This is a genomic window from Brevibacillus sp. FIR094, assembly GCF_050477165.1.
Lineage (GTDB): Bacteria > Bacillota > Bacilli > Brevibacillales > Brevibacillaceae > Brevibacillus.
Window position 1 is genome coordinate 1 of sequence record NZ_JBEAES010000032.1, and the last position, 55,186, is coordinate 55,186.

At 47.7% G+C, this 55,186-nt stretch carries 68 protein-coding genes, 1 rRNA gene, 1 pseudogene and 2 other annotated features (1 of these 72 cut by a window edge); of the genes and pseudogenes, 68 read left to right on the plus strand and 2 right to left on the minus strand.

The features are described from left to right. The 10 genes from ACQ5DJ_RS23080 to pssA all read left to right on the plus strand — a co-directional run. Window positions 1–156: ribosomal RNA gene (locus ACQ5DJ_RS23080) — 23S ribosomal RNA — on the plus strand; the annotation flags it as partial. Window positions 157–394: 238 nt separating this feature from the next. Further along, entirely contained in the window at window positions 395–1,516 is a 1,122-nt protein-coding gene (locus ACQ5DJ_RS23085; RefSeq protein ID WP_144618235.1) for an MGDG synthase family glycosyltransferase, read from the plus strand. A 29-nt stretch (window positions 1,517–1,545) separates the two neighbouring features. Further along, window positions 1,546–2,232 (plus strand): HAD hydrolase-like protein, encoded by a 687-nt coding sequence (locus ACQ5DJ_RS23090; protein WP_429844504.1) that lies wholly within the window; start codon window positions 1,546–1,548, stop codon window positions 2,230–2,232. A gap of 188 nt (window positions 2,233–2,420) precedes the next feature. Beyond that, window positions 2,421–2,885, plus strand: a complete 465-nt coding sequence (locus ACQ5DJ_RS23095) for a CtsR family transcriptional regulator (protein ID WP_144618231.1) — start codon at window positions 2,421–2,423, stop codon at window positions 2,883–2,885. A 16-nt stretch (window positions 2,886–2,901) separates the two neighbouring features. Continuing rightward, on the plus strand, window positions 2,902–3,420 hold the full coding sequence (locus ACQ5DJ_RS23100; protein WP_007716182.1) for a UvrB/UvrC motif-containing protein: 519 nt from the start codon (window positions 2,902–2,904) through the stop codon (window positions 3,418–3,420). Window positions 3,421–3,439: 19 nt separating this feature from the next. Further along, window positions 3,440–4,513, plus strand: a complete 1,074-nt coding sequence (locus ACQ5DJ_RS23105; protein WP_429844505.1) for a protein arginine kinase — start codon at window positions 3,440–3,442, stop codon at window positions 4,511–4,513. Window positions 4,514–4,577: 64 nt separating this feature from the next. After that, window positions 4,578–7,028, plus strand: coding sequence for an ATP-dependent Clp protease ATP-binding subunit (locus ACQ5DJ_RS23110; RefSeq protein WP_106841303.1), 2,451 nt, complete (start codon window positions 4,578–4,580; stop codon window positions 7,026–7,028). Between the two features lie 106 nt (window positions 7,029–7,134). Next, entirely contained in the window at window positions 7,135–8,502 is a 1,368-nt protein-coding gene (gene radA / locus ACQ5DJ_RS23115) for a DNA repair protein RadA (RefSeq protein ID WP_429844506.1), read from the plus strand. Between the two features lie 8 nt (window positions 8,503–8,510). Further along, complete coding sequence (gene disA, locus ACQ5DJ_RS23120; RefSeq protein WP_144618225.1) at window positions 8,511–9,587, plus strand: DNA integrity scanning diadenylate cyclase DisA; 1,077 nt, start codon at window positions 8,511–8,513, stop codon at window positions 9,585–9,587. A 114-nt stretch (window positions 9,588–9,701) separates the two neighbouring features. Then, window positions 9,702–10,430 (plus strand): CDP-diacylglycerol--serine O-phosphatidyltransferase, encoded by a 729-nt coding sequence (pssA, locus tag ACQ5DJ_RS23125; protein WP_017247027.1) that lies wholly within the window; start codon window positions 9,702–9,704, stop codon window positions 10,428–10,430. A 95-nt stretch (window positions 10,431–10,525) separates the two neighbouring features. On the opposite strand, the gene ACQ5DJ_RS23130 is transcribed toward pssA, so the two are convergent. Further along, complete coding sequence (locus ACQ5DJ_RS23130; RefSeq protein ID WP_007716195.1) at window positions 10,526–10,921, minus strand: hypothetical protein; 396 nt, start codon at window positions 10,919–10,921, stop codon at window positions 10,526–10,528. 286 nt (window positions 10,922–11,207) lie between these two features. Between ACQ5DJ_RS23130 and ACQ5DJ_RS23135 the strand changes: the two genes are divergently transcribed. The 26 genes and pseudogenes from ACQ5DJ_RS23135 (at window position 11,208) to ACQ5DJ_RS23260 (ending at window position 37,989) form a co-directional block, all read left to right on the plus strand. Further along, window positions 11,208–12,296: a PIN/TRAM domain-containing protein gene (locus ACQ5DJ_RS23135; protein WP_327949153.1), complete on the plus strand. Its 1,089-nt coding sequence runs from the start codon at window positions 11,208–11,210 to the stop codon at window positions 12,294–12,296. A 27-nt stretch (window positions 12,297–12,323) separates the two neighbouring features. Further along, window positions 12,324–13,010, plus strand: a complete 687-nt coding sequence (gene ispD / locus ACQ5DJ_RS23140; RefSeq protein WP_429844507.1) for a 2-C-methyl-D-erythritol 4-phosphate cytidylyltransferase — start codon at window positions 12,324–12,326, stop codon at window positions 13,008–13,010. Between the two features lie 3 nt (window positions 13,011–13,013). After that, on the plus strand, window positions 13,014–13,487 hold the full coding sequence (gene ispF, locus ACQ5DJ_RS23145; protein ID WP_017247030.1) for a 2-C-methyl-D-erythritol 2,4-cyclodiphosphate synthase: 474 nt from the start codon (window positions 13,014–13,016) through the stop codon (window positions 13,485–13,487). A gap of 87 nt (window positions 13,488–13,574) precedes the next feature. Beyond that, complete coding sequence (gene gltX, locus ACQ5DJ_RS23150) at window positions 13,575–15,041, plus strand: glutamate--tRNA ligase (RefSeq protein ID WP_429844508.1); 1,467 nt, start codon at window positions 13,575–13,577, stop codon at window positions 15,039–15,041. Between the two features lie 27 nt (window positions 15,042–15,068). After that, window positions 15,069–15,331 (plus strand) — a binding site (T-box leader). A 170-nt stretch (window positions 15,332–15,501) separates the two neighbouring features. Then, complete coding sequence (gene cysE, locus ACQ5DJ_RS23155; RefSeq protein ID WP_429844509.1) at window positions 15,502–16,167, plus strand: serine O-acetyltransferase; 666 nt, start codon at window positions 15,502–15,504, stop codon at window positions 16,165–16,167. Beyond that, window positions 16,148–17,554, plus strand: coding sequence for a cysteine--tRNA ligase (gene cysS / locus ACQ5DJ_RS23160; protein WP_429844510.1), 1,407 nt, complete (start codon window positions 16,148–16,150; stop codon window positions 17,552–17,554). Before cysE ends, cysS begins: the two co-directional genes overlap by 20 nt. Before the next feature lie 17 nt (window positions 17,555–17,571). Continuing rightward, entirely contained in the window at window positions 17,572–17,976 is a 405-nt protein-coding gene (locus ACQ5DJ_RS23165) for a Mini-ribonuclease 3 (protein ID WP_429844511.1), read from the plus strand. 1 nt (window position 17,977) lies between these two features. Beyond that, window positions 17,978–18,733, plus strand: a complete 756-nt coding sequence (rlmB, locus tag ACQ5DJ_RS23170; RefSeq protein ID WP_012683967.1) for a 23S rRNA (guanosine(2251)-2'-O)-methyltransferase RlmB — start codon at window positions 17,978–17,980, stop codon at window positions 18,731–18,733. 1 nt (window position 18,734) lies between these two features. Beyond that, complete coding sequence (locus ACQ5DJ_RS23175) at window positions 18,735–19,259, plus strand: NYN domain-containing protein (protein WP_429844512.1); 525 nt, start codon at window positions 18,735–18,737, stop codon at window positions 19,257–19,259. An 83-nt stretch (window positions 19,260–19,342) separates the two neighbouring features. After that, window positions 19,343–19,993: an RNA polymerase sporulation sigma factor SigH gene (gene sigH, locus ACQ5DJ_RS23180; RefSeq protein WP_005828894.1), complete on the plus strand. Its 651-nt coding sequence runs from the start codon at window positions 19,343–19,345 to the stop codon at window positions 19,991–19,993. 237 nt (window positions 19,994–20,230) lie between these two features. After that, window positions 20,231–20,380, plus strand: coding sequence for a 50S ribosomal protein L33 (gene rpmG / locus ACQ5DJ_RS23185; protein ID WP_003392018.1), 150 nt, complete (start codon window positions 20,231–20,233; stop codon window positions 20,378–20,380). Continuing rightward, window positions 20,380–20,628, plus strand: coding sequence for a preprotein translocase subunit SecE (gene secE, locus ACQ5DJ_RS23190; RefSeq protein ID WP_144618211.1), 249 nt, complete (start codon window positions 20,380–20,382; stop codon window positions 20,626–20,628). The genes rpmG and secE overlap by 1 nt, the downstream gene beginning before the upstream one ends. Before the next feature lie 45 nt (window positions 20,629–20,673). Continuing rightward, a complete protein-coding gene (gene nusG / locus ACQ5DJ_RS23195) occupies window positions 20,674–21,210 on the plus strand; it encodes a transcription termination/antitermination protein NusG (RefSeq protein WP_137031406.1) in 537 nt (178 codons plus the stop codon). Window positions 21,211–21,396: 186 nt separating this feature from the next. After that, on the plus strand, window positions 21,397–21,822 hold the full coding sequence (gene rplK, locus ACQ5DJ_RS23200) for a 50S ribosomal protein L11 (protein WP_007716214.1): 426 nt from the start codon (window positions 21,397–21,399) through the stop codon (window positions 21,820–21,822). A gap of 89 nt (window positions 21,823–21,911) precedes the next feature. Beyond that, window positions 21,912–22,595: a 50S ribosomal protein L1 gene (rplA, locus tag ACQ5DJ_RS23205; protein WP_429844513.1), complete on the plus strand. Its 684-nt coding sequence runs from the start codon at window positions 21,912–21,914 to the stop codon at window positions 22,593–22,595. Between the two features lie 42 nt (window positions 22,596–22,637). Beyond that, window positions 22,638–22,801, plus strand: a sequence feature (ribosomal protein L10 leader region). 24 nt (window positions 22,802–22,825) lie between these two features. Next, window positions 22,826–23,341 (plus strand): 50S ribosomal protein L10, encoded by a 516-nt coding sequence (rplJ, locus tag ACQ5DJ_RS23210; protein WP_144618209.1) that lies wholly within the window; start codon window positions 22,826–22,828, stop codon window positions 23,339–23,341. Window positions 23,342–23,396: 55 nt separating this feature from the next. After that, window positions 23,397–23,759: a 50S ribosomal protein L7/L12 gene (rplL, locus tag ACQ5DJ_RS23215; protein WP_007716218.1), complete on the plus strand. Its 363-nt coding sequence runs from the start codon at window positions 23,397–23,399 to the stop codon at window positions 23,757–23,759. Between the two features lie 99 nt (window positions 23,760–23,858). Beyond that, window positions 23,859–24,455, plus strand: a complete 597-nt coding sequence (locus ACQ5DJ_RS23220; protein ID WP_429844514.1) for a class I SAM-dependent methyltransferase — start codon at window positions 23,859–23,861, stop codon at window positions 24,453–24,455. Between the two features lie 309 nt (window positions 24,456–24,764). Further along, complete coding sequence (rpoB, locus tag ACQ5DJ_RS23225) at window positions 24,765–28,304, plus strand: DNA-directed RNA polymerase subunit beta (RefSeq protein ID WP_429844515.1); 3,540 nt, start codon at window positions 24,765–24,767, stop codon at window positions 28,302–28,304. A 29-nt stretch (window positions 28,305–28,333) separates the two neighbouring features. Further along, window positions 28,334–31,960, plus strand: a complete 3,627-nt coding sequence (rpoC, locus tag ACQ5DJ_RS23230) for a DNA-directed RNA polymerase subunit beta' (RefSeq protein ID WP_429844516.1) — start codon at window positions 28,334–28,336, stop codon at window positions 31,958–31,960. Window positions 31,961–32,097: 137 nt separating this feature from the next. Beyond that, a complete protein-coding gene (locus ACQ5DJ_RS23235) occupies window positions 32,098–32,352 on the plus strand; it encodes a 50S ribosomal protein L7ae-like protein (protein WP_007716222.1) in 255 nt (84 codons plus the stop codon). Window positions 32,353–32,475: 123 nt separating this feature from the next. Next, window positions 32,476–32,919, plus strand: a complete 444-nt coding sequence (rpsL, locus tag ACQ5DJ_RS23240; RefSeq protein ID WP_005828873.1) for a 30S ribosomal protein S12 — start codon at window positions 32,476–32,478, stop codon at window positions 32,917–32,919. A 53-nt stretch (window positions 32,920–32,972) separates the two neighbouring features. Then, window positions 32,973–33,443: a 30S ribosomal protein S7 gene (rpsG, locus tag ACQ5DJ_RS23245; protein WP_007716226.1), complete on the plus strand. Its 471-nt coding sequence runs from the start codon at window positions 32,973–32,975 to the stop codon at window positions 33,441–33,443. 69 nt (window positions 33,444–33,512) lie between these two features. Continuing rightward, entirely contained in the window at window positions 33,513–35,591 is a 2,079-nt protein-coding gene (gene fusA, locus ACQ5DJ_RS23250; RefSeq protein ID WP_012683979.1) for an elongation factor G, read from the plus strand. 119 nt (window positions 35,592–35,710) lie between these two features. Further along, window positions 35,711–36,900: pseudogene (gene tuf / locus ACQ5DJ_RS23255) on the plus strand (elongation factor Tu). A 153-nt stretch (window positions 36,901–37,053) separates the two neighbouring features. Next, the gene (locus ACQ5DJ_RS23260) at window positions 37,054–37,989 is read left to right on the plus strand and encodes a DMT family transporter (RefSeq protein WP_429844517.1); all 936 of its coding nucleotides are present in this window, start codon (window positions 37,054–37,056) and stop codon (window positions 37,987–37,989) included. 25 nt (window positions 37,990–38,014) lie between these two features. Here the strand turns inward: ACQ5DJ_RS23260 and ACQ5DJ_RS23265 are convergent, their stop codons facing one another. Then, the gene (locus ACQ5DJ_RS23265; RefSeq protein ID WP_429844518.1) at window positions 38,015–38,401 is read right to left on the minus strand and encodes a globin; all 387 of its coding nucleotides are present in this window, start codon (window positions 38,399–38,401) and stop codon (window positions 38,015–38,017) included. A 356-nt stretch (window positions 38,402–38,757) separates the two neighbouring features. Here ACQ5DJ_RS23265 and rpsJ point away from each other — a divergent pair, with 356 nt between their 5' ends. The 32 genes from rpsJ to ACQ5DJ_RS23425 all read left to right on the plus strand — a co-directional run. Continuing rightward, window positions 38,758–39,066 (plus strand): 30S ribosomal protein S10, encoded by a 309-nt coding sequence (gene rpsJ, locus ACQ5DJ_RS23270; protein WP_007716236.1) that lies wholly within the window; start codon window positions 38,758–38,760, stop codon window positions 39,064–39,066. A gap of 147 nt (window positions 39,067–39,213) precedes the next feature. Beyond that, on the plus strand, window positions 39,214–39,843 hold the full coding sequence (gene rplC, locus ACQ5DJ_RS23275; protein WP_429844519.1) for a 50S ribosomal protein L3: 630 nt from the start codon (window positions 39,214–39,216) through the stop codon (window positions 39,841–39,843). 15 nt (window positions 39,844–39,858) lie between these two features. Continuing rightward, window positions 39,859–40,482, plus strand: coding sequence for a 50S ribosomal protein L4 (rplD, locus tag ACQ5DJ_RS23280; protein ID WP_173621072.1), 624 nt, complete (start codon window positions 39,859–39,861; stop codon window positions 40,480–40,482). Continuing rightward, window positions 40,482–40,772 carry a 50S ribosomal protein L23 gene (gene rplW / locus ACQ5DJ_RS23285; protein ID WP_007716243.1) on the plus strand — a complete coding sequence of 97 codons (291 nt, stop codon included), beginning with the start codon at window positions 40,482–40,484 and terminating at the stop codon, window positions 40,770–40,772. Before rplD ends, rplW begins: the two co-directional genes overlap by 1 nt. Before the next feature lie 32 nt (window positions 40,773–40,804). Then, window positions 40,805–41,635 carry a 50S ribosomal protein L2 gene (rplB, locus tag ACQ5DJ_RS23290; protein ID WP_007716245.1) on the plus strand — a complete coding sequence of 277 codons (831 nt, stop codon included), beginning with the start codon at window positions 40,805–40,807 and terminating at the stop codon, window positions 41,633–41,635. Window positions 41,636–41,684: 49 nt separating this feature from the next. Next, complete coding sequence (gene rpsS / locus ACQ5DJ_RS23295; protein ID WP_007716246.1) at window positions 41,685–41,966, plus strand: 30S ribosomal protein S19; 282 nt, start codon at window positions 41,685–41,687, stop codon at window positions 41,964–41,966. Window positions 41,967–41,995: 29 nt separating this feature from the next. Further along, complete coding sequence (gene rplV, locus ACQ5DJ_RS23300) at window positions 41,996–42,328, plus strand: 50S ribosomal protein L22 (protein WP_017247049.1); 333 nt, start codon at window positions 41,996–41,998, stop codon at window positions 42,326–42,328. A gap of 13 nt (window positions 42,329–42,341) precedes the next feature. Beyond that, on the plus strand, window positions 42,342–43,004 hold the full coding sequence (rpsC, locus tag ACQ5DJ_RS23305; protein ID WP_007716248.1) for a 30S ribosomal protein S3: 663 nt from the start codon (window positions 42,342–42,344) through the stop codon (window positions 43,002–43,004). 2 nt (window positions 43,005–43,006) lie between these two features. Continuing rightward, window positions 43,007–43,441, plus strand: coding sequence for a 50S ribosomal protein L16 (rplP, locus tag ACQ5DJ_RS23310; RefSeq protein ID WP_007716249.1), 435 nt, complete (start codon window positions 43,007–43,009; stop codon window positions 43,439–43,441). Continuing rightward, window positions 43,431–43,628 (plus strand): 50S ribosomal protein L29, encoded by a 198-nt coding sequence (rpmC, locus tag ACQ5DJ_RS23315; protein ID WP_007716250.1) that lies wholly within the window; start codon window positions 43,431–43,433, stop codon window positions 43,626–43,628. The genes rplP and rpmC overlap by 11 nt, the downstream gene beginning before the upstream one ends. A gap of 22 nt (window positions 43,629–43,650) precedes the next feature. After that, a complete protein-coding gene (gene rpsQ, locus ACQ5DJ_RS23320) occupies window positions 43,651–43,917 on the plus strand; it encodes a 30S ribosomal protein S17 (protein WP_007716251.1) in 267 nt (88 codons plus the stop codon). Between the two features lie 42 nt (window positions 43,918–43,959). Further along, window positions 43,960–44,328, plus strand: a complete 369-nt coding sequence (gene rplN, locus ACQ5DJ_RS23325) for a 50S ribosomal protein L14 (RefSeq protein WP_017247050.1) — start codon at window positions 43,960–43,962, stop codon at window positions 44,326–44,328. 49 nt (window positions 44,329–44,377) lie between these two features. Next, entirely contained in the window at window positions 44,378–44,692 is a 315-nt protein-coding gene (rplX, locus tag ACQ5DJ_RS23330) for a 50S ribosomal protein L24 (protein WP_017247051.1), read from the plus strand. 26 nt (window positions 44,693–44,718) lie between these two features. Next, the gene (gene rplE / locus ACQ5DJ_RS23335) at window positions 44,719–45,261 is read left to right on the plus strand and encodes a 50S ribosomal protein L5 (RefSeq protein ID WP_137031395.1); all 543 of its coding nucleotides are present in this window, start codon (window positions 44,719–44,721) and stop codon (window positions 45,259–45,261) included. A 24-nt stretch (window positions 45,262–45,285) separates the two neighbouring features. Beyond that, complete coding sequence (locus ACQ5DJ_RS23340) at window positions 45,286–45,471, plus strand: type Z 30S ribosomal protein S14 (RefSeq protein WP_005828830.1); 186 nt, start codon at window positions 45,286–45,288, stop codon at window positions 45,469–45,471. Between the two features lie 27 nt (window positions 45,472–45,498). Further along, window positions 45,499–45,897 carry a 30S ribosomal protein S8 gene (gene rpsH, locus ACQ5DJ_RS23345; protein ID WP_007716262.1) on the plus strand — a complete coding sequence of 133 codons (399 nt, stop codon included), beginning with the start codon at window positions 45,499–45,501 and terminating at the stop codon, window positions 45,895–45,897. A gap of 35 nt (window positions 45,898–45,932) precedes the next feature. Then, the gene (gene rplF, locus ACQ5DJ_RS23350; RefSeq protein WP_137031394.1) at window positions 45,933–46,469 is read left to right on the plus strand and encodes a 50S ribosomal protein L6; all 537 of its coding nucleotides are present in this window, start codon (window positions 45,933–45,935) and stop codon (window positions 46,467–46,469) included. A gap of 32 nt (window positions 46,470–46,501) precedes the next feature. Continuing rightward, window positions 46,502–46,864, plus strand: coding sequence for a 50S ribosomal protein L18 (gene rplR / locus ACQ5DJ_RS23355; RefSeq protein ID WP_017247053.1), 363 nt, complete (start codon window positions 46,502–46,504; stop codon window positions 46,862–46,864). 18 nt (window positions 46,865–46,882) lie between these two features. Further along, window positions 46,883–47,380, plus strand: coding sequence for a 30S ribosomal protein S5 (gene rpsE / locus ACQ5DJ_RS23360; RefSeq protein ID WP_007716268.1), 498 nt, complete (start codon window positions 46,883–46,885; stop codon window positions 47,378–47,380). A 16-nt stretch (window positions 47,381–47,396) separates the two neighbouring features. Next, window positions 47,397–47,582 carry a 50S ribosomal protein L30 gene (gene rpmD, locus ACQ5DJ_RS23365; protein ID WP_007716270.1) on the plus strand — a complete coding sequence of 62 codons (186 nt, stop codon included), beginning with the start codon at window positions 47,397–47,399 and terminating at the stop codon, window positions 47,580–47,582. A 33-nt stretch (window positions 47,583–47,615) separates the two neighbouring features. Continuing rightward, window positions 47,616–48,056: a 50S ribosomal protein L15 gene (gene rplO / locus ACQ5DJ_RS23370; RefSeq protein WP_007716272.1), complete on the plus strand. Its 441-nt coding sequence runs from the start codon at window positions 47,616–47,618 to the stop codon at window positions 48,054–48,056. Further along, the gene (gene secY, locus ACQ5DJ_RS23375; protein WP_429844520.1) at window positions 48,056–49,351 is read left to right on the plus strand and encodes a preprotein translocase subunit SecY; all 1,296 of its coding nucleotides are present in this window, start codon (window positions 48,056–48,058) and stop codon (window positions 49,349–49,351) included. Before rplO ends, secY begins: the two co-directional genes overlap by 1 nt. Window positions 49,352–49,411: 60 nt before the next feature. Then, complete coding sequence (locus ACQ5DJ_RS23380) at window positions 49,412–50,056, plus strand: adenylate kinase (RefSeq protein WP_429844521.1); 645 nt, start codon at window positions 49,412–49,414, stop codon at window positions 50,054–50,056. Window positions 50,057–50,062: 6 nt separating this feature from the next. After that, a complete protein-coding gene (gene map / locus ACQ5DJ_RS23385) occupies window positions 50,063–50,809 on the plus strand; it encodes a type I methionyl aminopeptidase (protein WP_137031391.1) in 747 nt (248 codons plus the stop codon). A gap of 117 nt (window positions 50,810–50,926) precedes the next feature. Next, complete coding sequence (gene infA, locus ACQ5DJ_RS23390) at window positions 50,927–51,145, plus strand: translation initiation factor IF-1 (RefSeq protein WP_003333772.1); 219 nt, start codon at window positions 50,927–50,929, stop codon at window positions 51,143–51,145. Between the two features lie 34 nt (window positions 51,146–51,179). After that, complete coding sequence (gene rpmJ, locus ACQ5DJ_RS23395) at window positions 51,180–51,293, plus strand: 50S ribosomal protein L36 (protein WP_003333770.1); 114 nt, start codon at window positions 51,180–51,182, stop codon at window positions 51,291–51,293. 21 nt (window positions 51,294–51,314) lie between these two features. After that, complete coding sequence (gene rpsM / locus ACQ5DJ_RS23400; protein WP_017247056.1) at window positions 51,315–51,683, plus strand: 30S ribosomal protein S13; 369 nt, start codon at window positions 51,315–51,317, stop codon at window positions 51,681–51,683. 16 nt (window positions 51,684–51,699) lie between these two features. Beyond that, a complete protein-coding gene (gene rpsK / locus ACQ5DJ_RS23405; RefSeq protein WP_005828803.1) occupies window positions 51,700–52,101 on the plus strand; it encodes a 30S ribosomal protein S11 in 402 nt (133 codons plus the stop codon). A 156-nt stretch (window positions 52,102–52,257) separates the two neighbouring features. Then, window positions 52,258–53,202 carry a DNA-directed RNA polymerase subunit alpha gene (locus ACQ5DJ_RS23410; RefSeq protein ID WP_017247057.1) on the plus strand — a complete coding sequence of 315 codons (945 nt, stop codon included), beginning with the start codon at window positions 52,258–52,260 and terminating at the stop codon, window positions 53,200–53,202. Window positions 53,203–53,258: 56 nt separating this feature from the next. Then, window positions 53,259–53,618 carry a 50S ribosomal protein L17 gene (rplQ, locus tag ACQ5DJ_RS23415; RefSeq protein WP_106841276.1) on the plus strand — a complete coding sequence of 120 codons (360 nt, stop codon included), beginning with the start codon at window positions 53,259–53,261 and terminating at the stop codon, window positions 53,616–53,618. Between the two features lie 167 nt (window positions 53,619–53,785). After that, window positions 53,786–54,637, plus strand: coding sequence for an energy-coupling factor transporter ATPase (locus ACQ5DJ_RS23420; RefSeq protein WP_017247059.1), 852 nt, complete (start codon window positions 53,786–53,788; stop codon window positions 54,635–54,637). Beyond that, window positions 54,613–55,186 carry the 5' portion of an energy-coupling factor transporter ATPase gene (locus ACQ5DJ_RS23425; RefSeq protein WP_429844522.1) on the plus strand. 299 nt of this gene lie beyond the right edge of the window, so the window shows 574 of its 873 coding nt (coding positions 1–574); the start codon lies at window positions 54,613–54,615; its stop codon lies off the right edge, out of view. The genes ACQ5DJ_RS23420 and ACQ5DJ_RS23425 overlap by 25 nt, the downstream gene beginning before the upstream one ends.

A 55,186-nucleotide genomic window follows, 5' to 3' on the forward strand; every position in this document is an offset into this window, starting at 1 on the left:
GCTGAAAGCATCTAAGCGTGAAGCCCCCTCCAAGATGAGACTTCCCACAGCGCAAGCTGGTAAGACCCCTCATAGACGATGAGGTTGATAGGTTCGGTGTGGAAGCGCGGTAACGCGTGGAGCTGACGAATACTAATCGGTCGAGGACTTATCCACACACTTAGCAATCATGCGTATTCAGTTTTCAGGGAATGAAACTAACCTCTTTACCCCAGAATGGGTAAGGAGGTTTTTCGTTTTTATAGCAAAAAGTCAAACTCGCGATTATTTTGTCGATAAGTTAGGCCGAATGACCGACAAGTTCCCTCTTGCAGACGGGTCTTGGGGTAGACTAACATGAGAAGGTAGCTGATCCAGGCGTTGGAGTAGGCGAGGTTATGAAGGAGAATCGTTCATGAAAAAAATTCTAATCTTTTCCGCTTCCATCGGTAACGGACACAACCAGGCAGCGCGGGCCATGCAAGAAAGCTTGGCTGAGAGTGGTTGCACATCAATGATCATCGATACGTTGGAATATATTAGCCCCACCTTTCACAAGATTTTGCTGGAAAGCTATATGAATCTGTTAAGGCTGTCACCCAAGATGTGGGGGAGAATTTACCATAATACAGAAAAAACCCGTTTCTTCGATATGAATGTGCTGATGAATAAATTATTGGCAAACAAACTGAAAAAGCTGATCAACAGTGTACAGCCTGATGCCTTTATTGCTACGCATCCGTTTGCAAGTTGTATGCTCTCCGTACTGAAAGGGAGAAATGATTGGAAGGAACCAATCTATACGATCATTACTGACTATACCATCCATCCTTCATGGATTAATCACCATATCAATTATTACTTCATCGGCCATGAACAACTGTATTACCTGTTAGATGTTTATCGACAGGACCATCAAAAATTCATTCCGATGGGCATACCCATCATGAAAAAATTCAGCTTGCCATTGGACCCTGATTTGATTCGACAAAAGCTAGGCCTCGCTCCTGGACAAAAGAGCATTATTCTTTCAGGGGGCGGATTGGGTCTCGGCTCGATGGAAAAGGTATTAGATGGGCTAGAAGAGATTAACATTCCTCTGAAAACCTTTGTGTTAACAGGGACAAATGACAAGCTGTACAATAAAGTGATAAACCGTACGTATCGCCATGAAGTCGTTCCACTAAAATTCATCAATAACTTCCACGAATACTTGGAGACGGCTGATTTAATTGTCACCAAATCAGGCGGACTTACATCAGCTGAAGTAATGAGTAAACGGGTACCCATGATTATTTACAACCCTCTGCCTGGACAGGAAGAGAGGAACAGCCACTTTTTGCTCAATAATGGATGTGCGGTACATGCCAATCTGTCGGAGCAATTGATTTACTTTATCGATGAACTATTGCATAGCCCGTCCAAGGTGGACTATATGCGCAGAATGGGACAGAAAATCTCGAAGCCAGATGCTGCACAACGAATTACCGAGTTTATCATGGATGATATGAATATGTTGCCAGGAGAAGTAGAATAGCTGCCTAGCCAGACAAAATGGAGGAACCCATGACTGTACCATTCGCCATATTATTTGATATGGATGGCACGTTACTGCAAACAGAAAAGTTGTCGACACCCGCATTTATTCGAACGTTTGACCAGCTTCGTCAAAAAGGGCTATGGCAAGGGGAAACCCCTGACGAGCGTGAACTGATCAATGTACTGGGAATGACGATTGAGCAGATCTGGGACAAATTGCTACCGGGCGCGAGTGAAGAAGCCATTCGCTCAGCAGACGCTTTCTTGCTAGATAATGAAATCCAGTTACTCAAAGAAAGAGTGACCGAGCTATATCCGGATGTAAAATCAACCTTGGAAACGCTACGTGAGAAAGGATTTGTTTTGTTTGTAGCAAGCAATGGGCAGGAAGAGTACATCGATGCCATTTGTGAGGAATACGAGTTAAAGCCGCTGATGACCGATCTGTACTCAGCCGGCCGTTTCCGTACACATTCCAAAAATGACCTGGTTGCAAAATTGTTGTCTGATTACAAAATCGGGCAGGCCATCATGGTAGGAGATCGTCACTCCGACGTGGAAGCAGGCAAGACAAACGGTTTATTTACCATTGGATGCGACTTTGGTTTTGCCAAACCAGGCGAGCTTGATGGGGCAGATGTCATCATTACCAGCTTCACTCAGCTACTGAATCATTTGCCATCAATCGACACCAATACACAAGAACAAACATAAACCATTCCTCAGGGAGTGGTTTTTTTGTTGATCATGTCCAAGTTTCAAGCGACCTTCTTTTGCCCACACTAGAATGTGTAAGGGACACTTGCGGGTACGCACTAAACCCATTATAATTAACGTCAAAGATAGTCAAAGTCAATAGGCAACCTCATAAGAACATACACAGAGGAATAGGAGGCGATGACTTGCGTAACATCTCGGACATCATTGAACATCACTTGAAAAGCATCATTACAAACAGTCCCAATGGATTGATCGAGATTCAGCGTAGTGAGCTTGCCGACCATTTTCAATGTGTGCCGTCTCAGATCAATTACGTCATCAATACGCGCTTTACCGTTCAAAAAGGATACATTGTAGAGAGTAAGCGCGGGGGCGGCGGGTATATTCGCATACGCAAGGTGCAGATTGTCAGCAAAGCACGCTTGCAGGAATTGCTAACAGAAGAACTGATTGGTGAGAGCATTAGTCAGAGCGTGGGAAACGCGATCGTAGAAAGACTATTAGAAGAAGGATTAGTCAACATCAGAGAAGCCACCTTGATGAAAATCGCTACCTCGCGAAACGTATTGACGCTAGAAGCTGAATTGCGGGATCGTTTGCGGGCAAATATTTTAAAGCAGATGATCGCAGCAATCTTGTTGAAGTAAAAGGAGGTATGATGTTGTGAACTGTGAGGAATGCGGAAAACGACCGGCGACACTTCATTTGACGAAAATCGTCAATGGCGAAAAAACCGAATACCATATTTGCGAGCAGTGTGCTCATGAAAAAGGGGACGTCTTTACCGGCTTTCACAACTTCAGCATCAACAATCTCCTGTCAGGACTTTTAAAATTTGATCCCATGCAAAAGAATGGACGCGAAACGGCAACGAATAAGCCGCTTCAATGCGAAACATGTGGACTCACATATTCTCAATTTAGTAAAAGCGGCCGATTTGGCTGTAGTGATTGCTACACCTTTTTGGGTGATCGACTGGACCCCCTTTTCCGCCGGATTCACGGAAACACACAGCATAGTGGAAAAGTACCAGAGCGTACCGGTGGCAAACTGAAGATCCGTAAAGAGCTGGAGCAACTAAAGCAAGCGCTGCAAAGTCATGTCGCCAGTGAAGAGTTCGAGAAGGCAGCAGAAATGCGTGATCGAATTCGAGCATTGGAACAAAAAATGGCCCAATCGTAGCAAGGGAGGTTAGCTGGTTATGTCCCAAAAGCAGTTTATGCAAAACCCGTGGAGCAATTGGATGAAAGGAGAAGGTCCTGATTCCGACATTGTCATTAGTACACGGCTGCGTATCGCCCGTAACCTGCGCCAGCACCCCTTTCCGTTAATGGCAACGGACTCGCAGGGCGAGGAAGTCGTCAGAAAGGTAACGGAAGTAAGCGATTCGGAGGCAATGCGCAAAAGGCATCAGCTTCAGGTCATCCAAATGGACCAAATTAACCCGTTAGAAAAAAGGGTGCTCGTTGAAAAGCATCTGATTAGCCCTCATCTGGCAGAGGAATCTCGCAAAGGTGCCGTATTACTTCGTGAAGATGAGTCCGTCAGCATTATGGTTAATGAAGAAGACCACATTCGAATACAGGTACTATTACCCGGGTTTCGTTTGAACGAGGCATGGGAAATAGGAACGAAGTTAGACGACATTTTTGAGAAAAACTTGAACTACGCTTTCGACGAAACACGAGGATATCTGACAAGCTGCCCAACCAATGTGGGTACGGGAATTCGTGCATCTGTGATGTTGCACTTGCCGGCTCTGGTGATGACGCAGCAGATCAGCAGAATTTTACAGGCAATTAATCAAGTTGGTCTAGTCGTTAGAGGAATTTACGGAGAGGGCAGCGAAGCTCTAGGGAATCTTTTTCAGTTATCCAATCAGGTCACACTGGGGATGTCTGAGTCGGATATCCTTTCCAATCTCTACGGTGTAGCTAGACAAATTATTGAGCAAGAGCGTGTGGCACGTGCTTATTTGCTGGAGCATACTCGGGTTTCTTTGGAGGATCGGATTTTTCGGTCGTATGGCATCCTGATGTACGCTCGCACGGTAGAGTCCAAGGAGGCAGCTCAGCGTCTGTCCGATGTACGTCTGGGGATTGATCTAGGCATCATTCCTAATGTATCTCCGCTGGTCCTAAACGAACTGTTAGTCACGACACAGCCAGGGTTTTTACAGCACCACGCTGGACAAAAGCTCACTCCGGACCAACGCGACGAAAGAAGGGCCAGGCTGATCCGCGAACGTCTGCGCATAGTAGAATCACAAGAGTAACGTAATGGTATCACGCAATTGTTAACCTATAGAGAAAAAACACGGTTATACGGAGGTGTACGATATGATGTTTGGACGTTTTACAGAACGAGCACAAAAAGTACTGGCGCTTGCCCTGGAAGAGGCGGTTCGTCTCGGACACAAAGATATTGGGACAGAGCATGTGCTGCTGGGACTTATTCGAGAAGGCGAAGGGATTGCGGCGAAGGCACTGCAATCACTTGGGCTTGGCCTCGATAAAATCCAGAGTGAAGTGGAGTCGTTAATCGGGCGAGGAACAGAGCAGTCCGGTAGTAATTACACACCAAACTATACACCTCGCGCCAAAAAGGTTATTGAACTATCGATGGACGAAGCCCGCAAACTGGGTCATACCTATGTGGGGACTGAACATATTTTGCTTGGCTTGATTCGTGAAGGAGAGGGCATTGCTGCGAGAATCATGAACAATTTGGGCGTTAGCCTGAACAAGGCACGTCAACAGGTGCTCCAGCTTCTTGGCAGCTCGGAAATGATGGCATCTCATCAACCGTCTGGAGGGAACCCAGCGGCGAATACGCCGACATTGGACGGCTTGGCAAGGGATCTGACAGCAATCGCTCGTGATGGTGGGTTGGACCCGGTCATCGGTCGCCAAAAAGAAATCGAGCGTGTGATCCAAGTACTTAGCAGACGTACTAAGAATAACCCTGTTTTGATTGGGGAGCCTGGCGTCGGGAAAACAGCTATCGCAGAAGGTCTTGCCCAAAAAATCGTGAACAACGAAATTCCAGAGACCCTTCGTGATAAGCGCGTCATGACACTCGATATGGGAACCGTTGTTGCGGGAACCAAGTATCGCGGTGAGTTCGAAGATCGTCTGAAAAAAATCATGGACGAAATTCGCCAAGCAGGAAACATCATCCTGTTTATTGATGAGCTGCATACCTTGATTGGTGCGGGTGGAGCAGAAGGCGCAATTGATGCTTCCAACATTTTGAAGCCTGCTCTGGCACGTGGCGAGCTACAGTGCGTAGGTGCCACTACGCTGGATGAATATCGCAAGTACATCGAAAAAGACGCGGCACTGGAGCGTCGTTTCCAACCGATTCAGGTTGATGAACCGACGGCGGAGGATGCGATTCGTATCCTGCATGGCCTTCGTGATCGTTACGAAGCCCACCATCGTGTCAAAATTACCGATGAAGCAATCGAGCAGGCAGTAAAACTGTCTGACCGCTATATTACGGAACGCTTCCTGCCTGACAAGGCAATCGACTTGGTCGACGAGGCGGCATCCAAAGTTCGCTTGCAATCCTTTACGGTTCCACCAAACCTCAAAGAGCTGGAGGGACGTCTGGAAGAGGTGCGCAAGGAAAAAGACGCTGCCGTACAATCACAAGAATTCGAGGAAGCAGCAGCACTTCGCGATCAGGAGCAAAAGCTGCGCGAAGAACTGGATAAAACGAAAAAAGACTGGAAAGAGCGCCAAGGCCAGCTGAACATGGAGGTTACGCCGGAAGACATCGCACAAGTAGTGGCGAGCTGGACGGGTATCCCTGTGTTGAAACTGAAGGAAGAAGAAACCGAGCGCTTGCTGAAGATGGAAGAGATTTTGCACGATCGCGTCATTGGCCAAGATGAAGCAGTCAAATCCATCTCGCGTGCGATCCGCCGTGCCCGTGCTGGTTTAAAAGACCCGAAACGCCCGATCGGCTCGTTTATCTTCCTGGGACCTACCGGTGTGGGTAAAACCGAATTGGCTCGTGCCGTTGCAGAGACGCTTTTCGGCGACGAGGATGCCATGATTCGTGTAGATATGTCCGAGTACATGGAGAAGCATTCCACCGCTCGTCTGGTAGGTGCCCCTCCTGGCTATGTAGGCTTTGACGAAGGTGGTCAGCTGACCGAAAAAGTGCGTCGCAAGCCTTACTCCGTCATTTTGCTGGACGAAATCGAGAAAGCTCATCCAGACGTATTCAACATCCTGCTACAAGTATTGGATGATGGTCGTCTGACGGACTCCAAGGGACGTACCGTCGATTTCCGCAATACGGTTGTCATTATGACTTCCAACGTCGGAGCCAGCATGATCAAGAAAAATACGACGCTCGGCTTCACGACCAACGATTCGGAAAGAAAGTATCAGGATATGAAGGACAAAGTCATGGATGAGCTGAAGAAGAGCTTCCGTCCTGAGTTCTTGAACCGTATCGACGAAGTCATCGTATTCCACTCTTTGGAGCAAGAGCACATCGAGCAAATCGTATCTCTCATGACAGATGAGCTGCGTAAACGTTTGAAAGAGCAAGACATTGATTTCCAATTGACCGAAGAAGCCAAGAAAGTATTGGCAAAAGAAGGCTTTGATCCGGCCTATGGTGCACGCCCGCTGCGTCGTGCTATCCAGCGCCACATCGAGGATAATTTGTCCGAGGAATTGCTCAAGGGCACGATTAGTAAAGGCGATACCGTCAATATCGAAGCCGAAGAAGGCAAGCTGGTTGTTAAGCGTCTCGAAAAAACGAAATCATAAGCTGGGTTGAAACGTAATAGAATGCCTCCTGATTCGGGAGGTATTCTTTTTTTGGGCGCGTAATTATGATAAAAGTAGAGAAAGAAATCCAAGTGAGGGTGCGACTATGTCAAAGTATAAAACGAAATACGCGTGTCAAGAATGTGGCTATGAATCGCCAAAATGGATGGGAAAATGCCCAGGGTGCAGCAGTTGGAACACCTTGGTGGAGGAAGTGACGGTAAAAACTGCACATCGTCACGAAGGGATGAGCGGCGGCCAGCGCCAATCTGCGATTCCATTGACCCAGGTAGCCAGTGAAGAAGAGCCACGCATGGATACGACAATCGGAGAATTGAATCGTGTTCTTGGTGGCGGACTTGTTCCGGGTTCACTCATTTTAGTTGGGGGGGACCCCGGAATCGGAAAATCGACATTGCTTTTGCAGACATCTTTTGCCTTGGCTCATCAAGGGGCGAAGGTTCTCTATGTATCTGGAGAGGAGTCGGCAAAACAAATCAAAATTCGCGCGGATCGACTCCATTTGCAAACGCCGCCGATGTTTGTATTGGCAGAAAATGATTTGGATTTGATCGAACAGCATATTAATCAAGTAGACCCGGATGTGCTGATTATTGACTCGATCCAGACCGTGTTTCACCCGACGATCCAATCGGCTGCTGGAAGTGTCGCACAAGTGCGGGAGGCGACTGCCCAATTGATGCGGATTGCAAAAGGGAAAGGAATTGGTACCTTCATTGTCGGTCACGTTACCAAGGAAGGCTCCATCGCCGGTCCGCGTATGCTTGAGCACATGGTAGATGCTGTTCTCTATTTTGAAGGGGAGCGCCACAATACGTTTCGAATTTTGCGCGCCGTCAAAAACCGCTTTGGTTCGACAAACGAAATCGGTATTTTCGAGATGAAGGATCGCGGTTTGGAGGAAGTGGCGAATCCTTCTGAGATATTTTTGGCAGAGCGTCCATTTGGTGTTGCGGGTTCCACGGTCGTAGCCAGCATGGAGGGCACACGTCCCGTTTTGGTTGAGCTACAAGCTCTCGTTGCCCCGACTAGCTTTGTAACCCCACGGAGAACGGCAACAGGGGTCGATCATCAGCGTGTGGCGATGATCATGGCAGTGTTGGAAAAGCGCATGGGCATGATGCTGCAAAATCAGGATGCGTATGTAAACGTAGCAGGCGGTGTCAGATTGGATGAGCCAGCGGTTGATTTGGCGATTGCCGTAAGCATTGCTAGCAGTTTCCGTGACCACGCTACCAATCCGCATGATGTCGTTATCGGAGAAATTGGCCTGACTGGTGAGGTGCGCGGTGTCTCACGTATTGAGCAACGAGTACGAGAAGCACATAAGTTAGGCTTTAAGCGTGTTATCATCCCGGAGAAAAACATCCGCGGTCTGGATGCGCCAGCAGATATTCAAGTAATTGGTGTGAGCAATATTGCCGATGCGTTGAACGAGGTGATAAGGAGGTAGGAGTGGGCATGCAGGGGAACATCAAAAGAGCTCCGCAATTCGGTGATGTGCTTCGTCTCGTGGCACCCGGTACACAGCTTCGTGAAGGATTGGAAAATGTTTTACGGGCTAAAACCGGGGGCTTGATCGTCATTGGGTGCGGTCCAGAGATGAAGACGATCGTCGATGGCGGTTTTTCCATCAATTGTGATTTTTCTCCTGCCCATTTGTATGAATTAGCGAAGATGGATGGGGCGATTATAGTAAGTGAAGACGCAAAACGCATCCTGTACGCGAATACGCAAATCTTCCCACCCTCCTCAATCCCTACGAGCGAGACGGGGACACGGCATCGTACAGCGCAACGGACAGCCATTCAAACGAACCATCTGGTCATTGCTATCTCTCAGCGTCGCAATGTGATCACGCTGTACCAGGGGAATTTCCGGTATGTCTTAAGTGAAATCAGTGTCATTTTGGCCAAGGCGAATCAGGCTGTATCTACCCTTGAGAAATACAAGGCCGTACTTGATCAAACATTGACGAATCTCGGTGCGTTAGAATTCGAGGAGCTCGTTACTTTACACGAAGTTGCCTCGGTTTTGCAACGGATTGAGATGGTGTTACGTATTAAGACAGAGGTCTCCAAGTACATATGTGAGCTAGGGGTAGAAGGAAGGCTCGTCAGTATGCAGTTGGAAGAACTGGTTTCAAACATTGAGGAAGAGGCACACATGCTTATCCGGGATTATTCCCGAGATCCATCCTATTCGCCTGATCTCGTGCTGCGGGACATGAAAAAATTGAACTCGGAGGAAATGCTGGAACTCACTTCTTTTTTGCGAACGCTGGGGTATTCCTCCAATGCCAGTATGCTGGATGAGTCCGTTTCCCCTAGAGGTTATCGGATCCTGTACAAGATCCGGCGTTTGCCCGTTACGATCATCTCAAATCTGGTAGAGCATTTTCATCATCTGCCGCGAATCATGATGGCAACGATTCAGGAATTAGACGAAGTGGAAGGCATTGGCGAGGTCCGAGCGAGAGCGATTAAAGAGGGGCTGAAACGGATTCAAGAACAAGTGTTCATTGACAGACACATTTAAAGTAGAATAGGATAAAGGCATTATTTGTATTCAGCATTTGCCTAGGGGACTTGGATAAAAACAAGGTCGACAGGATAACCTGCTCCTTACGCAAAAGAAATCAGGAGGTAGTCTATGTTCGTGAAATCGTTACCGAACATACTAACCGTAAGCAACTTGTTTCTGGGAGTTTTAGCAATTATTCTTGCGTTTCGAGGCGATCAATACGTCGAATATGCAGCGATCACAGTGATCATTGGTATGCTGGCAGACGGGCTGGATGGACGTGTAGCTCGTATGTTGAATGCCCAAAGCGAGTTCGGAAAGGAACTGGATTCACTTTCTGACGTCATTACGTTTGGGATTGCGCCAGCGTTCATCATGTATGTTGTCGTCTTGCAACACTTTGATTTGCTTGGGATTCTCATTACAGCCATTTTTCCGATCTGTGGTGCGCTGCGTTTGGCGCGTTTTAACGTACAGGCCGGGGTTCCGGGGTATTTCATCGGTTTGCCGATTACGGCAGCGGGGGGCGTACTGGCTACGCTCGCACTCTATCACCAAGTGTTCACTCCGGTATTGCTTGCCGTAAGTATGTTGCTACTTGCCTTTTTGATGGTATCAAAGGTCAAGTATCCTAACTTTAAAAAAGTGGGGATTCCAAAGTCTGCTTACTGGATCACACCCATTATCATCGCGATTGTGGTTGTTGTAGCGATTAAGTATCCGCAGCAATTTCCAAAAATCGTCTTCTTGCCACTCGCTTTTTATGCATTGTACGGAATAAAAAAAAACGTTGACTTTCTCGTCAAAAAATTACGTAAGCGTAAGAACAAAGAGGAAGAATCCGTACCGTTTGAATAGTTACGGCATAAAAAAACCCACACTTCAATGTGCGGGTTTTTCTTTTTTGTATGCAACTTTTTTTAGGGTTCATTCGTAATACGAGTAACGGACTTTTAAGACAGATTGAAGACACCCAAAGTATTCAGTCGGTTGGATTCTTTCTGAAGCACATCTTCTAGCTTAATGTCAGTAATATTGCACAAGGCAGTGAGGTAAAAGAGGTTTTTGCCAAGTTCAGCAGTAACTACATCGCGACAATGCTCGCACAGCGGTCCGTTAAAGTGGGTGTCCAAATGGGACTTGTTGTCCTCCAGATTCTTGTTCGAATCATACGTCTGTTTTTTGGCAACCACTTCGACACAGCCGCATTCGGTGATGGCTTTTGTCAGTGAACGGTTAATACGGGATGCCGTTTCCTGAACTTTGGACATGACGTCCAGTACGCTACGATGTCTGATTAAAAGCTCGGATACTTGCGTTTGAAAGTCGTCTATGTTTCGATTGTCCATCTGGTTCACCTCTGCTTTAGGCTGGTAGTATCGTCAAAATTTTCTATCATTACGATACTGACATTATAAGAAGGGAGTTAGCTCCCTGTCAATTTATCATCGAAGGAAACGAGTGTTCCCGGGTTGACGAGAAAATGACAACTATGTTAAAATTTTTGGCTATTTGACATGGCAAAATCTTTTTTGCTATAGTGAGGGAAAGTAAAATGAAGCATTATAATGATTTGGAAAAAAATAGGTTTTTACTTTTAGGCTTCTGTCTATATTAGTAAAAGGAGGTGAAGGCATGTTACGCCGAGTAGGAAAATTCATTTTTGTTTTGATTGGTGGCGGATTGGGGTATCGCTTTGGTGACGAACTGTTTTCGTTGCTCGATCCACTGTTAAACTTTGGTGTAGTAGCCGGATCGCAATATATTGGAGCTGTACTAGGTGCCATCTTGTTTTTCTTTTTAGCGAATTGGGTTGTGGATTATGTTCTGCGCATCGTTCGATGGGGTGAAGAGACACTCGTCAAAATGCCGGTTGTCGATGTGATGTTCGGAGCGATGGGGTTGATTAGTGGTCTTATTATTGCATTCTTATTATTCCTGCCCATCAGTAAAATTCCGATTCCATTTGTAGGAGATCTTTTGCCGTTAATCGTTTCCGGGTTGCTAGGTTATTTGGGCTTCCAGGTAGGATTTCGCAAGCGGGACGAGATTATGTCGGTATTTTCGATTGGACGTAAGGATAAGAAAAAGGATAGTGCAACAACTGCTGTTAACTTGGAAAACAAAATTCTCGATACAAGTGTCATCATTGACGGACGCATCGCAGATATTTGCCGTACCGGCTTTCTAGAAGGGGTACTGGTTATTCCGGGATTTGTGCTAGAGGAGCTGCAGCATATCGCCGATTCCTCCGATGTACTGAAGAGAAACCGCGGTCGTCGTGGTCTGGATATCTTGAACAAGATTCAAAAGGAAATGAAGGTAAAGGTTCAGATTTGGGAAGGCGATTTTGAAGAAGTATCCGAGGTGGACAGCAAGCTGATCAAGCTCGCAAAGCTCATTAACGGAAAGGTCGTAACAAACGACTTTAACTTGAACAAGGTATGTGAGCTGCAAGGTGTTGGGGTCTTGAACATCAATGATTTGGCGAATGCAGTCAAGCCTGTTGTTTTACCTGGGGAAGAAATGAACGTTCAAGTCATCAAGGATGGGAAAGAGCACGGTCAGGGTGTCGCTTATCTGGACGATGGCACGATGATTGTTGTAGAGGGCGGACGAGAATACATCGGGAACGACGTCGATGTTCTCGTAACGAGTGTACTGCAAACTTCAGCAGGACGTATGATCTTCGCCAAACCAAAGTTGCTGGAACGAGCGTTATAGAAAAGACAACAGGAGAGGGATGAATCAGTGAGTACGGGTGTCGTGATCGTTGCAGCCGGTTCGGGTAAACGAATGGGTGGACAACGAAACAAGTTGTGGTTACCGCTTGCGGGCGAGCCGATCTTGGCTCATACGGTACGTCTTTTTGCTACTCATCCCAACATTGATGAAGTTGTGCTAGTGGTGAGTGAAGCAGACTACGCAGAAGTATTGACCTTGATCTCGGCTGAAAAGCTGACGGTTGTGGTTACTCTGGGTGGAGCAGAGCGACAAGACAGTGTGAGAAATGGCTTGGCATCACTATCCGCAAATTGCGATTACGTACTAGTTCACGATGCTGCCCGTCCTTTCGTCACTCGCAAACAGATCAGTGACATGATCAAACAGGTGCAACAAGATCAGGCAACGATCATGGCAGTACCTGTCAAAGATACGATTAAAGTGGTGGGGGCAACAGGACTTGTAGAGTCAACCCCAGCACGGGAAAGCTTGTGGGCGGTTCAAACCCCACAAGCTTTTCGTATGTCTTTATTGCGAGAGGCACATCAGGCAGCAGAGGCAGCGGGGAAGCTGGGTACGGATGATGCGATGTTGGTTGAGTGGCTGGGTCATCCGGTATCGATTATGCACGGAAGCTATGAGAACATTAAGATTACTACGCCAGACGATCTGTGGTTTGGTGAAGAGATATTGCGGAAACGAAAGGGAGAATAGCTCATGCGTATTGGTCAAGGTTTTGACGTGCATCAATTAGTAGAGGGGCGTCCATGTATTATCGGAGGCGTCACCATCCCGTATGAAAAAGGCTTGCTAGGGCATTCTGACGCGGATGTTCTCCTCCATGCGATTAGTGACGCGATTCTTGGAGCGATTGGTGAGGGGGATATTGGCCGTCATTTCCCAGATACAGACCCGGCTTTCAAGGATGCGGATAGCGTAAAGCTGCTGGAGCATGTATGGAAGTTGGTTCGGGAGCGCGGCTACCGTTTAGGAAACGTGGATGCAACGATCATTGCCCAAGCGCCGAAGATGGCGCCGTACATCCCGCAAATGTGTGAGGTCATTGCACGCGTGCTGGAGGCAGAAGATCTCTCGCAAGTGAATGTGAAAGCGACTACCTCCGAGAAACTCGGTTTTACAGGCAGAGGGGAAGGAATCGCTGCACAGGCAGTATGCTTGCTTGTCAAGTAGAAGGGCAAGGTGTAACATAAAGCCTTAGATACGTTTTTACTTAGGTTAAGGTTATAGCCTTTTACATTTATAAGGATGGTGCTACCAATGGCGAAAGAAATTCGCACTCGTTATGCGCCGAGTCCTACGGGGCATTTACACATCGGCGGTGCGCGAACAGCGCTCTTTAATTATCTTTTTGCGAAACATCACGGTGGTTCGTTCATCGTTCGGATTGAGGATACGGACCAAACGCGCAATAAGGAAAATGCAGACGAAGAGCAAATGAAAAACCTGAAATGGCTCGGCGTAACATGGGAAGAGGGTACAGACGTTGGGGGACCATATGGACCGTACCGTCAAACAGAGCGCCTGGACATTTATCGGAAATATATCGATCAACTGTTGGCAGAAGGCAAAGCATACTACTGCTACGCGACAAAAGAAGAGCTGGATGCAGAACGTGAGGAACAGCTCGCGCGTGGAGAGACACCACGCATTCTGGAAAAGCACCGCCATGTAACGGACGAGCAGCGTGCTCAATACGAAGCAGAAGGGCGAGTGCCATCCATTCACTTCCTCGTTCAGGATGATCGCGAGTATGTCGTGAATGACCTGATTCGTGGCCAAGTAACATTTAACTCCAACGAGATGGGCGATTTCGTTATTTGCCGTCCGGATGGAATTCCTACATACAACTTCGCTGTTGTAGTGGATGACTATTTGATGAAAATTAGCCACGTCATTCGTGGAGAAGAGCATCTGTCCAACTCGCCTCGTCAATTGATGATTTATGAAGCGTTTGGATGGGAAGCGCCTGACTTTGCTCACTTGGCACTGATCCTCAACCAAGATGGCAAAAAGATGTCCAAGCGCGACGAGAGCATTCTTCAGTTCATTGAACAATACCGTGACCTCGGCTTCTTGCCAGAAGCAATCGTGAACTTCCTTGTTCTTTTGGGATGGTCTCCAGGTGGCGAAGAAGAGATTTTCTTAATGGAAGATCTGATCAAGCTGTTCTCAATGGACCGCGTGAATAAGTCGCCAGCTGTGTTTGATGCAACGAAGATGAACTGGATGAACAACTTCTATTTGAAGCGTCAACCGCTGGATATGATTACAGACATGTGTATCCCGCATCTGCAAAAAGCTGGCTTCATCGAAGAGAGTTTGTCTGCTGAGAAGCGCGAATGGGTTCGCAGTATCGTAGGCCTGTACCAAGAGCAAATGTCCTACTGTGCGCAAATCGTTCCGTTGGCGGCTCTTTTCTTCCTCGACGAAGTGGTGTACGATGAAGAAGCAACTCTGGTGCTAAAAGAACCGCAATTGCCGGAAGTACTTGCTTCCTTTGTGAAACACCTTTCTGCCCAGGGTGCATATAATGTGGATGTTATTAAAGCGGCACTCAAAGACGTGCAAAAGGAAACGGGTCACAAGGGCAAGGCATTGTTCATGCCGGTCCGCGTAGGAGCAACTGGTCAGGCGCATGGTCGCGATCTGGCGGAGACGTTGTATCTGCTTGGACGTGACAAGGTGATTGCACGTGCAGAGCAAGTAATTGCAAACGGTCAGTAAGTAATGGCTGGTTTTCTTTTATAAATAAGGAATGCGACGATCAGGAGAAGTACAACAGTCTGCACATCTACAGAGAGGATGGATAGGTGAGAGCCATCTGGTGTGCCCTGTATGGAAATGCCCCTGTGAGCAATGAGCTGAACCTATCTTTTTGAAAAGATATCAGTAGGCGCCATCGGCTTCCCGCCGTTATCGGGATATGAGCGAGATTTGCTCATGACTGTTGTTAGTTTTTCGCGACAGTGATGACGATCTAAGCAGAGTGGAACCACGGTAAACCCGTCTCTGTCCCTTCGTGTTTTGAGGGGATAGGGACGTTTTTTATTTTTTTGAAAGGTAGTTCAAAAAGTCGCTTCTTCAGGTTCTCGCTACTTTCTCGATGCTGAAAAGACAACTTTTTGAACCCTGGCATTGAGGTTGAATGTGAGCAGGTAAATCAGGCAGGAGGTGCCACCCAAAAATGTTAGCACAGATGAGAGATGACATTCATGCTGTTTTTGAACGAGACCCGGCTGCGCGAAGTACGCTGGAAGTCGTTATGACCTATTCCGGTTTGCACGCGATATGGGGGCACCGGATTGCCCACAGGCTCTGGAAGGCTGAGCTGTGTACACTCGCCCGAATTGTCTCTCAACTATCCCGTTTTTTCACGGGAATTGAGATTCACCCGGGCGCAACAATTGGCCGCGGCCTGTTCATTGACCATGGCATGGGTGTTGTGATCGGAGAGACGTGCGAAATCGGAGACCATGTAACGATTTATCAAGGGGTTACACTCGGAGGAACAGGTAAGGAAAAAGGAAAGCGTCACCCTACGATCGGCAATGATGTCATTATTGCTACGGGAGCAAAGGTGTTGGGCTCCTTCAAAATTGGCGATAATTCAAAGATAGGGGCTGGTGCCGTTGTCTTGCAGGAGGTACCGCCTAACTCGACCGTAGTAGGAATCAAGGGACGCATCGTCATCCAGGATGGCAAGCGGGTCAAAAATGATCTGGACCATGTAAACATGCCAGACCCGGTAGCGGATACGATTCGTATGATGCAAAAGGAAATTGATCAATTACGCAAAGAATTGGAGCTTTTGAGGGAGGATAAAAAGAACGATGGGCATTCAGCTGACTAACACGATGACGCGGCGAAAGGAACCGTTTTACACATTGGAGCCAGGAAAGGTAAAAATGTACGTGTGCGGCCCGACCGTGTACAACTACATCCACATTGGAAATGCGCGCCCTGCCATTGTATTTGATACACTGCGCCGTTACTTGAAATATCGTGGCTACGAAGTGACATTCGTGCAAAATATTACGGACGTAGATGACAAACTGATTCGGGTGGCGAATCAAGAAGGTGTCACTGTCAAAGAAGTGGCGGATCGATACACGGATGCGTACAATGCTGATCTGAAAGCACTGAACGTACCGCCACCTGATATTCAACCGCGAGTGATGCAGACAATTCCGGAGATCATTGAATTCGTACAAGGGCTGATTGAAAAAGGCTTTGCCTACGAGAGTGAAGGTGACGTTTATTTCCGCACGGGACGTTTTCAGGAATACGGAAAGCTTTCGCATCAACCGTTGGATGATTTGCAGGCAGGTGCTCGTGTAGAAATCAACGAGAAAAAGGAACATCCCCTGGACTTTGTCCTTTGGAAAGCGGCCAAGACCGGAGAAGTTACCTGGGACAGTCCGTGGGGCGAAGGAAGACCGGGATGGCATATTGAGTGCTCGGCAATGGCCCTGAAGTTTTTGGGTGAGGAAATCGATATCCATGCGGGCGGAACAGACCTTGTGTTCCCGCACCACGAGAACGAAATTGCCCAGTCGGAATGCTTTACGGGTAAAGTCTTTGCTCGTTATTGGCTACACAACGGCATGCTCAATATCGATAACGAAAAAATGTCCAAATCCCTCGGGAATTTCTTGCTTGCACGTGAGCTTTCAGAGAAGTTCGGCGGTCAGTTAATCCGCTTCTTCATGCTTCAAGGGCACTATCGCAACCCGATCAATTTTAGCGAAGAGTTGATCGAACAGGCGGCCAATGGTCTAGATAGAATTAAGACCGCGTATACGAATCTGTCCCATCGTCTAGATACCGTGCGCGCAGAAGAGCCGAATGATCAGGCGCAGGAGCAGGCACGAATCATTGGAGAGCTTCGTGAGCGTTTCATTTCTGAGATGGATGATGATATCAATACAGCGAATGCCATTACCGTTATTTTTGACGTGGTGAAGGAAGCTAACCTGTATTTGCGTTATCAAAATGTAGGCGAAACCGAAGTTCGTGCGTACATGGATTTATTGGTGGAGTTGACGAAGGTTCTTGGTCTTGAAATGGCAGAAGAGCAGGAGCTGTTGGATAGTGAGATTGATGCGTTGATCGAAGAGCGCACAGAAGCTCGCAAAGCAAGAAACTTTGCCCGTTCTGACGAAATCCGCGATCTGCTCGCAGCAAAAGGAATCGTGCTGGAGGACACGCCACAAGGTGTTCGCTGGCGTCGAAAATAAGGGGTCGAAGAAAATAGATGCAAAAAGAAGAACTAACCCGAGATCCTAATCTGACAAATCCACTCGTGCTTGCCTTCCTCGGGGATGCTACCTATTCGCATTGTGTTAGGTATCATTTGATCGCCAAGGGGCTGGTTAAACCAAACCAGCTCCACAAGGCGGCCAACAGCTATGTTTCAGCGAAAGCACAGGCCAATGTGTTGTTGACGTTAATGCCCACATTGCCAGAGGAAGAATTGAATGTAGTGAAGCGGGGGCGGAATGCCAAATCCGGTTCCAGTGCCAAAAACGCCGATATTATCGACTACCGTCATGCAACGGCTTTTGAAGCATTGATCGGGTACCTGTACTTGAGTGGAAAAGAAGAGCGGATCGCTGAAATTGTGCAGCAGGCTTTTGCCATAGTGGAAGGAGAATCATGAAATGAGTGAAGAGTGGATTTTGGGGAAAAACCCCGTCATCGAGGCTTTGCGATCGGGTCGTACGATCAATAAGATTTGGGTTGCAGAGGGAACGAATAAAAATCTGATGGGACCTGTATTTGCTTTGGCAAAAGAACAGGGTGTCATTGTGACGACAGCGAACCGCAAAAAACTGGATCAGCTCGTGTCGACGGACAACCATCAGGGCGTAGTAGCTTCTGTTGCTGCTTACGATTACGTAGAAGTAGACGATATTTTGAAGCGGGCAGAGGAAAAAAACGAGGCGCCGTTCATTTTGCTGTTGGACGAGCTGGAGGATCCGCATAACCTCGGTTCGATCATGCGTACAGCTGATGCAGTCGGTGCTCATGGTGTTATCATTCCAAAACGACGTTCTGTCAGTCTTACGGCAACAGTGGCAAAAGCTTCGGCAGGGGCGATCAACTACGTGCCGGTAGCACGAGTGACGAACTTGGTTCGTACCATGGAAGAGCTCAAAGAACGCGGTGTTTGGATCGCAGGAACTGACGCGAGTGCCAAACAAGATTTCCGCCAGGGCGACTATACAATGCCGCTCGCGATTGTCATTGGAAGCGAAGGAAAAGGCATGAGTCGCCTCGTGCGGGAAAACTGTGATTTTCTGTACAGCCTTCCGATGGCGGGCAATGTTACCTCACTCAACGCTTCTGTAGCAGCTGCCTTGTTGATGTATGAAGTCTATCGCTCCAGGAGTCCAATTCCAACGCGGGTGAAATGACATGTCGAAACGAAAAGCCAAGCAGCTGTTGATCGTAGATGGATACAATATCATCGGTGCCTGGCCCGATCTGCGCCTGCTGAAGGATCAAGAGCGGATGGACGAGGCGCGTGATCAGTTGATCGCAAAAATGGCAGAATACCAGAGCTACACAGGGACGAAAGTTATCATCGTTTTCGATGCGTACAACGTTCCTGGCAGTGGCCGTCAAATGGAAGACTTCCAGGTTGAAGTCTATTTCACGAAGAAAAAGGAGACGGCTGACGAAAAAATCGAGCAGTTAGTCTCCGAATTTCACAATAAAAATCGACAAATTTATGTGGCAACTTCTGACTATACGTCACAACGTGTCATATTTGGGCAGGGAGCTTTGCGCAAATCTGCCCGGGAGTTGTTGCTCGATATGGAAAATGCGGGGAAAGAAATCAAGAAACAAGTCGAAAAAACGCAAGAAGACGGCTTCTCCAGGCGGATTACGCTGAATGATGAAATAGCGAAAATATTCGAAAAATGGAGAAGGGAATAACTTGGATTCGGTTGACGCTTTTTTACGGAATCATGTATAATAGCGCTATCTATTGGAGAAACCGGTTGGCGGAGGGATCATTTGTGAGTGTTGACCTCAAGGAGTTAAAACATGCCCAATATGAACTAATGACCGACGAAGAAGTAGTCGACCTGGTTCGCGATAATGACGCCGAAGCTTTGGAGTATTTGATCAACAAATACAAGAACTTCGTTCGTGCCAAAGCGAGATCCTATTTTCTTATTGGGGCTGACCGCGAAGACATCGTGCAGGAAGGGATGATCGGACTGTACAAGTCTATTCGCGACTTCCGAGGAGACAAGCTCACGTCGTTCAAAGCATTTGCCGAGTTGTGTATTACCCGTCAGATCATTACCGCGATCAAGACAGCGACACGCCAAAAGCACATCCCGCTCAATTCTTACGTCTCACTGGACAAGCCTATCTACGATGAAGATTCTGACCGCACGCTACTTGATGTGATCTCGGGAACGAAAGTGACCGATCCAGAGGAATTGTTTATCAATCGGGAAGAGTTCGATGATATCGAGGGCAAAATGAGTGAAATTTTGAGTGACTTGGAGCGCCAGGTTCTCATGCTCTATTTGGATGGGCGATCCTATCAGCAAATTGCCGTCGAGCTGAAGCGTCACGTCAAGTCTATTGATAATGCATTGCAGCGTGTAAAGCGCAAGCTAGAGCGCTATTTGGAAGGAAGAGAGATTCATCTGTAGAGAATCTCTCTTTTTATTTTGGAAGCAAAAGGACTTCTTCTTGTCAAGTCATTTTGTTTGACATGGGTATTTCGGTATGATAAATTTATTTAGGTAGCCATAGACTTTTATCTCTCTGTTCTATGGTTACTTAGGTGAATGAAATGGTCTGGAAAAAGTAGCGGTTTTCCCGTACTATTTATCATCGGGGTACTTTTAACTAATAGCAGGTTTGAAATGAGATGGAGGTGGCAATAAATGCGAGTAAACATCACGTTGGCGTGCACCGAGTGTGGCGAGCGTAACTATATCTCCACGAAGAACAAGCGCACCACTACTGAACGTGTTGAACTGAAAAAGTATTGCTCCCGTGACAAGAAGCAAACCCTTCATCGCGAGACGAAGTAATGGTTGATGCGACGAAGTCAGGGGGTGGCAAAGTGGGTTTTTTATCACGAATCGGAGCCAGTTTTCGCCGTACCGGTGGTTTTTTTAGTGACGTAATGTCAGAGCTAAAGAAAGTCCGTTGGCCAAACCGTAAAGAGTTGACAACCTATACGCTTGTTGTACTCGTTACGGTCGCGCTCCTTGCAATATTCTTCTTCGTCGTTGATTTGGGTATCTCGCGCTTGATCGATTTGATTCTAGGAACGTAATTATGCAAGTCTTAGGAGGGACGGACGGTTATCGTCCTGTTGGATATGGAAAAAGCATGGTATGTACTTCATACGTACTCAGGTTACGAAAACAAGGTTAAAACAAATCTGGAGAAGCGACTCGAGTCGATGGGCATGGAAGACAAGATCTTTCGCGTTCTTGTTCCCACTGAAGAAGAGGTGGAAACCAAGGATGGTAAGAAGCGCACCGTCACGAAAAAAGTGTTTCCTGGATACGTCCTTGTTGAAATGGTGATGACGGACGACTCTTGGTATGTCGTGCGCAACACCCCTGGGGTTACCGGCTTTGTCGGATCCACGGGTGCTGGCTCTAAACCGACAGCGCTGCGTCCTGAAGAGGCCGATACGATTCTCAAGCAAATGGGAATCGAAATTCCCAAGATCAGAGTCGATTTTGCTCTCCGCGATATGGTGCGCGTCACAGATGGTCCGTTTACTAATCGCACCGGGGAGATTATCGAGATTTACCCGGACAGGCAGAAGGTTCGCGTGTTGGTGGACATCTTCGGTCGCGAAACACCGGTAGAGCTAGACTTTACACAAGTTCAACAATTGGATTAGGATTCAACTTGAAAAGTATTGCGCTATGTGGTACATTTCATTTTGTTTTAACAATCCCACAAAACTAATTGGGGTTTCTTGCACTCTCACTATAGATCGAAAGTCTTTTACATAGAGACTTTCAAAAAACGGTGGGAGGGGGCATTCCCCCGTAATAACCACATGTGAAGTAAGGAGGTGTCTTACGTGGCTAAGAAGGTTATCCGCGTAATTAAATTACAAATCCCAGCAGGTAAAGCGAATCCTGCACCTCCAGTAGGTCCGGCTCTCGGTCAAGCTGGTGTAAACATCATGGGATTCTGTAAAGAATTCAACGCTCGTACAGAGAGTGAAGTTGGTATGATCATCCCGGTGGAAATCACTGTGTTTGAAGACCGTTCTTTCACTTTCATCACAAAAACTCCACCAGCTGCAATTCTGTTGAAGAAAGCTGCTGGTATCGAGTCCGGTTCCGGCGTACCAAACAAAACAAAGGTTGCTACGCTGAAGCGTGATAAAGTTCGTGAAATCGCAGAACTGAAGCGTCCTGACCTGAATGCTGCATCCGTAGAAGCGGCTATGCGCATGGTAGAAGGTACAGCTCGTTCTATGGGTATCGTAATCGAAGACTAATTGTCTTGAGTGCAAGGGGGCACAGACGTTGTGCCCCCCTGTCTGTGGGAGGATCAACCGCTACGACCACATTGAAGGGAGATTTAATCATGGCGAAAAAAGGTAAGAAATATCAAGAGGCTGTAAAGCTCGTTGATAAAAACAAAGTATACGAAGTAGCAGAAGGTATTGAGCTGGTTAAAAAAGCAGCTACTGCTAAGTTCGATGAAACTGTTGAAGCAGCTTTCCGTTTGGGTGTAGACCCTAAGCGTGCTGACCAACAAATCCGTGGCGCTGTTGTATTGCCACATGGTACTGGTAAAGTACAACGTGTTCTCGTATTCGCTAAAGGCGAAAAAGCAAAAGATGCTGAAGCAGCTGGCGCAGACTTCGTAGGCGATGCAGACATGATCGCGAAAATTCAAGGTGGCTGGTTCGACTTTGATGTTATCGTAGCTACCCCTGACATGATGGGTGAAGTAGGTAAATTGGGTCGTGTACTCGGACCAAAAGGCCTGATGCCAAACCCTAAGACCGGTACTGTTACATTTGACGTAACAAAAGCGGTTAACGAAATCAAAGCAGGTAAAATTGAGTATCGCGTAGACAAAGCGGGTAACATCCACGCTCCAATCGGTAAAGCGTCCTTTGATGCTGATAAGTTGGCTGGAAACCTGGCTGCTCTGACTGACGCACTGAACCGTGCGAAACCGGCTGCAGCAAAAGGTGTTTACATGAGAAATGTAACCCTGAGCTCCACTATGGGCCCTGGTGTACGCGTATCTGTAAAATAATGACAGTTGACTTCCTTTGCGGGAGTTGTTAAGATAGTTCCTGTTGATGAAAAGAATATGCCGTAGACAGAAGGCGCGGTGCTTGTGAAAGTAACGCTTAATTTCCCTCCGAGGCGTGTAATGTACGAATGAGGAAATGTTGATTTCCTTTGACGATATAACATTATGCCCTCGTGAGTCTGCGAGGGCATTCTTCATTTTCTAGGATTAGAGCACGGGAGGTGTAAACAATGGCAGAAATTCGTCCAACCGTTATTCGTGAAGAAAAGGTACAAGCGATCAACGAAATCGCTACCAAACTCCGCGAAAGCCAAACCACAGTGGTGGCTGACTACCGCGGTCTGACTGTAGCCCAAGTAACCGAGCTCCGCAAACAATTGCGTGAAGCAGGTGTTGAGTTCCAAGTGTTGAAAAACTCCTTGACTCGTTTGGCTACTGAGAAGGAAGGCCTGACTGAACTGGATCAATATCTGACTGGACCGAACGCTTTGGCGTTCTGCAATGAAGATATCATCGCTCCAGCGAAAGTTATCGCTGAATTCGCGAAGAAAAACGACAAGCTGGAAATCAAGGGTGGCGTTATCGAAGGTAAAGTAGTTGGTGCTGATCAGATTAAAGAATTGGCGTCCCTACCAAACCGCGAAGGTCTCTTGTCCATGCTTCTCTCCGTCCTGCAAGCTCCAATGCGCAACGTTGCACTGGCAGTCAAAGCAGTGGCAGAACAAAAAGAAGGTCAAGGCGCGTAATCGCCTGATCGGTTAATGTTTTACAAATACTATTCCTTGAATGGAGGATTTACAAATGTCTAAAGACCAAATCTTGGAAGCCATTAAAGGCATGTCCGTTCTCGAACTGAACGATCTGGTAAAAGCAATTGAAGAAGAATTCGGTGTAACTGCTGCTGCTCCTGTAGCTGTAGTTGCTGGTGGCGGAGCAGAAGCTGCTGCTGAGCAAACTGAATTCACTGTTAACCTGGTAAGCGGCGGCGCTTCCAAAATCAACGTAATCAAAGTTGTTCGCGAGCTGACTGGCTTGGGTCTGAAAGAAGCAAAAGACCTGGTAGACAACGCTCCAAAAACACTCAAAGAGGGCGTTTCCAAAGACGAAGCAGAAGCTCTCAAAGCAAAACTCGAAGAAGCTGGCGCACAAGTAGAAGTAAAGTAAGTTAGCTTCCTTTAGGAAATCCCCTTGCCTGCGGCAGGGGGTTTTTCTGTAAGGTTTTGATGAATGTATGTTGAAACGATGAGGAAGGGTGAATCACACGTGGCAGACCACTACTACACCAATCGACCGGGTGCTGCACATGACGAACAGCAATTTACGTTTATGCTCCGTGGCAATGAGCTTCGTTTCATTACGGATGCAGGCGTTTTTTCCCGAGACCGGATTGACTTTGGAAGTGTATTGCTCATCGAGAACATGGAAATCGACAGTCATGCGCGTGTGCTCGATGTGGGCTGTGGGTATGGTCCGATGGGCTTGACGGCTGCCAGACTTGCTGAACATGGTCAAGTAACGATGATCGATGTGAACGAGCGTGCGGTGAACCTGGCTCGTCGTAATGCAGAAGCAAATGGAATAAAAAATGTCGAGGTTCGAGTGAGTGATGTTTATAGCGGCGTGCAAGGTGACCGGTTTGACGTCATTCTGACCAACCCGCCGATTCGCGCGGGCAAGGAAATCGTTCATCGCATTTTCGTGGAAGGTTACGATCTGTTGGTTGATGGTGGAGAAATGTGGGTTGTCATTCAAAAGAAACAAGGCGCCCCATCTGCATTGAAGAAACTACAGGAAATGTACCGTGAAGTGATAGAAGTTGATCGGGAAAAGGGCTACCACATATTCCGGGCAATCAAATAAGCAAGAAGAAACCATTAGAAATCTTTTCTTGACGTGAATATTTGATTGTGGTAGCATTATAAAATGTCAATATGGGATAAATGTCTATTTTTCAGCAATTCCCTGTCTGTCAAGCGTTTCTACTTTTTTCCTTAGATAGGAATGTTTGTGTGAAAACATGGGAATTCTTTTAAAATAGAGTTTCTCTGGGTTAAAAATGGTTGAAACTACTTTAACCCATTTTTATTTTTAGGCATTCGAATGCGACTGAAAGAAGTTGCCGAATGCCGAGTTTCTGTGTGTGAAAACACAACCTGAGGGGTGAATAAGTTGGCAGGTAAAGTGATTCAAAGTGGCCGACACCGCCAGCGTCGTACGTATTCACGTATTAACGAAGTGCTGGGCCTTCCAAATCTCATCGAGATTCAACAAAAGTCCTACCAATGGTTCCTTGATGAGGGGCTCCGTGAGATGTTCCAAGACATTTCGCCAATCCAGGACTTCACAGGTAATCTCGTGCTGGAGTTTATCGACTACAGCTTGGGAGAGCCGAAGTACGATGTTGACGAGTCGAAAGAACGTGACGTCACCTATGCGGCGCCTCTGCGTGTGAAGGTACGTTTGTTGAACAAAGAGACGGGAGAAGTGAAGGAACAAGAAGTCTTCATGGGGGATTTCCCGCTCATGACCGAAACGGGAACCTTCATTATTAATGGTGCTGAGCGCGTTATTGTCAGCCAGCTTGTTCGTTCCCCCAGTGTATATTACAACACCAAAGTGGACAAAAACGGCAAGCAGACGTTTACAGCTACAGTAATCCCGAACCGGGGTGCTTGGCTGGAGCTGGAGACCGATGCGAAAGACGTAATTTATGTCCGCATCGACCGTACGCGAAAAATCCCGGTAACGGTTCTTTTGCGTGCGTTGGGCTTTGGTTCTGACATTGAGATTCTCAACTTGCTGGGTGAAGATGAATACATCAAGAACACGCTGGAAAAAGACAATACCGATTCTACGGAAAAAGCGCTCATCGAAATCTACGAGCGTCTTCGTCCGGGCGAGCCGCCAACAGTCGAAAATGCGAAGAGCCTCTTGATCTCTCGTTTCTTCGACCCTAAGCGCTATGACCTGGCTTCTGTTGGTCGTTACAAAATGAACAAGAAGCTTCATCTGAAAAACCGTCTGTACAACCAACGTTTGGCTGAAACATTGATCGATACCACTACAGGTGAAATTTTCGCCGAAGCCGGTCAAATGATTGACCGTCGTGTATTGGAACGCATTGTGCCAGCTCTGGAAGGCAGCATCGGATTTATTGACGTTCGCACGCATGGCGGCGTTCTGGAAGATGAAGCAATCCATCTACAATCTATCAATATTTTCTCTCCGATCGAAGATGGCAAGATCATCAAAGTAATCGGAAACGGAAATGTAGATAAATCCTTCAAACATGTTACGCCGGCGGATATCGTATCGGCGATCAACTATTTCATGAACCTCCTGCACAGTGTTGGTTCCACGGACGATATTGACCACTTGGGTAACCGTCGTCTGCGTTCCGTAGGTGAACTGTTGCAGAACCAGTTCCGTATCGGTTTGTCCCGTATGGAGCGTGTTGTTCGTGAGCGTATGTCCATTCAGGACCAAAACCAAATTACACCGCAGGCTCTCATTAACATCCGTCCAGTGATCGCATCACTGAAGGAGTTCTTTGGTAGCTCGCAGTTGTCTCAGTTCATGGATCAAACGAATCCATTGGCTGAGTTGACGCACAAACGCCGTTTGTCCGCACTCGGACCTGGTGGTTTGACGCGTGAGCGCGCTGGCTTTGAAGTGCGCGACGTTCACCATTCCCACTACGGTCGTATGTGTCCAATTGAGACGCCAGAGGGACCAAACATTGGTTTGATCAACTCCCTGTCGTCCTTTGCACGCATCAACGATTACGGATTTATCGAAACACCTCGTCGTAAGGTAGACCCGGAAACTGGCTTCGTTTTGACTGACATTAGCTATTTGACGGCTGATGAAGAAGACGTGTTTAACGTGGCGCAGGCGAATCAGCCGCTTGATCATGATGGCCGTTTCGTAAACGACATGGTAATTTGCCGTCGTAAAGGTGAGATCTTGAGCGTACCGCGCGACAAGGTCGACTTCATGGACGTATCGCCGAAGCAGGTTGTATCCGTTGCGACCGCGCTCATTCCGTTCCTTGAGAACGATGACGCGAACCGCGCACTGATGGGTTCAAACATGCAGCGGCAGGCCGTTCCGCTTTTGATTCCACAGGCACCGTTTGTCGGTACAGGTATGGAGCATAAAGCAGCGCAAGACTCCGGCGTGGCGATCGTTGCCAAGCATCCGGGTCAAGTAGAGCGCGTAACGGCTCGCGAAATCTGGATTCGTCGTTACCAAGAAATCGACGGCAGAAAAGTTGCCGGCGATCTCGATAAATACAAAATGCACAAGTTTATCCGTTCCAACCAAGGTACCTGCATCAACCAGCGTCCAATCGTAAGCACTGGAGACTGGATTGAAAAAGGCGATATCGTTGGGGACGGCCCATCCACTGAAAAAGGTGAATTGGCTCTCGGTCGTAACGTAATCGTTGCGTTTATGACGTGGGAAGGATACAACTACGAAGACGCGATTCTTCTGAGTGAAAAACTTGTAAAAGATGACGTTTATACGTCTATCCATATTGAAGAATACGAGTCCGAAGCTCGTGACACCAAGCTGGGTCCAGAGGAAATCACTCGCGATATTCCAAACGTCGGGGAAGATGCTCTGAAAAACCTGGACGAACGCGGTATCATCCGTGTTGGTGCGGAGATTCAGGACGGCGACATTCTCGTTGGTAAGGTTACTCCTAAAGGGGTTACTGAGCTGACAGCAGAAGAACGCCTCTTACATGCAATCTTCGGTGAAAAAGCTCGTGAAGTTCGTGATACATCCCTGCGCGTACCGCATGGTGGTTCCGGTATCATCGTAGACGTAAAAGTATTTACGCGTGAGAATGGCGACGAATTGCCACCAGGCGTAAACCAACTCGTTCGCGTTTACATCGCCCAAAAACGGAAAATCTCCGTGGGTGACAAAATGGCCGGTCGACATGGTAATAAAGGGGTTATCGCCCGCATCATGGCGGAAGAAGATATGCCGTTCCTGCCAGATGGCTCTCCAGTAGAGATCGTACTCAACCCGTTGGGCGTACCTTCGCGTATGAACATCGGTCAGGTATTGGAGACTCACTTGGGTATGGCAGCGAAGCTTCTGGGTATCCACGTAGCAACGCCGGTATTCGACGGTGCACGTCAGGCAGAGGTATTCGAAACGTTGGAAGAAGCAGGCCTCGATCGTGACGGAAAAACGATCTTGTTTGATGGTCGTACAGGTGAACCATTTGATCGCCGTGTAACAGTTGGTTGTGTATACATGCTGAAACTGGCTCACTTGGTCGACGACAAAATCCATGCTCGTTCCACTGGTCCTTACTCTCTTGTTACGCAACAGCCATTGGGCGGTAAAGCTCAATTTGGTGGACAGCGTTTCGGGGAGATGGAGGTTTGGGCATTGGAAGCATACGGTGCTGCCTACACCTTGCAAGAAATTCTCACTGTTAAGTCGGATGATGTCGTGGGCCGCGTGAAAACGTACGAAGCGATCGTTAAGGGCGAAAACGTTCCAGAACCAGGTGTTCCTGAGTCCTTCAAGGTATTGATCAAGGAACTTCAGAGCTTGGGTATGGACGTGAAGATTCTGTCCGGAGACGAGCAGGAGATTGAAATGCGTGAAATGGAAGACGAGGATGAAGGCAACGGTGAAAAACTGAACCTCGTACTCGAAGGCGGAAGCTTGAACGAAGAGTAAGATTCCGGTACCAAGGGAGGTAACGCCCTGTGATTGACGTGAACAACTTCGAATATATGAAGATCGGCTTGGCTTCCCCCGATAAGATCCGTTCGTGGTCTTTCGGGGAAGTGAAGAAGCCAGAGACGATCAACTACCGCACATTGAAACCGGAAAAAGACGGCTTGTTCTGCGAACGCATCTTTGGACCAACCAAGGACTGGGAGTGTCATTGCGGTAAGTACAAGCGCGTTCGTTATAAAGGTGTAGTGTGCGACCGTTGTGGCGTGGAAGTAACCCGCGCCAAAGTACGGCGTGAGCGTATGGGGCACATTGAACTGGCTGCCCCAGTTTCTCACATCTGGTATTTCAAAGGGATTCCAAGCCGTATGGGCTTGGTGCTCGACATGTCCCCTCGTTCCCTGGAAGAAGTAATCTATTTTGCTTCTTATGTAGTTACCGATCCAGGTGATACTCCTCTCGATAAAAAGCAATTGCTCTCCGAAAAAGAGTACCGCAACTATCGTGAGAAATACGGCCACTCCTTCCAGGCGATGATGGGTGCAGAAGCGATCAAACGCCTGCTTGCTGAAATCGATCTGGATAAAGATGTGGAAACGTTAAAAGAAGACTTGAAAACGGCGCAAGGACAACGTCGCAACCGTGCGATCAAGCGTCTGGAAGTACTTGAGGCATTCCGCAACTCCGGTAACAACCCGGATTGGATGGTTCTCGACGTATTGCCGGTTATCCCGCCAGAGCTTCGTCCAATGGTTCAGTTGGATGGTGGACGCTTTGCCACTTCCGACCTGAATGACCTGTACCGTCGTGTAATCAACCGTAATAACCGTCTGAAGCGCCTGCTCGAACTGGGTGCTCCTGACATTATCGTACAAAACGAGAAACGCATGCTGCAGGAAGCAGTAGACGCGCTCATCGACAACGGTCGTCGTGGACGTCCGGTAACAGGACCAGGTAACCGTCCTTTGAAATCTCTCAGCCACATGCTGAAAGGTAAACAAGGTCGTTTCCGTCAAAACCTGCTCGGTAAGCGTGTTGACTATTCCGGTCGTTCCGTTATCGTTGTAGGACCTAACTTGAAGATGTATCAGTGTGGTTTGCCAAAAGAAATGGCACTGGAACTCTTCAAACCGTTCGTGATGAAAGAGCTGGTTTCCAAAGGCCTCGCTCACAACATCAAGAGCGCAAAGCGCAAGGTTGAGCGCGTTCAGCCAGAGGTATGGGACGTTCTCGAAGATGTGATTCGCGAGCATCCGGTACTGTTGAACCGTGCCCCTACCTTGCACCGTCTGGGTATCCAGGCTTTCGAACCAGTTCTGGTTGAAGGCCGCGCGATCCGTCTGCATCCACTCGTTTGTACAGCGTACAACGCGGACTTTGACGGTGACCAAATGGCGGTTCACGTTCCGTTGTCTGCTGAGGCACAGGCAGAAGCCCGTATCCTCATGCTGGCAGCACAGAACATCTTGAACCCGAAAGACGGTAAGCCGGTAGTAACTCCATCCCAGGACATGGTGCTTGGTTCTTACTACCTGACACTGGAACGTGAAGGCGACAAAGGCGAGGGTACGATTTATCGCGATCCTCACGATGCGATTGCCGCTTATCAGCAAGGCTTTATCAGCCTGCATACGCGCATCGCTTTGCCAGCGAATCGTCTGAACAAAACCAGCTTTACTGAGCGTCAAGAGAACGCGCTGATCGTAACGACAGTTGGGAAAGTGATCTTCAACGAAATCTTCCCTGCAGATATGCCGTTTATCAATGCACCGACTAGAGCTAACCTGCAAACGATGGTTCCAGATGAGTGCTTTGTCTTTGATAAAGGTACGAATGTTACTGAGTTCATTAAGAACCTCCCGGACCCAGGTGCTGTAAAAAAAGGCTTCCTAGGAACGATTATTTCCGAGTGCTTCCGTCGCTTTGGTACGATGAAAACGTCCATGATCCTCGACAAGATCAAGGAACTGGGCTTCACGTACTCGACGAAAGCAGGTATCACGATTGCCGTAGCGGACATCGCAGTACCAGGAAAGAAAAAAGACATCCTTGATGCTGCAGATGAGAAAGTTGCAACTGTCATGACGCAATTCCGTCGCGGTTTAATTACCGAAGACGAGCGTTATGACCGTGTAATCTCCATCTGGTCCAAAGCGAAGGATGAAGTAACAGAAGTATTGATGAAGGCGATGGATAAGTTCAATGCGATCTACATGATGGCGAACTCCGGTGCCCGTGGTAACGTATCCCAGATCACTCAGCTGGCTGGTATGCGCGGTCTGATGGCGAATCCATCCGGTCGAATCATCGAGTTGCCGATTAAATCCAACTTCCGTGAAGGTCTGACGGTATTGGAGTACTTTATCTCCACGCACGGTGCGCGTAAAGGTCTCGCCGATACGGCCTTGCGTACAGCGGACTCGGGTTACCTGACTCGTCGTCTGGTGGACGTTGCTCAAGACGTGATCGTACGCGAAACCGATTGTGGAACAGATAAAGGTATCCGTGTAACAGCAATCAAGGATGGTAAAGAAGAGATCGAGAAGCTGTCTGACCGTCTGACAGGACGTACTTGCTTCGAGACTTTGCGCCACCCTGAGACAAAAGAAATCATCGTGCACCGCAATGAGGAGATCTCTGAAGAGGTTGCCGAGTATATCGAAAAAGAAGGTATTACTTCCGTATATATCCGTAACGTACTTGCTTGCCGTACCAGCCATGGTGTCTGCAAACTGTGCTACGGACGAAACTTGGCGACAGGAGCCGAGGTGGAAGTGGGAGAAGCGGTTGGTATTATCGCTGCTCAGTCCATTGGTGAGCCGGGTACCCAGCTGACCATGCGTACCTTCCATACCGGTGGGGTTGCGGGAGACGATATTACCCAAGGTTTGCCGCGTATTCAGGAGTTGTTCGAAGCGCGTAATCCAAAAGGGCAAGCAGTCATCTCCGAGATCGATGGTGAAGTTGTCGACATTCGCGAAGGGAAAGATCGTCGCGAAATCGAAGTACGTGGAGAAGCGGAAAACAAAGTGTATGCAGCACCGTATGGCTCTCGCATCAAGGTTTCTGTTGGTGTCAAGCTAAATGCTGGTGATGAGCTCACGGAAGGTTCCGTAGACCCGAAAGAAATGCTCAAAGTTCGCGGCATGCGCGGCGTTTCCAACTACATCTTGCAAGAGGTACAAAAAGTTTACCGTATGCAAGGGGTAGAAATTAACGACAAGCACGTTGAGGTTATGATTCGCCAGATGCTGCGCAAACTGCGTGTCATCGACAGCGGAGATACTGACCTCTTGCCAGGTTCCTATGTTGAGGTACCAGAATTTGAAGTAGCAAACACAAAAGCCCTCATGGAAGGCAGAAGTCCAGCAGTAGGTCGTCCGGTTCTTCTCGGGATTACAAAAGCATCCCTTGAGACGGATTCCTTCTTGTCGGCAGCTTCTTTCCAAGAAACTACCCGCGTTCTCACCGATGCAGCGATCAAAGGAAAAGTGGACCGCTTGCTAGGTTTGAAAGAGAACGTTATTATCGGGAAGTTGGTTCCAGCAGGTACCGGTATGTCACGCTACCGCAATGTAAAAGTTGCTAGTCAAGTAGATTACGAAGCAGAGCTGGAAGCAGCGAAGGCTGAGCAAGAAGCGGTTTCTGTAGAGTAATTACGGGAAAAGCGCCCATCACCGATTGGTGGGCGCTTTCCTAAATAAAAATATCAGATGGGCGTTGACAACAACTAGCCCACCTGATATTATATTCAAGTGTGCCTGACATCTGTACTTTGGAGGATATGAGGATCATGTCTTATGAAAAAGTAGAGCGGGCCAAGGACTTGACTATCGGCATTAAGCAGACGATCAAGGCTGTTGAAAACCAACAGGTAGAAGCAGTGTATATCGCTGTTGATGCAGATAAGCGTTTGACCCAAAAAGTCGAGCTCCTTTGCAAAGAGAAGGGTGTTCCAGTCATCCATGTAGATTCCATGCGTCGCTTAGGCAAAGCGTGCGGAATTGAAGTGGGAGCGGCTACTGCTGCGATTAAAAAAAGTGGTTAACGATGTTTTTGTCTGTGGCTTACACGTTGCGTAATGCTGGACAAGGACTTTCTATTTGACCTAAAAATGACTCACCTGGATCTGTGGTCTTGAAGATTGGGTATTAAGAAGGGAGGTAACATCATGCCTACAATTAACCAATTGGTGCGTAAAGGTCGCGAGGATAAGGTTGTGAAGTCGAAGTCCCCAGCTCTTCAAAAGGGGTACAACAGCTTCAAGAAAAGCCAAACTAACCAAAGCTCTCCTCAAAAACGTGGTGTTTGCACTCGTGTAGGTACCATGACTCCGAAAAAACCGAACTCCGCGTTGCGTAAATACGCTCGTGTGCGTTTGACTAACGGAATCGAGGTAACAGCTTACATCGGTGGTATTGGCCACAACCTGCAAGAGCATAGCGTCGTGCTGGTGCGCGGCGGTCGTGTAAAAGACTTGCCAGGGGTACGCTACCATATCGTTCGTGGTGCACTTGACACTGCTGGTGTGAACAACCGTAAACAAGGTCGTTCCAAGTACGGTACTAAGCGTCCGAAGCCAGGTCAAGCAGCAGCTGCAGCGAAAAAGAAATAAGAAAACGCCTGTGAAGTGGCGTGATTTTATAACGAAAAGAAGGAGGGAATACGATGCCTCGTAAAGGTCCTGTAACCCGTCGTGACGTGCTGCCTGATCCTATTCACAACAGCAAGTTGGTTACTCGCTTGATTAACCGCCTGATGTTGGATGGTAAGCGTGGTGTAGCTCAGAACATTCTCTACAACGCATTTGACATCATCCAGGAGCGCACAGGTCGCAACCCGATGGAAGTGTTTGAAGAAGCACTGAAAAACGTAATGCCAGTACTGGAAGTTAAAGCTCGCCGTGTAGGTGGTGCTAACTACCAAGTACCAATCGAAGTAAAACCGGAGCGCCGTACCACTCTTGGCCTGCGTTGGATGGTTAACTACTCCCGTAACCGTGGAGAGAAAACCATGGAACAACGTCTTGCTAACGAGATCATGGACGCTGCTAACAACACCGGTGCAGCAGTTAAAAAGCGTGAAGACACGCACAAGATGGCTGAAGCGAACAAAGCGTTTGCTCACTATCGCTGGTAGGAATTGAATCGGGTGTCCGTATTGGATACCCGTTTATTCTCAAACTCGAGTATGGAAGGAGCATACCTAATGGCTCGCGAGTTCTCTTTGCCGAATACGCGTAATATCGGTATCATGGCTCACATCGATGCTGGTAAGACGACGACTACTGAGCGTATTCTGTTCTACACTGGTCGCGTTCATAAAATTGGTGAGGTGCACGAAGGTGCAGCAACCATGGACTGGATGGAACAAGAGCAAGAGCGTGGTATCACGATCACTTCGGCTGCTACTACTGCTCAATGGAATGGCCATCGAATCAACATTATCGATACGCCAGGCCACGTAGACTTCACTGTAGAAGTTGAGCGCTCCCTGCGCGTTCTTGACGGTGCTGTAACCGTTTTTGACGCAAAAGGTGGCGTTGAGCCGCAAACCGAAACCGTATGGCGCCAAGCTGACCGCTATGGCGTACCACGCATGTGCTACATCAACAAAATGGATATCATGGGTGCTAACTTTGATATGTGCTTGGGTCAGATCAAATCTCGCCTGGGTGCAAATCCTGTAGCTATTCAATATCCAATCGGTGCAGAAGATCAATTCAAAGGTATGGTTGACCTGATCGAAATGAAGGCAATCGTATATACCGATGATTTGGGTAAAACTTCTGACTCTGCTGAAATCCCTGCTGACCTGCTCGCTCGTTGCGAAGAACTTCGCATGGCGATGGTTGAGGCAGCTGCAGAACAAGACGAAGAGCTCATGATGAAGTACTTGGAAGGCGAAGAGCTGACCAACGACGAAATCCGTGCTGCTCTGCGTAAGGGTACTATCGACTGCAAACTGACGCCGGTAATGTGCGGTTCTTCTTACAAGAACAAAGGTGTTCAGCCTATGCTGGACAACGTAGTTGCTTACCTGCCGTCTCCGGTAGATATCCCTGCAATTAAAGGTACATTGCCAGATACTGAAGATGAAGTTGATCGTCCAGCTGACGACAACGGTCCGTTCTCTGCTCTTGCGTTCAAGATCATGACTGACCCGTATGTTGGTCGTTTGACTTTCTTCCGCGTATACTCCGGTGTACTGAACTCCGGTTCTTACGTTCTCAACTCTACCAAGGGTAAACGTGAGCGCGTTGGCCGTATCCTGCAAATGCACGCAAACCACCGTGAAGAGATCACAACGGTTTACTCCGGTGACATTGCTGCAGCTGTAGGTTTGAAAGATACAACAACTGGTGATACTCTGTGTGATGAAAAGGCTCCTGTAATCCTTGAGTCTATGGACTTCCCAGAGCCAGTTATCTCTGTTGCGATCGAACCAAAATCCAAAGCAGACCAAGACAAGATGGGTATCGGCCTGTCCAAGCTGGCTGAAGAGGATCCAACGTTCAGAACTCGCACAGATGAAGAGACTGGTCAAACTATCATCTCCGGTATGGGTGAGCTTCACCTGGAGATTATCGTAGACCGTCTGAAACGCGAATTTAAAGTTGAGTCGAACGTAGGTGCTCCACAAGTTGCTTACCGTGAAACATTCCGTAACGCAGCAAAAGTGGAAGGTAAATTCGTTCGTCAGTCCGGTGGTCGTGGTCAATACGGTCACGTTTGGGTGGAATTCGCTCCACTCGAAGCTGGTCAAGGCTTCCAATTCGAAAACAAAATCGTTGGTGGTGTAGTACCACGCGAATACATCCCTGCTGTTCAAGCGGGTATCGAAGAGTCCATGAAAAATGGTGTTATCGCCGGCTTCCCGCTGGTTGATATCAAAGCTACTATCGTAGACGGTAGCTACCATGATGTTGACTCCAACGAGATGGCATTTAAAGTAGCAGGTTCTCTCGCTCTGAAAGAAGCTGCGAAAAAATGTGGCGCTGTACTGCTCGAGCCAATCATGAAAGTAGAAGTTACAATGCCAGAAGAGTACATGGGCGACGTTATGGGCGACCTGAACTCCCGCCGCGGTCGTATCGAAGGTATGGAAGCTCGTGCAAATGCACAAGTAATCCGTGCAATGGTACCACTGTCCGAGATGTTTGGTTACTCCACAATTCTTCGTTCCCGTACTCAAGGCCGTGGCGTTTACTCCATGGTGATCGACCACTACGAAGAAGTACCTAAATTTATCGCTGAAGAGATCATCAAGAAATCTAAAGGCGAATAATTACAGGTTACAGCTTTATCTTGCAATCAGAAAGGTTTACAATATGGAAGGGACAACCATTCGTAAGGTAAACCTTTCTTCAAACCATAAAACCCTTTCTATAAGGAGGCTTTTCTCTCATGGCAAAAGCGAAATTTGAGCGTAATAAACCACACGTTAACATTGGTACTATTGGTCACGTTGACATGGTAAAACTACCCTGACTGCTGCTATTACAACTGTATTGGCACAGAGCGGTAAAGCACAAGCTATGAACTATGCTGCAATTGACGCTGCTCCAGAAGAAAAAGAGCGCGGTATCACAATCAACACTGCTCACGTTGAGTACGAAACTGACAACCGTCACTATGCTCACGTTGACTGCCCTGGTCACGCTGACTACGTGAAAAACATGATTACTGGTGCTGCTCAAATGGACGGCGCTATCCTGGTTGTATCCGCAGCTGATGGCCCTATGCCACAAACTCGCGAGCACATCCTGCTCTCCAAGCAAGTAGGCGTACCTTACATCGTAGTATTCATGAACAAATGCGACATGGTAGACGATGAAGAGTTGTTGGAACTGGTTGAAATGGAAATCCGTGACCTGTTGTCTCAATATGAGTTCCCAGGTGACGACACTCCAGTAATCAAAGGTTCTGCTAAAGAAGCTTTGGATAACCCAACTGGTGACTGGGCTAAGAAAATTGTTGAGCTGATGGAAGCTGTAGATTCCTACATCCCAACTCCTGAGCGCGCAACTGACAAGCCGTTCCTGATGCCTGTAGAGGACGTGTTCACGATCACTGGTCGTGGTACTGTTGCTACTGGTCGCGTAGAGCGCGGTGTAGTAAAAGTTGGTGACCAAGTTGAGATCATCGGTTTGGCTGAAGAAACTAAAAACACAACTGTAACTGGTGTTGAGATGTTCCGCAAATTGCTGGATTCCGCTCAAGCTGGTGACAACATCGGTGCTCTTCTTCGCGGTGTAGACCGTAACGACATCGAGCGTGGACAATGCTTGGCGAAACCAGGTTCCGTTAAGCCTTACACGAAGTTCAAAGCAGAAGTTTACGTTCTGTCCAAAGAAGAAGGCGGACGTCACACTCCTTTCTTTGCTAACTACCGTCCACAATTCTACTTCCGTACAACTGACGTAACAGGTATCATCCAACTGCCAGAAGGCGTTGAAATGATCATGCCTGGCGACAACACTGAGTTCACTGTAGAACTGATCGCTCCTGTAGCGATGGAACAAGGTACTCGCTTCGCGATCCGCGAAGGTGGCCGTACAGTAGGCGCAGGCGTTGTAGCTTCTATCGACGCTTAGGTTTTACTGATACACAAAACCCGACAACTTTGGTTGTCGGGTTTTTTTATGTGCATTTATCGAACTTTTAAATAACTCCCATCAAAATCATTCAATTTTCCTCTCGTAGCAATATGCTACAATACCATCAGGATTGGATGGGGGATATTAGAGATGAAAAATAATGAGCGATTATTATTTCTTATGCTTGCGGGTGTTGTCACGCTGTGGGGCTTGAACGTTGTCATGGTCAAGTATTTAACAACGTTTCCTCCATTATATGTCGCGGCTATACGCATGACTGTCGGTGGAATCTGTTTATCGCCACTCATCTTCTTATACCGAAAAAGTTTGCGATTTAGCAAAACAGATTGGTTCTTGTTGGCCGGAGTTGGTGCTAGTTCTATTGCGCTTCATCAAATAACGCTTGCAGCTGGTGTTCAATACACAACAGCAGGAAATGCATCGCTTATTCTTGGATTAAATCCGTTGGCAACGGCACTCTTGGCGATGCTTTTCTTAGGGGAAGGCATGTCGTTGAAAAAAGGGCTTGGCATTGGGATGGGTTTTTTCGGAGTGTTGATTGTCGTCATCTCTCAGCACGGAGGTCTTCATATGAATGGCTGGGGAGATGCCATTATGTTTTTCTCCATGCTTATGTATGTAACGGGTGGTTTACTCATACGAAAATTGGTCGTAAGAGGTATACCGGTTCTTTTAATTACGGCTTTATCACAAATGTTTGGGGTCATCTTCTTATGGGGAGTAGCATTGACTGTCCAACCTGTATCCTATTATCTCTCTTTGGACGTTTCTTCGTTCCAGTGGCTTGTGATATTTGCTTCAGGTGCGCTATCAACGGCGTTAGGCTCGATCGGCTGGAACTATGGGATACGTCAACTGGGGGCAAGTCGAACGGCTGTTTTCCTAAATGGAATGCCAATGGCCAGTTTGGTATTTGCAGCGATATTCCTGGGAGAAAGCCTTCAACTCGTACACTTGCTGGCGTTGTGTATGATAGTCGGCGGTGTTTATTTGGGAACGCGTAGTCTAGTGAGACCGAAAGTTACGAGTACGGCAGCAACCTCTGATCTAACAACAAAAGCGTAGGACAGTAATTGTCCTACGCTTTTTCTTATTGTTCCCACTTATTGACCATATGGTGGGCAGTTAAACGCAAGCGATCAAAGATTTGTTTTCGAATCTCGCCTTCGAGTCCAGTCAGATCCATGGCTTTATCCATACAAGCGAGCCAAGCCTCTGCTTGTATAGGTCCAATAGGGAACGGCATGTGTCGTGCTCGCAGCATCGGATGACCATGCGCGTCCGAATAAAGGCTTGGACCACCGAGAAACTGTGTCAAAAACTGATATTGACGCTCCTTCACTTCGGATAAATCGTCAGGGAAGAGGTCGGTAATGTCAGGATGCTGCTTTACCAGATCGTAAAAGGTATCGACAAGACGGGCCAAGGTATCTGCACCGCCGATGATTTCATAAGGGGTTTGATTCACATCAGACACTGAGGAAAACCTCCATTTCATAACGATTACAACCATAAGTATAACGTCTTCCTTCTATTATAGATAGATTACTCAGCGAGTTGGCAGGTAATCCCGCTTGCCTTTCTTCCCGGAAATCTGTAAGATGATCAAGGTGAGCGATTCAGTAAGCACACCATGTACAAAAAAATATGCGGAAACCCAAGAAAAAACTTGCGTTGCCCAGATCTTTTTAGTACAATATTGAATGTTGGTCATGGACTTGCGATGATGTGGGAGGTTGCTGACACACCCGGGCCCTTTGCCATGACTGGGGTGCAGGATATTTCCACGGAGAAATGTCTGTTTAAAAAATGGGCGAAAAAGGAGGGACTTCAATGGCAAAGCAAAAGATTCGTATTCGTTTGAAGGCGTATGATCACAAAATCCTGGATCAGTCCGCAGAGAAAATCGTGGACACTGCGAAGCGTTCCGGTGCTAACGTATCCGGTCCAATTCCACTTCCTACGGAGAAAGCAATTTACACGATCCTGCGTGCGGTTCATAAGTACAAAGATTCTCGTGAGCAATTCGAGATGCGTACACATAAACGTTTGATCGATATCTTGAATCCAACACCACAAACAGTAGATGCTCTGATGCGTCTGGATCTGCCATCTGGTGTGGACATCGAGATTAAACTGTAAGGTCCCAAAAAGCGATACACGCGCAGACGTTGTCTTGATAAGCGTGTTATACCAAGCAACAAACCCTTAAATGGCACCCCTGCGCATCGATGGGGACTTGATACAACATAAAACGTTTTACTGAAATAAGCACAGGAGGTGGCACAAATGACCAAAGGAATCTTAGGGAAAAAACTTGGAATGAGTCAAGTTTTTGGTCCAAACGGAACAGCGATTGCTGTAACGGTTATCGAAGCAGGTTCTAACGTAGTTCTTCAGAAGAAAGACGTTGCGAACGACGGTTATGAAGCAATTCAAATCGGCTTCGAAGACAAAAAAGAACAGCGCGCTAACAAGCCGGAAAAAGGCCATGCAGCAAAAGCTAACACTGCTCCTAAGCGCTTCGTTCGCGAAATTCGCGGAGTAAACCTCGCTGACTATGAGGTTGGTCAAGAGTTGAAGGCTGACATTTTTGCTGAGGGAGAATTCGTTGACGTTGCCGGCGTAACCAAGGGTAAAGGTTTCCAAGGTGCGATCAAACGTCACAATCAATCCCGCGGTCCTATGGCTCACGGTTCACGCTACCATCGCCGCCCAGGTTCTTTGGGTGCTGTCGATCCAGGTCGTGTATTTAAAGGCCAAACCCTGCCAGGTCAAATGGGTGGAGACAATGTTACCATTCAAAACCTGGAAGTGGTTCAAGTTATCGCAGAACGCAACTTGATTCTCGTGAAAGGCTCCGTGCCTGGTCCGAAAAACGGCTGCGTACTGGTGTCCACGGCAGTCAAGAAGAACTAGAAAGGAGGAACTGACATGCCGAAAGTAGCTCTTTATAACCAAAGCGGTTCTCAAGTTGGCGAAATCGATCTGGCAGACAGCGTATTTGGGATTGAGCCTAACAGCGCAGTTCTGTACGATGCGATCGTGATGCAACAAGCATCCCAACGCCAAGGTACACATGATGTAAAGAACCGTTCTGAAGTTCGTGGTGGTGGCCGCAAGCCATGGCGCCAAAAAGGTACAGGACGTGCACGCCAAGGTTCCATTCGCTCTCCGCAATGGAAAGGTGGCGGTGTTGTATTCGGTCCAACTCCGCGCAAATACGGTTACAAACTGAACCGTAAAGTTCGCCGTTTGGCACTGAAATCCGCACTCTCCGCAAAAGTACAAAGCAATGAAATGTTGGTTTTGGAAGCTCTGAACATTGCAGCTCCTAAAACTAAAGAAATGACAGTTGTTCTGAACAACTTGAAAGCAGATCGCAAAGTTCTGATCGTTACTTCCGAGTACGACCAAAACGTAGCTCTTGCTTCTCGCAATATTCCAGGTGCAAAAATCGTAGATGCTGCAGGCATTAACGTTCTTGATCTGGTAGCGCATGACAAAGTAATCGTGACGAAAGAAGCGATTGCGAAAGTAGAGGAGGTGCTCGCATAATGAAGAGCCTTCATGATGTCCTTAAACGCCCTGTCATTACCGAGCGCACCACCGATATGATGGCTGAGAAAAAGTACGTATTCGAAGTACCTCTCAAAGCCAACAAGACAGAAATCAAACAAGCAGTTGAAAAAGTATTTGGCGTAAAAGTAGAAGCAGTTAACACAGTTCGTGTACCTGCTAAACCAAAACGCTACGGAAAATACTCCGGTTACACATCCGAGTGGAAGAAAGCAATCGTTAAGCTGACTGATGACAGCAAAGAATTGGCCTTCTACGAGGGAGTATAACCTCGACGACTACCGAAAAGGAGGGTATTAACATGGGTATCAAAAAGTTTAAACCGACTTCTCCTGGTCGTCGCCAAATGACGGTTTCTACTTTCGAGGAGATCACCACGTCGACTCCCGAAAAATCCTTGTTGGCGCCTCTCAGCAAAAAAGCTGGTCGCAACAACCAAGGTAGAATTACCGTTCGTCATCAAGGTGGCGGTCACAAACGTAAATACCGTATTATCGACTTCAAACGTAACAAAGATGGTATCATTGGTCGCGTAGCAACCATTGAATACGATCCAAACCGTTCCGCTAACATCGCACTGATCAACTATGCAGACGGTGAAAAGCGTTACATTATCGCTCCACAAAACCTGAAAGTGGGCGACCAGATTGTATCCGGAGCAGATGCCGACATCAAAATCGGTAACGCACTGCCAATGGAGAAAATCCCGGTAGGTACTACCATCCACAACATCGAGCTGAAACCTGGTAAAGGTGGCCAATTGGTTCGCGCTGCTGGTACTTCTGCTCAATTGCTTGGTCGTGATGGTGAATTCGTAATCGTACGCCTGTCTTCCGGTGAAACTCGCCGCATTCATAACGTATGCCGCGCTACCATCGGTCAAGTAGGTAACCAAGATCACGAATTGCTGAACATCGGTAAAGCAGGACGTTCCCGCTGGTTGGGTATTCGCCCGACAGTTCGCGGTAGCGTAATGAACCCTAACGATCACCCACACGGTGGTGGTGAAGGTCGCGCTCCAATCGGTCGTAAGGCTCCTGTTACTCCTTGGGGTAAACCAACCCTGGGTCTCAAGACTCGTAAGAAGAAAAACAAGTCCGACCAGTACATCATCCGCCGCCGTAAAAAGTAAGGTAGGCTGATACTATAACCGAACGCCTTTGGCGAAGGGAGGTTCACTAATGGGACGTAGCTTAAAAAAGGGTCCTTTCGTGGATGACCACTTGATGAAAAAAGTTGACGAGCAAAATGAAAAGAACGAGAAACGCGTGATCAAAACATGGTCTCGCCGTTCCACCATCTTCCCTGATTTCGTAGGACACACGTTTGCAGTTTACGATGGCCGCAAACATGTACCTGTATACGTATCGGAAGACATGGTTGGTCATAAATTGGGTGAATTCGCACCAACTCGTACCTTCAAGGGTCACGTCGACAACGACAAGAAGTCCAAGAAGCGCTAATTTTCTCTTGACAGAGAGGAGGTACAAAGATGGAAGCAAAAGCAGTTGCACGCAATATTCGTATCGCGTCTCGTAAAGTCCGCCTGGTGGTTGACTTGATCAGAGGCAAGCAAGTAGGTGAAGCTTTGGCGATCTTGAAACACACGCCAAAGGCAGCTTCTCCAGTTGTTGAAAAGCTCCTGAAGTCGGCTATTGCAAACGCTGAGCACAACTATGAGCTGGATCCAAATAGCTTGGTAGTTGGCAAAATCTTCGTAGACCAAGGTCCTACGTTGAAGCGTTTCCGTCCGCGCGCTATGGGTCGCGCTAGCCGCATCCATAAACGCACGAGCCACATCACAGTGGTACTAAACGAGAAATAAGGAGGGATTACGTGTGGGTCAAAAGGTAAGCCCGGTAGGTCTTCGGATCGGTGTCATTCGTGACTGGGAGTCCAAATGGTACGCTGACAAGGACTTCGCAACTCTGTTGCACGAAGACTTGAAAATCCGTAAGTATGTAAAAGGGCGTCTGAAGGATGCTGCTGTATCCACGATCGAAATCGAACGCGCAGCTAATCGCGTGAACGTTACGATTCACACCGCTAAGCCTGGTATGGTAATTGGTAAAGGTGGTTCAGAGGTTGAAACTCTGCGCAAAACTTTGACCGAACTGACTGGCAAACGCGTTCATATCAACATCAACGAAGTAAAACGTCCGGATCTGGATGCTACTCTGGTAGCTGAAAATATTGCACGCCAATTGGAAAACCGCATTTCTTTCCGCCGTGCGCAAAAGCAATCGATTACTCGTTCGCTGCGCTCTGGTGCTAAAGGTATCAAAACCTTGGTAAGCGGTCGTCTTGGCGGCGCGGACATCGCACGTTCTGAAGGTTACAGCGAAGGTACTGTTCCGCTTCACACATTGCGCGCTGACATCGACTACGGTACTGCTGAAGCACATACCACTTATGGTCGCATCGGTGTTAAAGTGTGGATCTATCGTGGAGAAGTCCTTCCAGCGAGAAAGAACGTCGCTACTGAGGAAGGAGGCAAGTAATCATGTTGACGCCAAAACGCGTGAAACACCGTAAACAACACCGCGGGAAAATGGCAGGTAACGCAAAAGGCGGTACCACTGTTGCGTTCGGTGAATACGGATTGCAAGCAATGGAACCATCTTGGGTAACCAACCGTCAAATCGAGGCTGCCCGTATTGCAATGACCCGTTACATTAAACGTGGTGGTAAAGTCTGGATTAAAATTTTCCCTGACAAACCAGTTACACAAAAACCGCTCGAAGTACGGATGGGTTCCGGTAAAGGTTCTCCTGAGAAATGGGTAGCGGTAGTGAAGCCAGGCAAGATCATGTTCGAACTTGCTGGTGTTCCTGAAGAAGTCGCTCGCGAAGCTATGCGTCTGGCTATGCACAAACTGCCTATCAAGTGCAAGTTCGTGAAGCGTGAAGAAGTGGGTGGTGACGCACATGAAGGCTAATGAGTACCGTAATTTGACCACTGCCGAGCTAGAACAAAACGTTACTTCTTTGAAAGAAGAGTTGTTCAACCTTCGTTTCCAGTTGGCTACGGGTCAACTCGAAACCACATCTCGTATCAAACAAGTGCGTAAGGATATTGCTCGTGCGAAAACCGTCCTGCGCCAGAGAGAATTGGGAATCGGCTAATTATAGGAAGGAGGTTTGAACGATGACCGCAGATCGCAATATGCGTCGAACCGTTGTAGGTCGCGTCGTTTCCGACAAGATGGATAAAACCATTGTTGTTCTTGTTGAAACTTACAAGACACACCCATTGTACGGTAAACGCATGAAATTCTCCAAAAAGTTCAAGGCTCACGATGAGAACAACGCAGCAAAAGTTGGCGACATCGTAGAAATCATGGAAACTCGTCCATTGTCTAAAGACAAGCGTTTCCGTATGGTACGTATCGTTGAAGAGGCAGTAATCGTATAAGTCAGATTTTCGGATAGATAAATCCGAAAGGAGGAACAGTAAATGATCCAAACTCAAACGAGATTGGCTGTTGCTGACAACTCCGGTGCTAAGGAACTCATGTGCATCAAGGTTCTGGGTGGTTCCGGTCGCAAAACGGCGAACATCGGGGATGTTATCGTGTGCTCCGTAAAATCCGCTACACCCGGCGGCGTTGTCAAGAAAGGTCAAGTAGTTAAAGCGGTTGTAGTACGCACAGCAAGTGGCGTTCGTCGTAACGATGGTTCTTACATCAAGTTCGATGAGAATGCAGCTGTAGTTATCAAAGACGATCAATCCCCTCGTGGAACTCGTATCTTTGGACCTGTGGCTCGTGAGCTCCGCGATAAGGATTTCATGAAGATCATCTCTCTGGCTCCAGAGGTTATCTAATTGAACGGAAAAACTCAGGCAGTTTGTTCGATAGGAGGTGCACCAAGCGATGCACGTTAAAAAAGGCGACACTGTTATCGTAAATGCGGGCAAAGATAAAGGCAAAAAAGGTCGCGTTCTCGCTGCTTATCCGAAGAAAGAACGCGTTCTGGTTGAAGGTATCAACCTCGTGAAGAAACACAGCCGTCCGTCCCAAGCTAACCCGCAAGGTGGCATTGTGACTCAAGAAGCAGCTATTCACGTATCCAACGTGTCTTTGATCGATCCGAAGTCCGGAAAAGCTACTCGCATCGGTTACAAAGTATTGGATAGCGGCAAGAAAGTTCGGTACGCGAAAAAGTCTGGCGAAGTACTCGACAAGTAGTCAGGTTGGAAAGGAGGATATCCTAGATGGCAACAAGATTGAAAGAAAAGTATACGAGCGAAATCGTGCCTGGTTTGATGAGCAAGTTCAACTACACTTCCATCATGCAAGTGCCGAAAGTAGAAAAGATCATCATCAATATGGGTGTTGGCGAAGCGGTAGCTAACGCTAAGTCCTTGGATACTGCAATTGAAGACCTGCAAATCATCGCTGGTCAAAAGCCTGTATTAACAAAGGCTAAGAAATCCATCGCGGGTTTCAAATTGCGTGAAGGTATGCCGATCGGTGCGAAGGTTACTCTGCGCGGCGAGCGTATGTACCACTTCCTCGACAAATTGATGAACGTATCTCTCCCGCGTGTTCGTGACTTCCGTGGAATTTCTTCCAAGGCATTTGACGGTCGCGGTAACTATACACTTGGTCTGAAGGAACAACTGATCTTCCCTGAGATCGAGTACGATAAAATTGATAAAGTTCGTGGTATGGACATCGTTATTGTTACTTCCGCGAAAACGGATGAGGAAGCTCGTGAGTTGCTGACTCAAATGGGTATGCCATTCCGTAAATAAACCCACTCGTAAGGAGGGAAGAATGTGGCAAAGAAATCAATGATCATCAAGCAACAGCGGCAGCCGAAGTTTGCAGTACGCGCGTACACTCGTTGCGAGCGTTGCGGACGTCCTCACTCCGTATTGCGCAAATTCAAACTCTGCCGTATTTGCTTCCGTGAACTTGCTTATAAAGGTCAAATTCCAGGCGTGAAAAAAGCAAGCTGGTAATTTGAAACGGGAAGGAGGTTTTCTCTCATGGTTATGACTGATCCAATCGCAGATATGTTGACACGAATTCGTAACGCCAACATGGTTCGCCACGAGAAAGTGGAAATCCCGGCGTCCACCATCAAGAAGGAAATCGCGCGCATTCTGAAAGAAGAAGGCTTCATCCGCGATGCGGAGTTTGTTGAAGACAACAAACAAGGAATCATCCGCGTATTCCTGAAATATGGTGCGAGCAACGAGCGCGTCATCACAGGTCTGAAACGTATCTCCAAGCCAGGACTTCGTGTTTATGCAAAGAACAATGAAGTACCTAAGGTTTTGGGTGGTCTCGGTTGCGCGATCATCTCTACATCCACTGGTGTAATGACTGACAAGCAAGCTCGTCAAGCTCATGTAGGTGGAGAGGTTCTCGCATACATTTGGTAATTAACAGATTGTAAATAGCACAGGAGGTGCACCACATGTCTCGTGTCGGTAGAAAACCGATCGTGGTCCCTGCAGGCGTTACCCTCACTCTGAACGGTACTGAGCTGACGGTAAAAGGCCCTAAGGGTCAACTCGTTCGTAGCTTCCATGAAGATATCAAAATCAACATCGCTGAAAACGAAGTAGTAGTAGAGCGTCCAAGCGATAACAAACTTCACCGTTCCCTGCATGGTACGACTCGTGCGCTGGTATCCAACATGGTAACTGGCGTATCTGAAGGCTTCACTCGTACCTTGGAACTGGTCGGTGTAGGTTACCGTGCTGCTAAGACTGGCAACGGTGTTACTCTCTCTCTTGGTTTCTCCCACCCAGTGGAAGTTACTCCAGAAGAGGGTATCGAAATCGACGTACCTAACCAAACGACTCTGATTGTTAAAGGTATCAACAAAGAGCGTGTAGGCCAAATTGCTGCTGAGATTCGTTCCCTGCGCAAACCTGAGCCATACAAAGGTAAAGGTATCAAGTACAGCAATGAAGTTGTTCGTCGTAAAGAAGGTAAAAAAGGTAAATAAGCTTCTAGCTTCATGAGAAAGGAGGCCGCTTAATGTTTACGAAAGCTGATAAAAACAAAGCTCGGAAAAAACGTCATTTGCGAATCCGCAAACGCGTGATTGGTTCTACCATTCGCCCGCGTCTGAACGTATTCCGTTCTTCTAAGCACATCTACGCTCAATTGATCGACGATGCAACTGGCGTAACACTGGTATCTGCATCTTCTTTGGATAAAGAGCTGGGCCTGAATAATGGCGCTAACGTGGAAGCTGCTACAGCTGTTGGCACACTGATCGCTAAGCGTGCACAAGAAAAAGGTGCGACTGAAGTGATTTTTGACCGCGGTGGTTACATCTATCATGGACGTATTAAAGCACTGGCAGAAGCAGCTCGTGAAGCTGGTCTGCAATTCTAACAACAAGGAGGGTAAGGAATGCGTATCGACCCTAGCAAATTAGAGCTCGAAGAAAAAGTAGTCGCAGTTAACCGTGTAGCAAAAACGGTTAAAGGTGGACGTCGTATGAGCTTCAGCGCCTTGGTTGTTGTGGGAGACCGTAACGGCCACGTAGGTGCTGGTATGGGTAAAGCTCAAGAAGTTCCAGACGCCATTCGCAAAGCGATTGACGATGCTAAGAAAAAATTGATCCGTGTACCGATGAGAGGAACAACTGTTCCGCACCAAGTACTGTGCCAATTTGGCGCTGGTAAGGTTCTCATCAAGCCTGCTGCCCCTGGTACAGGAGTTATCGCTGGTGGACCTGTTCGTGCCGTACTCGAACTGGCTGGTGTAGGCGATATTTTGAGTAAGTCTCTTGGTTCCAACAATCCTATCAACATGGTCAACGCTACGCTGGAAGGCCTCGGTCGTCTGAAAACAGCGGAAGATGTCGCGAAATTGCGCGGTAAGACTGTTGACGAGTTGTTGGGTTAATAAGGAGGGAATGAAAATGGCAAAATTGCAAATCACCCTCAAACGCAGCTTGATTGGTCGCACTGTTGACCAACAAGACACTGTAAAAGCTCTGGGTCTTCGCAAAATCAACTCCACTGTAGTGAAGGAAGATAACGCTGCAATCCGTGGAATGGTTTTCAAAGTGAAGCACTTGGTTGAAGTGAAAGAAGTAGAAGCTTAATTGATCATCTCAATTAGTTAGGAGGTGCAACGTATGAAATTGCATGAACTGCAACCTGCAGAAGGATCCCGTCACACTCGTAAGCGCATCGGTCGCGGTATTGGTAGCGGTACTGGCAAAACTGCTGGTAAAGGTCACAAAGGTCAAAACGCTCGTTCCGGCGGAGGTGTTCGCCCAGGATTCGAGGGTGGTCAAAACCCATTGTACCGTCGTCTGCCTAAGCGTGGTTTCACTAACATCAGCCGCAAAGAATTTGCGATTGTTAGCTTGGACGCGCTGAACCGTTTCGAAGAGGGCACTGTAGTAACACCTGAGCTGTTGAAAGAAACAGGTGTTATCAGCGCGCTGCGCGACGGTGTTAAGGTTCTTGCTAACGGTGAACTGACTGTGAAGCTGACTGTAAAAGCTCACAAGTTCTCCGGAGCAGCTGCTGAGAAGATCGCTCAAGTCGGTGGAACAACCGAGGTGATCTAATGTTAGCGTCCTTAACTAACATTTTCAAAATTAGCGACCTTCGTCGCAAGATCCTTTTTACGCTCATGATGCTGGTTGTTTTCCGGATCGGAAGCTTTGTGCCAGTTCCTAACGTAAATGTCGAGTTGTTTCAGCAGAATACAAACCAACTACTGGGCTTGTTGAACACCTTCTCAGGTGGAGCACTGCATAACTTCTCGATTTTTGCCATGGGTATCATGCCGTACATTACGGCATCGATTATCATGCAGCTGATGTCCATGGATGTTGTGCCTAAGCTTACGCAATGGGCTCGTGAAGGGGAAGTTGGCCGTCGCAAGATTGCCACCGTTACCCGTTACGCTACCATCATCCTTGGTTTGATTCAGTCTGTAGGTATGACGATTGGATTCAACAATATGGCGCCTGGATTGCTAAACGACACATCGGTTAGTAGCTATGCACTCATTGCGTTGACTTTGACGGCTGGGACCGCATTCATGATGTGGATGGGGGAACAGATTACGGAGAATGGTATCGGTAACGGGATTTCGATCCTGATCGTTGCCGGGATCGTTGCTGGATTGCCTAATGCAGCTGCGACGATTTACACCACGATGTTTGGTGATCCATCTGTAAATGTCTTTTTCAGCATCGTCAAGGTTCTGCTTATCCTATTGGTGGTCCTCGCCATTATTGTCGGGGTTATCTTTATGCAGCAAGGACTTCGTAAGATTCCAGTGCAATATGCGAAACGAGTGGTTGGACGCAAAATGTACGGTGGTCAATCTACCCACATTCCGCTGAAAATCAACTCCGCTGGTGTTATTCCTGTTATCTTTGCGGTATCGCTGGTAATGTTCCCGTCAACGCTTGCTCAGTTCTGGGTGGATGCATCTGGACAAGGATTTGCTAACTGGATTTATCAGAACTTCCAAGTCAACAAACCATTAGGAATGACGCTCTACGCTATCTTGATTCTCGGATTCACCTACTTCTACACATTCGTACAGATCAACCCTGTACAAATGGCAGAAAACATGAGAAAAAATGGCGGTTACATTCCTGGTATCCGACCTGGTAAAAACACTGAGGTATTCATTACTCGTACATTAAACCGGTTAACATTGGCGGGCGCTTTGTTCTTGATGCTAATTGCGATTTTGCCATTCTTCTTCGGTAGTATTGCAAACTTGCCGCAATCCATTTTCATCGGCGGTACATCGCTCTTGATCGTGGTCGGGGTATGCTTGGATACAATGAAGCAGATTGAAAGTCAAATGATCAAACGCCACTACCAAGGGTTTATTAAGTAATGACTTAGATGTTTACAGAAAAGCTTCTGTAGCTTTTTTGATGGGACGGAGGGAATGGACGTGAATATAATTCTGATGGGACTGCCTGGAGCCGGCAAAGGGACACAGGCAGAACGTATCGTAAAAGAGTTTGACATCCCGCACATTTCGACTGGCGACATGTTCCGAGCTGCGGTCAAAAACGAAACGCCGCTCGGACTAGAGGCTAAATCCTACATGGATAAAGGTCATCTCGTCCCAGACGAGGTCGTCATTGGTATTGTGCGGGAGCGCCTTTCGATGGAAGATTGCGCAAAGGGATTCCTCTTAGATGGTTTTCCCCGCACAGTTCCTCAGGCGGAAGCGTTGACAGCTACAGTAAAAGAGCTGGGACGCGAAATTGACCATGTAATTAACATCAACGTTCAACGCGAGCAATTGATTGAACGTCTGACCGGTCGCTGGATCTGCCCTGCTTGCGGTGCTAGCTATCACACGATGTTCAATCCTCCAAAAGAGGCTGGCGTATGTGATAAAGATGGTGGTAAGCTGTATCAGCGTGAAGACGACAAGATCGAAGTGGTAACACAACGCCTTGACGTAAATATCGCTCAAACACAGCCACTTATCGACTACTACTCCGCACAGGAACTTCTGCGAGATATCGATGGAGAACAAGATATCCAGGTAGTGTTTGCGGAAATTAAGTCTTTGTTGCGAGGGTAATTGCGAATGATTATCCTAAAGTCGAAAGCAGAACTTGAGGTTATGCGCGAAGCTGGTCGTATCGTCGCACTCACCCATCAAGAACTGGCCAAGGCGATCAAGCCTGGTGTCACGACGAAGCAGCTAGACGAAATTGCCGAGACCTTTATTCGAAGCATGGGAGCAATTCCATCGTTTAAAGGCTATGGTGGCTTTCCAGGAAGTATCTGTGCTTCAGTCAATGAAGAACTCGTACACGGGATCCCAGGTAAACGGGCGTTGCAAGAAGGAGACATCATCAGTATCGACATTGGTGCCCAGTTTCAGGGTTACCATGGCGACTCCGCTTGGACGTACCCGGTCGGTATGATTTCAACAGAAAACCAGAAGCTGCTCAGAGTAACGGAAGAGTCGTTGTACAAGGGGCTTGAAAAAGCTGTTCCGGGTGGACGCTTATCCGATATCTCTCATGCGATTCAGGTTCATGCAGAAGCTGCCGACTTCACACTCGTTCGCGAGTATGTGGGGCATGGGATCGGGCAAAACTTGCACGAAGATCCGCAGGTTCCTAACTACGGCCCTCCTGATCGAGGACCGCGGTTAAAACCAGGCATGGTGTTGGCAATTGAGCCAATGGTAAATGCCGGCGAACGTTATGTCCGCACATTGGAGGACAATTGGACGGTAGTAACAGTGGATCGGAAAACTTGTGCTCATTTTGAACACACCATCGCGATTACGGAAGATGGCTATGAGATTTTTACACGGACATAAAACGGTAGTTCCGAACGGTTCGGGATTGTCGTCCAACGTGTCGACGATAAGTTCGTTGTGTGATCATTTCGCAAAACTCATGGTCCGACTGAGGAGCAGAAGAAAGGAGAGTTTACCATGGCAAAAGATGATGTAATTGAGGTGGAAGGTACGGTAATCGAACCTTTGCCAAATGCTATGTTTCGAGTAGAATTAGAGAATGGACATAAAGTCCTTGCTCACGTCTCTGGAAAAATCCGCATGCACTTTATCCGTATCCTGCCGGGGGATAAAGTAACTGTTGAACTGTCGCCGTACGACTTAACCCGCGGACGTATTACGTACCGCTATAAATAGTAAGCAAAACCCCTAGAAAAGGGAGGCAAGAACCATGAAAGTGAGACCTTCGGTTAAACCGATCTGCGAGAAATGCAAGGTTATCCGTCGCAAAGGTAACGTAATGGTTATTTGTGAAAATCCGAAGCATAAGCAAAAACAAGGGTAAACAAGGAGGTGCTTTTGACACATGGCACGTATTGCAGGCGTAGACTTGCCGCGCGAAAAACGCGTTGAAGTTGCTCTTACCTACATTTTTGGTATTGGCCGCCCCACGTCTCAAAAAATTCTGTCCTCTACTGGAGTAGACGCTAACACTCGTGTTCGCGATTTGACAGAAGACGAAGTAAACAAACTTCGTGAATACATCGACAAAACTGTGAAGGTGGAAGGTGACCTCCGTCGTGAGATCTCCCTCAACATCAAGCGTCTGATGGAAATCGGTTGCTTCCGTGGCATCCGTCATCGTCGTGGACTTCCAGTTCGCGGTCAACGTTCTAAAACAAATGCTCGTACGCGTAAAGGTCCACGCCGTACAGTAGCAAACAAGAAGAAGTAAAGGAGGGTAATCTGACATGGCGAAAAGAAAACAAGCTACAGCAACTCGTACCCGTCGTCGTGACCGTAAGAATGTTGAAGTCGGCGTAGCACACATCCGTTCAACTTTCAACAATACGATCGTCACTATCACGGATCCACACGGTAACGCGATCTCTTGGTCCAGTGCTGGTTCCCTCGGCTTCAAAGGCTCCCGTAAAAGCACTCCATTTGCTGCGCAAATGGCTGCTGAAGCGGCTGCACGCGTTGCAATGGAACACGGCATGCGTTCCCTTGAAGTATCAGTAAAAGGCCCAGGTGCTGGTCGTGAAGCTGCGATCCGTTCCCTGCAAGCTACTGGTCTTGAAGTGAACATGATTAAAGACGTGACGCCAATTCCGCATAACGGTTGCCGTCCACCAAAACGTCGCCGCGTGTAACTGGTTTATATCGTTCAGAACATGTCCATACTAGAATGGTAAATTCTGATTTATAGCTTGTCATGCACGCAAACGGTAAACCGCCGGGGAAATTCCTGAGTGGGCACGTATGCGGCCCACCCCAGGATTTCGACGTTTTGAAGGAGGGTTTGTTTAATGATAGAAATAGAAAAACCAAAAATCGAGGTTGTGGAAGTTAGCGACGACAACTCGTATGGAAAGTTTGTTGTAGAACCTCTAGAGCGCGGATACGGAACTACCCTTGGCAACTCGCTGAGACGAATTCTTCTTTCGTCCTTGCCAGGCGCGGCAGTTCGTACTGTTCAAATCGATGGGGTTCTTCACGAATTCTCCACGATTGAAGGCGTCGTTGAAGATGTAACCGAGATCATCCTGAACATCAAAGGCTTGGCGCTGAAGATCCATTCCGATGAAGAAAAAGTAATCGAGATCGATGCAGAAGGCGAAGGCGTTGTCAAAGCGGGAGATATCCGTGCTGACAGTGATGTGGAGGTCTTAAACCCTGATCTTCATATTGCAACGTTGGCCAATGGCGGTCGTCTGCATATCCGCATGACAGCTGGACGTGGTCGTGGTTATGTTCAATCAGACGGAAACAAATCTGAGGATCTGCCTATTGGTGTGATTCCGATTGATTCCATCTACACGCCGATCAAGCGCGTTAACTATCAAGTGGAAAATACCCGTGTAGGGCAAATGACCAACTATGACAAGTTAACACTTGAGGTTTGGACTAACGGTAGCATCAGTCCGGAAGAAGCCGTGAGTCTCGGCGCAAAAATCATGACGGAGCACCTGAACCTGTTCGTCGGTCTGACTGACGAGGCGAAGGATGCAGAAATCATGGTAGAGAAGGAAGAGGACAAGAAAGAGAAAGTCTTGGAGATGACTATCGAAGAGCTCGATCTTTCCGTTCGTTCCTACAACTGCTTGAAGCGTGCCGGTATTAATACCGTGCAAGAGCTGACGCAGAAGACCGAAGAGGACATGATGAAAGTACGCAATCTGGGGCGCAAATCTCTTGAAGAAGTTCAAGAAAAGTTAGCTGAACTGGGCCTGTCCCTACGCAGCGACGATTAGAATAGCAAACCAAGAAGCAAGCTTTTGTTCTCTCGATTAAGAGGGAGGTAAACCACATGGCACAACGTAAATTGGGTCGTCGTAGCTCAGCTCGTAAAGCGCTGTTCCGCGACTTGGTAACAGACCTGATCATCAACGAGCGCATCGAAACTACAGAGATGAAGGCGAAAGAACTGCGCCCAATCGCTGAAAAAATCATCACGCTCGCGAAACGTGGCGATCTGCATGCTCGCCGTCAAGTTGCTGCTTTCGTTCGCAAAGAAGTTGCGAATGCTGAAGGCCGCGATGCTGTTCAAAAACTGTTCGATGAAATCGCTCCTCGCTTCAAAGAGCGCAACGGTGGATACACTCGTATCCTGAAAACCGGCCCTCGCCGTGGCGACGCTGCTCCAATGGCGTACATCGAATTCGTTTAATACATGTAAACTGGTCGTTTACTCGGGTTTCGGCCTGGTAGATTACCGCGAAAAGGGTGGGGGCAGATCTGGTCATAGGCTGGACTCTGATTCAACCCTTTTTTCCTTTCTCATCGAATTCCTGCTAGTCAGTTCCCTGTGAAGGCTGGGGAGGTTGTGAATGCCTCATGAATGAAGATAACCTGCTGGCATTGCGAGATGTTTCTTATACCTACGATGGTGAGGATGGCCAACGGGTTCCGGTATTACAAGGTGTTGATCTTACCATTCAAAAAGGTTCCTTTGTATCCGTATTGGGTCACAACGGTTCCGGCAAATCAACGATGGCAAAGCTAATGAATGCTCTGTTGCTTCCAGAAGGCGGCACAGTACTTATCAGTGGAATGGATACGAAAGATGGGGAGCTGCTTTGGGAGATCCGACGACATGTTGGCATGGTCTTTCAGAACCCGGACAATCAGATTGTTGGGGCTACTGTGGAGGATGATGTCGCCTTTGGCCTAGAAAACATGGGTGTAGACCCCAAAGAGATGCGAGATCGTATTGATGAGGCGCTCGTTTCTGTAGGGATGGAGTCTTATTTACAGGCACAACCGCATCGTCTGTCTGGGGGTCAAAAGCAACGAGTGGCGATCGCAGGGATTATGGCGATGCGTCCTTCTGTCATCATCTTGGATGAAGCGACAGCGATGCTTGATCCACAAGGGAGAATGGAAGTGCTGAATCTGGCTCGTCAACTGAACCGTGACGAGGGACTCACGATCATTAACATTACCCATTTTCCGGAAGAAGCCATCTATTCGGATAAGGTCATCGTCATGAATGCAGGTGAAGTCCTGATGGAAGGTAAGCCGAGTGAAGTGTTTAATGAGGTAGATCGTTTGAAACAGGTGGGACTGGATGTGCCATTTGCCGTTCGACTGCGACATGCACTTCATTCCAAAGGGATTGATTTACCGTTTGTCCTGCATCAAGAGGAGCTGGTGGAGCACGTATGCAAATTACTTTTGACCAAGTAAGCCATATCTACGCAAAGGGAACACCGTTTGAACGAGTTGCCTTACACAATATTTCGCTGACGATTCCATCCGGTTCGTTTGTCGGAATTATTGGCCACACAGGCTCGGGTAAGTCAACGCTGATTCAGCACTTGAACGGGTTGCTGATGCCTAGTACAGGGCAGATTACCCTGGGTGATGCGGTCATTACTCCAAAGCGGCGATTACCCCATGCTCAAAGGCGCGATATTGGGCTCGTCTTTCAATATCCTGAACATCAGTTGTTTGAAGAAACGGTTGCGAAGGATGTTGCTTTTGGACCGCTCAATTTTGACTTGCCAATGGAAATGGTGGAAGCGCGCGTAAAGGAGTCCCTTGAAATTGTCGGCTTGGATTATGCCACGATCAAGGATCGCTCGCCGTTTCATTTGAGTGGCGGGCAAATGCGACGTGTTGCTTTGGCTGGTGTTCTTGCCATGCAGCCGAAGGTTCTGGTATTGGATGAACCAACTGCGGGTCTTGATCCTGCGGGACGAGTAACGATTCTGGAAGGGATTTACCGGATTCATC

Excerpts from the sequence above, each read along its gene's own strand:
- ACQ5DJ_RS23085 (WP_144618235.1), top strand. The coding sequence starts at position 395 with ATGAAAAAAATTCTAATCTTTTCCGCTTCCATCGGTAACGGACACAAC.
- ACQ5DJ_RS23090 (WP_429844504.1), top strand. The coding sequence starts at position 1,546 with ATGACTGTACCATTCGCCATATTATTTGATATGGATGGCACGTTACTG.
- ACQ5DJ_RS23105 (WP_429844505.1), top strand. The coding sequence starts at position 3,440 with ATGTCCCAAAAGCAGTTTATGCAAAACCCGTGGAGCAATTGGATGAAA.
- ACQ5DJ_RS23110 (WP_106841303.1), top strand. The coding sequence starts at position 4,578 with ATGATGTTTGGACGTTTTACAGAACGAGCACAAAAAGTACTGGCGCTT.
- radA (WP_429844506.1), top strand. The coding sequence starts at position 7,135 with ATGTCAAAGTATAAAACGAAATACGCGTGTCAAGAATGTGGCTATGAA.
- disA (WP_144618225.1), top strand. The coding sequence starts at position 8,511 with ATGCAGGGGAACATCAAAAGAGCTCCGCAATTCGGTGATGTGCTTCGT.
- pssA (WP_017247027.1), top strand. The coding sequence starts at position 9,702 with ATGTTCGTGAAATCGTTACCGAACATACTAACCGTAAGCAACTTGTTT.
- ACQ5DJ_RS23130 (WP_007716195.1), bottom strand. The coding sequence starts at position 10,921 with ATGGACAATCGAAACATAGACGACTTTCAAACGCAAGTATCCGAGCTT.
- ACQ5DJ_RS23135 (WP_327949153.1), top strand. The coding sequence starts at position 11,208 with ATGTTACGCCGAGTAGGAAAATTCATTTTTGTTTTGATTGGTGGCGGA.
- ispF (WP_017247030.1), top strand. The coding sequence starts at position 13,014 with ATGCGTATTGGTCAAGGTTTTGACGTGCATCAATTAGTAGAGGGGCGT.
- gltX (WP_429844508.1), top strand. The coding sequence starts at position 13,575 with ATGGCGAAAGAAATTCGCACTCGTTATGCGCCGAGTCCTACGGGGCAT.
- cysE (WP_429844509.1), top strand. The coding sequence starts at position 15,502 with ATGTTAGCACAGATGAGAGATGACATTCATGCTGTTTTTGAACGAGAC.
- cysS (WP_429844510.1), top strand. The coding sequence starts at position 16,148 with ATGGGCATTCAGCTGACTAACACGATGACGCGGCGAAAGGAACCGTTT.
- ACQ5DJ_RS23165 (WP_429844511.1), top strand. The coding sequence starts at position 17,572 with ATGCAAAAAGAAGAACTAACCCGAGATCCTAATCTGACAAATCCACTC.
- rlmB (WP_012683967.1), top strand. The coding sequence starts at position 17,978 with ATGAGTGAAGAGTGGATTTTGGGGAAAAACCCCGTCATCGAGGCTTTG.
- ACQ5DJ_RS23175 (WP_429844512.1), top strand. The coding sequence starts at position 18,735 with ATGTCGAAACGAAAAGCCAAGCAGCTGTTGATCGTAGATGGATACAAT.
- rpmG (WP_003392018.1), top strand. The coding sequence starts at position 20,231 with ATGCGAGTAAACATCACGTTGGCGTGCACCGAGTGTGGCGAGCGTAAC.
- secE (WP_144618211.1), top strand. The coding sequence starts at position 20,380 with ATGGTTGATGCGACGAAGTCAGGGGGTGGCAAAGTGGGTTTTTTATCA.
- nusG (WP_137031406.1), top strand. The coding sequence starts at position 20,674 with ATGGAAAAAGCATGGTATGTACTTCATACGTACTCAGGTTACGAAAAC.
- rplA (WP_429844513.1), top strand. The coding sequence starts at position 21,912 with ATGGCGAAAAAAGGTAAGAAATATCAAGAGGCTGTAAAGCTCGTTGAT.
- rplJ (WP_144618209.1), top strand. The coding sequence starts at position 22,826 with ATGGCAGAAATTCGTCCAACCGTTATTCGTGAAGAAAAGGTACAAGCG.
- rplL (WP_007716218.1), top strand. The coding sequence starts at position 23,397 with ATGTCTAAAGACCAAATCTTGGAAGCCATTAAAGGCATGTCCGTTCTC.
- ACQ5DJ_RS23235 (WP_007716222.1), top strand. The coding sequence starts at position 32,098 with ATGTCTTATGAAAAAGTAGAGCGGGCCAAGGACTTGACTATCGGCATT.
- rpsL (WP_005828873.1), top strand. The coding sequence starts at position 32,476 with ATGCCTACAATTAACCAATTGGTGCGTAAAGGTCGCGAGGATAAGGTT.
- rpsG (WP_007716226.1), top strand. The coding sequence starts at position 32,973 with ATGCCTCGTAAAGGTCCTGTAACCCGTCGTGACGTGCTGCCTGATCCT.
- fusA (WP_012683979.1), top strand. The coding sequence starts at position 33,513 with ATGGCTCGCGAGTTCTCTTTGCCGAATACGCGTAATATCGGTATCATG.
- ACQ5DJ_RS23260 (WP_429844517.1), top strand. The coding sequence starts at position 37,054 with ATGAAAAATAATGAGCGATTATTATTTCTTATGCTTGCGGGTGTTGTC.
- rpsJ (WP_007716236.1), top strand. The coding sequence starts at position 38,758 with ATGGCAAAGCAAAAGATTCGTATTCGTTTGAAGGCGTATGATCACAAA.
- rplC (WP_429844519.1), top strand. The coding sequence starts at position 39,214 with ATGACCAAAGGAATCTTAGGGAAAAAACTTGGAATGAGTCAAGTTTTT.
- rplD (WP_173621072.1), top strand. The coding sequence starts at position 39,859 with ATGCCGAAAGTAGCTCTTTATAACCAAAGCGGTTCTCAAGTTGGCGAA.
- rplW (WP_007716243.1), top strand. The coding sequence starts at position 40,482 with ATGAAGAGCCTTCATGATGTCCTTAAACGCCCTGTCATTACCGAGCGC.
- rplB (WP_007716245.1), top strand. The coding sequence starts at position 40,805 with ATGGGTATCAAAAAGTTTAAACCGACTTCTCCTGGTCGTCGCCAAATG.
- rpsS (WP_007716246.1), top strand. The coding sequence starts at position 41,685 with ATGGGACGTAGCTTAAAAAAGGGTCCTTTCGTGGATGACCACTTGATG.
- rplV (WP_017247049.1), top strand. The coding sequence starts at position 41,996 with ATGGAAGCAAAAGCAGTTGCACGCAATATTCGTATCGCGTCTCGTAAA.
- rplP (WP_007716249.1), top strand. The coding sequence starts at position 43,007 with ATGTTGACGCCAAAACGCGTGAAACACCGTAAACAACACCGCGGGAAA.
- rpmC (WP_007716250.1), top strand. The coding sequence starts at position 43,431 with ATGAAGGCTAATGAGTACCGTAATTTGACCACTGCCGAGCTAGAACAA.
- rpsQ (WP_007716251.1), top strand. The coding sequence starts at position 43,651 with ATGACCGCAGATCGCAATATGCGTCGAACCGTTGTAGGTCGCGTCGTT.
- rplN (WP_017247050.1), top strand. The coding sequence starts at position 43,960 with ATGATCCAAACTCAAACGAGATTGGCTGTTGCTGACAACTCCGGTGCT.
- rplX (WP_017247051.1), top strand. The coding sequence starts at position 44,378 with ATGCACGTTAAAAAAGGCGACACTGTTATCGTAAATGCGGGCAAAGAT.
- rplE (WP_137031395.1), top strand. The coding sequence starts at position 44,719 with ATGGCAACAAGATTGAAAGAAAAGTATACGAGCGAAATCGTGCCTGGT.
- rpsH (WP_007716262.1), top strand. The coding sequence starts at position 45,499 with ATGGTTATGACTGATCCAATCGCAGATATGTTGACACGAATTCGTAAC.
- rplF (WP_137031394.1), top strand. The coding sequence starts at position 45,933 with ATGTCTCGTGTCGGTAGAAAACCGATCGTGGTCCCTGCAGGCGTTACC.
- rplR (WP_017247053.1), top strand. The coding sequence starts at position 46,502 with ATGTTTACGAAAGCTGATAAAAACAAAGCTCGGAAAAAACGTCATTTG.
- rpsE (WP_007716268.1), top strand. The coding sequence starts at position 46,883 with ATGCGTATCGACCCTAGCAAATTAGAGCTCGAAGAAAAAGTAGTCGCA.
- rpmD (WP_007716270.1), top strand. The coding sequence starts at position 47,397 with ATGGCAAAATTGCAAATCACCCTCAAACGCAGCTTGATTGGTCGCACT.
- rplO (WP_007716272.1), top strand. The coding sequence starts at position 47,616 with ATGAAATTGCATGAACTGCAACCTGCAGAAGGATCCCGTCACACTCGT.
- secY (WP_429844520.1), top strand. The coding sequence starts at position 48,056 with ATGTTAGCGTCCTTAACTAACATTTTCAAAATTAGCGACCTTCGTCGC.
- map (WP_137031391.1), top strand. The coding sequence starts at position 50,063 with ATGATTATCCTAAAGTCGAAAGCAGAACTTGAGGTTATGCGCGAAGCT.
- infA (WP_003333772.1), top strand. The coding sequence starts at position 50,927 with ATGGCAAAAGATGATGTAATTGAGGTGGAAGGTACGGTAATCGAACCT.
- rpmJ (WP_003333770.1), top strand. The coding sequence starts at position 51,180 with ATGAAAGTGAGACCTTCGGTTAAACCGATCTGCGAGAAATGCAAGGTT.
- rpsM (WP_017247056.1), top strand. The coding sequence starts at position 51,315 with ATGGCACGTATTGCAGGCGTAGACTTGCCGCGCGAAAAACGCGTTGAA.
- rpsK (WP_005828803.1), top strand. The coding sequence starts at position 51,700 with ATGGCGAAAAGAAAACAAGCTACAGCAACTCGTACCCGTCGTCGTGAC.
- ACQ5DJ_RS23410 (WP_017247057.1), top strand. The coding sequence starts at position 52,258 with ATGATAGAAATAGAAAAACCAAAAATCGAGGTTGTGGAAGTTAGCGAC.
- rplQ (WP_106841276.1), top strand. The coding sequence starts at position 53,259 with ATGGCACAACGTAAATTGGGTCGTCGTAGCTCAGCTCGTAAAGCGCTG.
- ACQ5DJ_RS23420 (WP_017247059.1), top strand. The coding sequence starts at position 53,786 with ATGAATGAAGATAACCTGCTGGCATTGCGAGATGTTTCTTATACCTAC.